The sequence below is a fragment of the Methylorubrum podarium genome, from assembly GCF_040270385.1.
In the GTDB taxonomy this organism is placed as follows: domain Bacteria; phylum Pseudomonadota; class Alphaproteobacteria; order Rhizobiales; family Beijerinckiaceae; genus Methylobacterium; species Methylobacterium podarium.
The window spans coordinates 1-55,517 of record NZ_JBELQE010000073.1; the positions used below are offsets into that span (position 1 = coordinate 1).

Here is a 55,517-nt window from a genome sequence, read left to right on the forward strand (position 1 = left end):
GCCCCCGCTCTCGCCCCGCCCGGCGTCAACGGTCCCGGCGCCGCGCCGGGGGTTCCGGCGGCCCAGGCCACGGACGCCGCGGCCGCGACGCCGCAGCCCGCGACGCCGCCGATCCCCCTGGGCGCCGTGCCGATGACGATCGGGCTGCGCTCGCTCTCGGGCATGAACCGCTTCGCGATCCGCCTCGACCCGGTCGAGCTCGGCCGGATCGACGTCTCGCTCGACCTCGACAAGGCGGGCGGCAAGGCGAGGGCGCATCTCGTCGTGGACCGTCCCGAAACCCTCGCCCTGCTCCAGCGCGACGCGGGTTCCCTGCAGCAGGCGCTGGCGCAGGCGGGCTTCGACGTCGGCACGGAGGCGGGCGGAATCGACCTGTCCCTGCGCGGCGAGGGCGGATCCCAGGGCGGCCGGGACGGCGAATCGTCGCCCCGCGGCCGCGCTGAAGGCGGACCGGGCGGGCGCGACGACAAACCCGCCCCCCTCGCCCCCGTATCCCTGCGGCACCTGCGTGCCGCCAGCGGCCTCGACATCCGAATCTAGAGCAGGGTTCCGGATCGGATATCCGGGACCCTGCTCTAGGCCCCTGTTTCGCATCGTCTTGACCGAAAGCCGGAATCCACCTTTCGGGACGGTGCTTTAGGATAACGCCATGGCCTCCGGGATCACCAGCAGCACCAGCATCACCGCCACCGGTGCCGCCTCGACCGCCGACACCAAGTCGATCGCGGGCAACTTCACGCAGTTCCTGACGCTGCTGACCACGCAGCTCAAGAACCAGAACCCCCTCGATCCGCTGGACACCAACCAGTTCACCCAGCAGCTCGTGCAGTTCGCCGGCGTCGAGCAGCAGCTCAAGACCAACGCCTCGCTGGACACGATCCTGACCAACTCCAAGGCCGCCTCGGCCTCCTCCGCCTCCGGCCTGATCGGCCGCACGATCACGGCGGACGGCGCCACCACCGATCTCGTGGACGGCAAGGCGACCTGGACGCTGACCCCGGACCGGGCCGCGGCCAAGGCCGTCGTCACCATCAAGGGCAGCGACGGCACCGTGGTGGCCACCAAGACGACGACGCTCAAGACCGGTGCGCAATCCTTCGAGTGGGACGGCACCCTGACCTCGGGGCTCTCGGCCAAGGACGGGAAGTACACGATCACCGTCGACGCCCTCGACACGACGGGGGCGCGGGTCAACGTCGACACCAAGGTGTCGGGCACCGTGGACGGCGTCGACCTCAGCGGCTCTGAACCGGTGCTGACGATCGGCTCGGCCCGCGTCCCGGCGTCGAGCGTGAAAACGCTTTCCGCCCCAGCATCTTGATGCATTGCAGCATCGAGGGGAGCGGAATTGTCCACATCCGTTAACAACGAACGAATCGCATTCGAACGGCCGACTTCAAGAACTTTTAAGCGGAGGCAAGTAGCTTCTCTCTCGACAGGTCAGTCGAGTGTAGAGCGTATCATGACCGAAACACCCCGGCCCCGCGTGAAGTATGTGATCGGGCCCGACGGCAGCCCCCTGACGATCGCCGATCTCCCTCCGGTCACCACCCGCCGCTGGGTCATCCGCCGCAAGGCCGAGGTCGTCGCCGCCGTCCGCGGCGGTCTGCTCAGCCTGGAGGAGGCCTGCCAGCGCTACACGCTGACCACCGAAGAGTTCCTGAGCTGGCAGTACTCCATCGACCAGCACGGGCTGGCCGGCCTGCGCACCACGCGCATCCAGCATTACCGGCACTGATTCTTTTCCGACCCGCCGGCGCGGCGCGTGTTCGCGCGGCGCATCAGGAGCCGCCGCCGACATCGTCGGGGCGGCTCTGTCCGTTTCGGAGCGGCTCCGTGCGGCGCAGAATCTCCGCGTTCTTCGATCCGGCCGTCTCGCCGAACGCATCCGCCACCTGTCCCGCACGGGCGCGGTCGAGACGTCCGGCGCTGAGCCGGGTCCAGGCATCACCGGCCAGTCCCAAGCCGAGGCAGAGCGCCGGCACGACGACGAAGGCGAAGACGGTTGCGCTGATCATCCGAGATTCCTCGGCAGCGGAGAGCCGATCGCGGCAGGGTGATGCCTCTCGCGATCCACGTGAGGAAGCCCCGCCAAGTGCTGTCTGCGGCACCGGAATCGGAGCGGAGGCGCAGCAGCGCGCCGTCCGTCGACCGCCCCGGCCGTCGCCGGATTCGTCCCGCCCGTCGCGACCGATGTCTGGCATGCGCCTGCAAACGCGCAAGTTGCATCTGGCGCGAATCCACGGGGCGTTAACGCCTCGCTAACCACGGACCGGGCAATTCTTGCCGGGCGGTCGCGCATCCCTCGCCTCCGCTGTCTGCAGGCGTGCCGGCCGTGAAACCCATCCTCGATCTGGTGACGAAGCTCGGGCCCGCGCGCATCGCCGCGATGGCGGCCGTGACGCTGACGCTGGTCGGCTTCTTCGCCTTCGTGATCCTGCGGGTCTCGCGGCCCGACATGGGCGTGCTGTTCTCCGACCTGTCGCTGCAGGATTCCGCCGCGGTGATCCGCGAGCTCGACACCCGCGGCATCGCCTACGAGACCAAGGGCGACCTGGGCCAGACGGTGCTCGCCCCCCGCGCCGACCTCGCCAAGCTGCGCATGGACTTCGCCGGCAAGGGCCTGCCCGCCCAAGGGGGCATCGGCTACGAGATCTTCGACAAGGGCGACGCCTTCTCCTCGACGAGCTTCGTCCAGAACGTGAACCACCTGCGGGCGATGGAGGGCGAGCTGGCCCGCTCGATCCGCGCCATCGGCCGGGTCCAGGCGGCGCGCGTCCACCTCGTCATCCCCGAGCGCCGGCTGTTCGAGCGCGACCGCGAGGCGCCCTCGGCCGCCATCGTCGTCAAGCTGATGGGCGACCTCGACGCGAGCCAGGTGCGGGCGATCCGCCATCTCGCCGCCTCCGCCGTCGAGGGCCTGAAGCCCGAGCGCGTCTCGATCGTCGACGAGCGCGGCCGGCTGCTCGCCGACGGCGCCCGCGGCGCCGACGCGGAAGGGGCGGGCGCCTTGGAGGAGCGTCAGGCCGGCATCGAGCGGCGGATGCGCTCGCAGATCGAGGAGATCGTCGCCGGCATCGTCGGCCAGGGCCGCGCCCGGGTGCAGGTCACCGCCGAACTCGACCTCAACCGGGTCGAGAGCCGCTCGGAGAGCTTCGATCCCGAGAGCCGCGTCGTCCGCTCCACCCAGACCCGCTCCGAGAACTCGCTCACCGGCGGCGCGGAGGGGCAGGTCAGCGTCGGCAACGAGCTGCCGGGTGCCAACCAGAACCAGCCCCAGCCGCAGCAGAAGGATTCGGCGCAGAAGAACGAGGAGGTCACGAACTACGAGATCTCCCGCGTCACCAAGGTCGAGACCCTGGAGGGCGGCCGCCTCAAGCGGCTCTCGGTGGCGGTGCTGGTCGACGGCGTCTACGCCCCCGGCGCGGACGGCAAGCCCGCCTACCAGCCCCGCTCCGACGCGGAGATCGCCCGCATCACCGCGCTGGTGCGCACGGCGGTCGGCTACGACAAGGCCCGCGGCGATCAGGTCGAGGTGGTCAACCTGCGCTTCGCCGAGACTCCCGCCGCCCCCGAATTCGCCGAGCCGGGCCTGGTCCAATCCATCCTGAGCCCGACCAAGGAGGACGTGATGCGCCTCGTCGAGCTCACGGTCCTGAGCCTGCTCACCCTGGTCGTGCTGATGGCGGTGGTGCGCCCGCTCCTGCGCCGCGTGCTCGAGGCGGAGGCGCCGGTGGCGGCGCTGGCCGGCCCGGCGGGGGCGCTGGCGCTGGCCGGGGCGGCCGGCGAGGGGCCGGTCGAGATCGCGGTGCGCGAGAACAGCACCAACCGGTTCCTCGAATCGGCGAAGATCAACGGCCAGATCCAGGCCGAGACCGTGGAGCGCGTGGTCGACATGGTGCGGGCGAGCCCGACCGAGACCGTCGAGGTGCTCCGCAACTGGATCCACGATTCCTGATGCGCGCCGAGGCCAGCCATAGCCGGGAGAGAGGAGAGGGTTCGTGTCCGCGGGCGTAAACTTCAACGTTGCCATGGAGAGCCTCGACGCGTCGAAGGCCTTCGCCGAGATGCCGGGCCCGCAGCGCGCCGCCGCCCTGCTGCTGCTGCTCGGCGAGGAGGAGGGCGCGCCGATCTGGCAGCGCCTCGACGAGGACGAGATCAAGCTCGTCAGCCACGCCATGGTGCAGCTCGGCTCGCTGGAGGCCGCCACCGTCGAGCGGCTGATCGTCGATTTCGTCTCGCGGCTGTCCTCGGGCGGCGGCATCACCTCGAACTTCGAGCGCACCGAGTCGCTCCTGCTCAAGATCTTCCCCCCTGAGCAGGTCTCCTCGATCATGGCGGAGATCAAGGGCGCGTCGGGCAAGCGCGTCTGGGCGAGCCTGACCCAGATCGACCCCGAGATCCTCGCGAACTTCCTGCGCAACGAGTACCCGCAGACGGTCGCCGTCGTGCTGTCGAAGGTGCGGGCCGACTACGCCGCCAAGGTGCTCACGATCCTGCCGGAGGAGTTCGCCATCGACGTGCTCAACCGGATGCTGCGCATGGAGACGGTGCAGAAGGAGGCGCTGCGCCACATCGAGGAGACCCTGCGCACCGAGTTCGTCTCGACCATCGCCCAGACCACGCGGCGCGACGCGCACGAGCTCATGGCCGAGGTGTTCAACGCCTTCGACCGGCAGACCGAGACCCGCTTCCTCGCGGCGATCGACCAGGCCAACCGCGGCTCGGCCAAGAAGATCCGCCAGCTGATGTTCACCTTCGAGGACCTGCTGAAGCTCGATCCGGGCTCGGTCCAGACCCTGATGCGCAAGGTCGACAACGACACCCTGTGCCGGGCGCTGAAGGGCGCCGACGAGCGGGTGCGCGCCTTCTTCATGCGCCAGATGTCGACCCGGGCGGCCAAGAACCTCACCGACGAGATGGGCTCGATGGGGCCGATCCGCCTCAAGGAGGTCGATGAGGCGCAGGCCAAGATGACGGAACTCGCCAAGGAGCTGGCCGAGAAGGGCGAGATCATGATCGCCAAGAACGGCGGCGAGGAGGAGTTGGTCTATTGAGCGCGCGCCCCTCCCGCCCCTTCCTGTTCGACACCGATTTCGGCCGCCCGCGCGCGCCCTCCGCCGCCGACGCGGAGGCCGCCGCCCGGTCGGAGGCCGAGCGCGCGGCGCTCGAGGCCTCCGCCTATGCCCGCGGCCTCCAGGACGGCCGGGCCGAGGCCGCCCTCCAGGAACAGGCCCGGCTCGCCGACGCCCTGACCCGGGTCGGGCTCGCCGCCGCCGGCCTGCTCAACCAGTCCGATGCCCGCGACGGCGAGCGCGAGACGCAGGCGCTCGCCTTCGCGGCGGCGCTGGCCCGCCGGATCGCGGGCGAGGCCCTCGACGCGCGCCCGCTCGCGGCGGTGGAGGAGACGGCCCGCTCGGCGCTCCGGCACCTGCGCGGCGTGCCCCACCTCGTCCTGCGGGTGAACGAGGGGCTCGTCGACGAGGCGGAGACCCTGATGCGGCGCCTGTCGCGCGAGCACGGTTTCGAGGGCCGCCTCGTGGTGCTGGGCGAGCCCGACATGGCGCCGGGCGACGCCCGGCTCGAATGGGCCGACGGCGGCGTGGTGCGCGAGCGCGCCCGCATCGAAGCCGCCGTCGAGTCCGCCCTCTCTCCCAATTTCGCCAGCACGGAGACCTGAGCCCGATGTCGAGCGACGATTTCAGCCTGCCCCAGCTCAACGAGGGCGACCTGCCCTACGACGAGGGCAACCCCGGTTCCGTCCGCGACGCGCCGACGAGCCCGAAGAGCGCGGCGGACCTCGAACAGGTCTTCGACGTGCCCGTGGTGGTCTCGGCGGTGCTGGGCTCCTCGCGCATGCCGATCGGCGACCTGCTGCGGCTCGGCCCCGGCGCGGTGCTCGAACTCGACCGCAAGGTCGGCGAGGCCATCGACGTCTTCGTCAACAACCGCCTCGTCGCCCGCGGCGAGGTCGTTCTGGTCGATGAGCGCCTCGGCGTCACCATGACCGAGATCATCAAGAACGATCACTGATCCTTCGTCCCACCCGTGCCCTCATCCTGAGGTGCCGCAGCGAAGCGGAGGCCTCGAAGGATCCTCCAGCAATCGCGCGGGATCTGGAGGATCCTTCGAGGCCCGCTGATGCGGGCACCTCAGGATGAGGGAGAGGGTGGGAGACGCGATCGGACGGCAAACCTTTTCGGAGATATCACGCCATGCGGCTGCTCATCGTCGGACGGCTCTCGGGCGAACTCGTCACCGCCTCGAAGATCGCGATGTACCGGGGGGCCTCGGTCACCCACGCGGAGGGGATCGACCAGGGCCTCGCGGTCCTGCGCGCCAAGGGCGGCGACCTCGTCATGGTCGATGTCGGCCTCGACATCCGCCGGCTGGTCCAGGCGCTCGCCGACGAGCGCATCCGCACGCCGGTGGTGGCCTGCGGCATCGCCTCCGATGCCCGCGCCGCGGTGGCGGCGATCCAGGCCGGCGCCAAGGAGTACATCCCCCTCCCCCCCGATCCGGAGCTGATCGCGGCGGTGCTGGAGGCGGTGGCGGCGGATGCCCGCAGCTTCGTCTGGCGCGACCCCTCGATGGAGCGCGTCGTCCGGCTCGCCGAGCAGGTCGCCCGCTCGGAGGCCTCCGTGCTCATCACCGGCGAGAGCGGCACCGGCAAGGAGGTTCTGGCCCGCCACGTCCACGCCAAGTCGAACCGGGGCAACCGCCCCTTCGTCTCGGTCAATTGCGCGGCGATCCCCGAGGCGCTGCTCGAATCCGAGCTGTTCGGCCACGAGAAGGGCGCCTTCACCGGCGCGGTCGCCCGGCGCATCGGCCGGTTCGAGGAGGCCAACGGCGGCACGCTGCTCCTCGACGAGATCTCCGAGATGGACGTGCGGCTGCAATCCAAGCTCCTGCGCGCCCTGCAGGAGCGGGTGATCGACCGGGTCGGCGGCGCGGCCCCCGTCAAGGTCGATATCCGCGTGCTCGCCACCTCCAACCGCAACCTCGCCGAGGAGGTGAAGAAGGGCACGTTCCGCGAGGACCTGTTCTACCGCCTCAACGTGGTGCATCTGCGCCTGCCGCCCTTGCGCGAGCGGATGGCCGACATCCTCGAACTCGCCGCCCACTTCGCCCGCAAATACGCGGAGCTGAACGGGCTGCCGCTGCGGCCGCTGGCCCGCGACGCGCAGGCGCTGGTCGCCCGCAATCCCTGGCGCGGCAACGTGCGCGAGCTGGAGAACACGATCCACCGCGCGGTGCTGCTGGCGCAGGGCGCAGACATCGGCCCGGACGCGATCCTGAGCCCGGAGGGCGATTCGCTCGCGGCGCCCGCCGCCTCCGGCCCGGTCGAGCGGGCGGCGAGCGCGGCGGAGGCCGCCACCCGCGGCCTCGTCGGGCGCACCGTGGCGGAGGTCGAGCGCGACCTGATCCTCGATACCCTCGACCATTGCCTCGGCAACCGGACGCATGCCGCGCGCATCCTCGGCATCTCGATCCGGACCTTGCGCAACAAGCTCAACGAATATGTCGAGGCCGGCGTGCAGGTGGCCGAGCCCGGCGGCGTGCGGGCGGTCGCGGCCTACGGCTGAGACCGTTTCCGCTCCATCAGAGTGGGCGGCGGCTCACCGCTTCTTGGCGAACTGCGCCTCGTACTCGGCGTTCTGGGCCGCCCGCGCCTGCTCGATCTTGCGCAGGGTGAGGAAGCGGACGATGTCGAACTCGACGTCGCGGATCGTCTCCTCGATCAGGTGACGCTGGAGCAGGATGCGCGGATCGTCCCCGGCGAGGCTCTCGCGCTCCTGGAGCCGCTGCACCGCCTGCCGGACGACCGTGTAGACCTGCTCGCGCTCCTCCCGGCTCATGGAGGGGCTGACGGCGCGGGCGATGAGGTCGGTGAAATCCGCCATGAGAATCGTTTTAGCGACAATCGTTCGATGAGAGCCCCGCGCCGGCCGCCGCTCAGAGCCGGTTGTCGTTGACCGCGGCGGACACGAGCGAGACCGAACTCCACAGGACGGTGAAGCAGAACAGGGCCGCGAACACGGCGTGGAAGGGGGCCGGGTACTCGGAATAGGTCGGCAGCAGGGGCGGCACGAAGGTCGCCAGATAGATCTGCTGCTTGGCCGCCGCGACCCGGGCGCGGTCGAGGATCAGTTGCAGCGAGCCGTGGAGCTTCTCCGCCACCGTCTGCTCGACCATCAGGCTCTCGTATTCGAGCAGCGCCTGGGTGAGGTTGTGCTCGGCATTCGAGACGATGCCGTCGGTGGTGAGGCGGCTCTGCAGATCCTTGATCTGGCCGTCGAGGGCGCCGACGGTGGCCACGAGCACCTGGATGCTGCGGCTCTTCTCGTCGAGCTTGGAATCGCGCAGGACGCGCAGGTCGTTCTCGGCCTTGATCTTGTCCTTGCGCAGGAGCTCCATCGTGGTCACGGCCGCCTCGGCCGTCTTCACCGGATCGATGATGCCCCAGCGGTTGCGGAACTCCTGGATCGCGACCCGCGCCTGCTTGAGCCGCTCGGCGGACTGCTCGACCTCCTTCTTCGCGTTGACGATCATGTCGTCCTGGGCCCGGCGCGAGATGCCGTTGACCAGGGTCTCGGAGCGGGCGATTACCTCCTGCGAGATGGCGACGGCATCCTCGGGGGTGAAGGCGCGCACCTTCAGGTGGATCACGCCGGAGATCGCATCGATCTGGGGCACCACGTGCCGGCGCCAGTAGCGCACCAGCTTCTCGACCGGCTGGCCCTCGCCGTAGCGGGCCCAGAAGTCGATCCCGTCCTGCGAGAACATCTTCGCGAGGCCGAGCTTGGCATCGACGGCCTCCACCATCGGCCGGCTGCCGATGTAGTCGCGCAGGATGAAGCTGTCCTGGCTGTTGTGCTTCTGGATCAGGTCGGTGTGCAGACCGAGATCGGCGCTGGCCATCGGCTCGACATTGCCGCGCACGGCGAACTGCGACTCGACGATGTATTGCGGAGAGGCGATCACGAAGACGTAGAGCCCGACCACCGCGGTCGGCACCAGCGCGAACAGGCAGTAGCCGCGGAACAGCCGCTTGACCATCCGCTCGGGCGGACGCGCCTCCCGCGGCCGCAGGCCGGGCAGCCGGGTCCATTCGAGGGTGCGGCGCGCCCGCTCGACCAGGGCCACGCCGAGATGCCGGCCCTTGCCGGGCGCGACCGGCTCGATCGTCTCGGCGTTGCGCCGCAGATCCGGCACGGAACGCCGGGCGAGATCCATGAGCGACTGGACGCTCGGGCTCGACCGGACCCGGGTCGCCTGCTTGACCTCGTCGTCGGAACTCATCGAATGGGGGTCCTCACGGATCCGCGGCCGGAGCGCACCCGCGCGAGGCGCCTCGCGCCCGGCCCTTCGCGATACGCTCGGGCAAGGCGCACGGACGAGGCTCTTCGGCAAGCTCGGGCGACATCCTGTCTGGTGGTTCAGGTCACGTTCTTTTCGGCCCTTTTTATGGCGCGGCGATCGGTCGGGATTGCGCCCAAGGCGGGGGGACTGCGATACCGCCCCGGACATCGGGGTACGGCCCGAATCGCGCGGGGCCGGACAGGGGGACATGTGGGACGGCGGCAGGATCCGGACGGGACGGCCCAAGCTGGAACGGCCCAAATTGGGACGACCAAGGTCAGAACGGCCAAGGCGAGCTTCTCGGACCTCGTGCTGGTCTGCCGCAAATGCGCCAAGCGCCAGGGCGTGGACCGCAAGCAGATCGGCCGCGCCGTCAAGCGGGCCCTCAGGCAGGGCGGGCGCGGCGAGGCCTTCGCGAAGGAGTCCGGCAAGGGCTCTGGCAAGGGATCCGGCAAGGGATCCGGCAAGGTCCGGCTGCTGGAGACGGGCTGTCTCGGCCCCTGCCCCAAGCGGATGCTGACGCTCGCCACGCCGGATTCCCTCGCCCGCCGCCGCGTCATCCTCGTCGATCCGGCGCTCGACGGCCTCGCCCGCGAGGCGCTGGTCCTCGCGCCCTTGCCCGCGCCCTTGCCCGCGCCCTTGCCGACACCTCTGCCCACACCCCTGCCCGCGCCCGGCGCGGCGCCGACGGACGGAGCGGGGAATGGTTGAGGCGCCCGCCCGCCCTGACGAGAGCTGCGCGGAGCGCCGCGAAGCGCGCCCCGCCGAGGGGCCGCCGCAGCGCTTCCTGCGCGGGCTGCTGCGGCGGCTGCCGCTGATCGGCACCCTGGTCGGGCTGGGGCTGGGCGTCTGGCTCGTCGCCACCAACGACCTCGGGGCGATCGGCGCGGCCTTCGGGCGGATCGGTCCGGCGGGCCTCGCGGCCATCGTCGGGGTGCGGGCCGTCATCGTGCTGCTGTGCGGCCTCGCCTGGGCGCGCGTGCTGGCCGGCATTCCGCCTTCCGGCCGTCCCCGAACGGGGCCGGAGGTTCCGGCCGGGCGTCGCATCGAGCGTTCTGTCGAGCGTTCCGTCGAGACCGGCGCCTTCGTGATCCTGCGCTTCGTGCGGGAGGGCGTGAACGTGCTCCTGCCCGTCGCCTCGGTGGGCGGCGAGGTGGTGGGCGGGCGCCTGCTGACCTTCTGGGGCGTCGCGGGCAGCCTCGCGGCGGCCTCGATCCTGGCCGACATGCTGATCCAGGTCGCGACGCAGGTGGCCTTCACCGGGCTCGGCGCCGCCCTGCTCTGGCGGCTGCCGGGGGAGGCCGCCGCCGCGCTCGCCTGGTGGACGACGCAGGCCGCCGTGGTCGCGGTGGCGGCGGTGGCCGCCTTCTTCGCCCTGCAGACCTTGGGCGCGGCGCGGGGCCTGGAGCGGCGGCTTGCCGGCCTCGGACGCCGCTTCCTGCGCTCGGCGGCCCCGGACGGCGCGGGTCCGGAGGCGGGCGCGGCGAGCATCCTCTCGGTGCAGGAGGCCCTCGACGCGGTCTGGGCGCGGGGCCGGCGCGGGCGCATCGCCCAGTCGGTCGCCCTGCACGCCGTGGCCTGGGGCCTCGGCGCGGTCGAGATCTGGATCGTGCTCGCCTGCATCGGGGTCGAGGTGAGCCTGACCGAGGTTTTCGTGCTCGAATCGCTGTCCCAGGCGATCAAGTCGGCGGCCTTCGCCGTGCCGAGCGGGCTCGGCGTGCAGGAGGGCGGCTTCGTGGTGGTGGGCGCCCTGTTCGGTCTCGACGCCGGCACCGCCATCGCCCTGTCGCTCGCCAAGCGCGTCCCCGACGTGGCGCTGGGCCTGCCCTCGCTGATCGTCTGGCAGATCCTGGAAGCCAAGCGAGCCCAGGTGCTGGCACCGCCGGGGTGATGGGTTTCGAAAGGGCAAGCCCTTGTCATAGGGTCCAGGGCAGAGCCCTGGAAAGGTGGCTCAGCCCACGCCGGACACGAGCCATCCCCGCATCGCCTCGAAGGTCGCGATCCCGGCGGCGAAGGCCGCGGTGGCCTCCGCCTCCGGCAGCCCGTCCAGCCGCTCGCGAAAGCCGCGCCAGAGCGGCCCGGTGTCCCGGCCGCGGCCGGCATAATAGGCCAGCGGGACGTCCTCCCCGTGCAGGCGGGCGACGTGGCGGCCGATCACAGCCCCGCCGAGCGTCGAGCCCTCCAGCACGTAGAGCGCGCCGAGCGCCGCCCCCGGCCCGTTGAGCCGGGGCAAGGCGGGCGCGGGCAGGGGATCGGGCGCCGCCCCTTCGAGGGCGCGCAGGTCCGCGTCGAGGGCCGGGAGCCGTCGGCGGGGATCGAAGAAGGCGGAATCCGCGAGGGCGTCGCCGATCGCCGGCTCGTAGGCGGCGTGGAAGCCGCGGAGCCTTTCCAGCAGCGCCCGGTAGCCGGGAAGCGTCGCCACGCGCGCCTCCCAGTCGAGGTCGCGCTCCAGCGCCTCGTGCGCCGCTCGCGTGGCCTCCCGCAGGCGGGCGTGCAGGCTGTCGCTCAAGGAGGGCTCGGGCGTGGCAAGGTTCAGGCGTGAACCGTGAAGCAGGCGCCGTCGGCGTTCTCGACGTCGAGGCGGGCACCGATCTGGTCGAGCATGGCGCGGATCAGCTTCATGCCGAGCCCGGTGCCGCGCGCCTTGGCGCTCTCCCAGCCCGGCGGCATGCCCTCGCCGTCGTCGCAGATCCTGAGGCGCACGGCGCCCTCCCCGCCCGCGACGGAGACGCTGATCCGCGCGCCCTTGTCGGGCCGGCCGGCATATTTGAACGCGTTGGTGACGAGTTCGGTGGTGATCAGCGAGAGCGCCACCGCGTGCCGGTAGGGCACCATCAGGCCGGGCTCCGCGGTCAGCTCGACGCTGTGCTCGTCGCCGGCCATGCCGGCGAGATCGCTGCACAGGGCCTGGATGGTCTGGCCGAGATCGACCTGCTCCATGCTCTCGCCCTGGTAGAGGCTGTCGTGCACCCGCGCGACGCTCATCACCCGGGCCGAGGTCTCGGAGAAGGCCTGGCGCGCCTCCGGGTCGGCGATCTGGCGGCGCTGCATGTGCAGGAAGGCCGTCACGATCTGCAGCGAGTTCTTGACCCGGTGGTCGATCTCGCGGGTGAGCAGATCCTTCTGCTCCAGCAGGCGCTCCTTGTCGGCGAGCAGGCCGGTCAGCTCGTCGATCTTGCGGCGCTGGCGCAGCACCACACCGTCCACCGCGTCGGCGAGCTGGGCGGCGAGCGCGACCTTCCACGTCGCCCAGGGGGCGGAATGGCCGCGCCGCTCCTCGATCCAGCGCTCGAACGAGCGCCGCGGCAGCACCGCCACCGGGCCGCTGCCGGGCAGGACGGGTTTGCGCGGGTCGCCGCCCCAGGTGACCGTGCTCGGCACCTCCGGCTTGACCCAGAACAGGAGATGCTGGCGCGAGGTGCCGACGAAGGCCGCGAGCAGGCCGCTGGCGATCTCGGTGTAGGCCGCGGCCGGGGCGTGCTGCAGCACCAGCGTGTCGGTGACGAAGGTGGTCTCGCCGGGGGGCAGGCTGTGCCGCAGCCAGTCGGCGAGCGCCCGCACCGCCGCCTCGTCCGGCGTCGTGCCGACGAGGCAGACGGCCTCGTCCGAGACGATGCCCGCGCCCGTCGCGCCGAACAGGTCGAGCAGGGTCGGGTTGCCCTGGGTCAGCGAGCCGACGAAGTCGTCGGAGCGGGTGAGGCCGCGGACCAGCCGGCCCTGCACGTCGAGATGGCGCTGCCGCTCGCTCCACAGCGCCTTGCCCTCGATCTCCTGCACCCGCATGGCGAAGGCGTCGGTGAGCACGGTGGCCGCGGCGCGGGTCTCCGGCGCGACGTAGTGCGGCCGGCGGTGATGGCCGATCATCAGGCCCCAGAGCCGGTTCTCGACCATGATCGAGATCGACATCGAGCCGTCGACGCCGAGGTTGCGCTGGTATTCGAGGTGGATCGGCGAGAGGGTGCGGTTCTGCGCGAAGGTGAGGTCGATCGGCGCGTTGCCGGCGGAGCGGCCGGCGACCAGCGGCACCGGCACGCAGTCGCGGTCGATCACGAAGCGGCTCTTGGCCTTGGTGTAGAGGGCGCGGGCCTGGGCCGGGATGTCGGAGGCGGGAAAGCGCAGGCCGATCAGCGGGCGCTGCCAGTCCGGCACCATGTCCTCGGCGATGGCCTCGCCGTTCCACTCGGCGTCGAAGCGGTAGACGAGGACCGATTCGAATCCGGTCATGGCGCGGATCTCGAGGGCGGCGATCTGCGCCGCCTCGGTCAGGGTCTCGGCGGCGCGCAGCCGCACCATGGCGAGTTCGGCGTCGAGCGGGCTCGCGGCGAGGAAGTCCTCGGGCCGCTCCGGCGCCAGTTCCAGCTCGACGATGACCCGGCCGAGATGGGCGTGCGCCACGAGGTGGAAGCGCTCCTCCCGCGACGGGAGGGTGAGCGTGCGGCGCAGGAGCCGCCCGTCGGTGAGGGTGTGGGCGGACAGCCCGTCGCGGATCGCGGAGACGATTCCCCCCGGCAGCACCGCCTCCAGGGCGAGGCCGTTGGGCGGGAACTGCTCGGGTGCCAGCACGTCGACGGCGTTGGCGCTGAAGGCCAGGATCTCGAGGGTCGCGGCGTCGGCGGCGAGCATCACCGCGTTCGGCTGGATCGAGCCGGGGACGTGGATCGGCTCGCGCTCGCACAGGCTCGGATCGACCGGCTCGGCCCGGCTGCGCTGGGAGATCGCGGCCAGCACGGCCTCGCGCGAGGGGCCGGCGGCGATCTGCTCCAGCGGGCTGATCGTCAGCCACGTGCGCCCGTTCGCGCCGGACCGGAGGCCGATGCGCGCCCGCAGAGGGGCCGGGATGCGCCCGAACACGAACTCGAAGGCCTGGCCCGCCACTTGGCCCGCTACGCCCCGGCGCTGGGCGGCGAGGAAGCGGCCGTAGAAGCCGGGGACGTGGGCGCTCGGCACGAGATCGCGGAAGAAGTTGCGCCCGATCATCGCGTCGGGCGGCAGGCCGCACAGCGTTCCCGCCGCGCGATTGCAGGCGAGCACCGCGCCGGCGGAATCGAGCGCGAGAATCCCCGCGCCGAATTGATCCCGCTGCTCCGGGGTCAACGCGTCGAGATCGACCGGAAGGTCGATCGGACCACCGTGCGGTCCCGCGGTGTACATCTGCGACGGATCGACCATTACGGCAGTCGGTATGCCTGCCGCGCTGCGGTTACGCAATGCCGAGGCGCCCTCCGCCGCATCTTTGGGCTCGCTGAAAAGTCGCACCAAGTGCCTGATAAGCCCGAGCTTTGTCTGAAACCATACACTCGTCCGCGACACTCCGCGACACGGGGCGTGGGCCGATCGGCGCCGCCGCGCTGCCGCGACCGGGAGCCCGCCGCGGCGGCGAGCCGAGCGGCCGGCCTCACCCGCCCGCGAGGTCGGAGAGGGCCGTGTCGAGCCCCTCCTCCAGGGTCGGGTGGTAGAAGGGGCGGTCGCGCAGGCGCCGCACGTCGAGCCCGTCCTGCACCGCGTGGGCGAGGAGATGGCCGAGATGCTCCGCCTCCGGGCCGACGAGTTCGGCGGCGGCGAGACGCCCCTCGGCATCGGCGTAGAGGCGGAGGCCGCCCTGCGCCCGGTCCATCGCCTGGGCCCGGCCCTGGTCGCAGAAATCGGCGCGGCCGATGCGGTAACCCGCCTCGGGATCGAAGCCGCCGCCGACCACCGCGATCTGCGGGTCGCTGAACACCATGGCGAGCGCCACCCAGCGCTCCGGACGCTCGGCGCCCTCCCCGCGGGCGAGCCGCGCGGCGTTGCGCCCGGCGATGCGGCCCTGACGGCTCGCCTCGTGCAGCACCGGGCGGTCGGCGTTGGCGTCGCCCGCGATCAGGATGCGCGTTCCCTCGCAGAGCAGCGAGCGGGAATCGTAGGCGGGGGTGCCGCGGTCGTCGAGGCGGGCGCCGGTCCGATCGAGGCCGATCCCGTGCAGGTTCGGCGGTCGGCCCGCGGCGGCGAGCACCCGGGCGAAGCGCTTCTCGCCTTCGGCGTCACCGCTCCAGCCGAGGCGCGCGCCCTCCCCGTCGGGCTCGCCGCGCGCGACCTTCGCCCCGAGATGCAGGTCGAAGCTCTCCGAGAAGATCGCGCGGGCGGCCCGCTTCAGGTCGGGATCGCTCAACCCGCCGAGGCTGTCGCCGGGATCGAACACGCTGGTCGCCACGCCGAGCCGGGCCATGGCCTGCGCCAGTTCCAGCCCGACCGGGCCGGCGCCGAGCACGGCGAGCGAGTCCGGCAGGTCCTCGATCTCGAACACCGTGTCGGTGGTGAGGAGCCTCGGCCCGAGCCCCCGCAGCGGCTCGGGCACGCTCGGGCTGGAGCCGGTCGCCAGCACCGCCGCCTCGAAGCGCAGGCGGGTGTGGTCGTCGATGCGCAGGGCGTCCGGCCCCTCGAACGCGGCGCGGCCGGTCAGGCGCGTCTCCTCCGGCAGCCGGTCGAGTCCCTCGAAGACGGAAGCCACGAAGCGGTCGCGCAAGGCCCGCATCCGGCCGAGCACCGCGCGGCCGTCGATCCGCACCTCGCCGACATGGATGCCGAGCCGATGCGCCGCGCGGGCCTCGTGCGCCGCCTCGGCCGCGGTGATCAGCAGCTTCGAGGGCATGCAGCCGACCCGGGCGCAGGTGGTGCCGCCGGGGCCCTGCTCGATCAGCACCGACCTGACACCCGCCTCGAGCGCGGCGCGGTGGGCGGCGATGCCGGCGGTGCCGGCGCCGATCACCGCGACGTCGCAGGACAGCTCCCGCATCGCTCAGGCCGCCATGGTCAGCACGGCGCCGCCATCGACCCGCAGGTTCTCGCCGGTGATGAAGCTCGCCTGTTCCGAGCAGAGGAAAGCCACCGCCGCGGCGACCTCGTCCGCCCGGCCGCGGCGCTTGGCGACGATGCCGGGGCGCTTCTCCTCCAGGAAGCTCTCGATCGCCTCGTCGAAGGAGACGCCGAGTTCCTCGGCCCGCTTCTCCATCATCGCGTCGGTCATCGGCGTCGCGACGAAGGCGGGCGCCACCGAGTTCACCAGCACCCCGTCCGGCCCGTAGGCCTTAGAGAGGCCCTTGGTCAGGTTCATCAGCCCGGCCTTGGCGGCGCAGTAGGGCAGCTCCTCGACATAGGGCTGCACCGCGTCCTCGGAGGTGAAGAAGATGATTCGCCCCCATTTCTGCGCGCGCATGCCGGGGATGAAGGCGCGGGCGACGCGGACCGCCGCCATCAGGTCGGCCTGGATCGTCGACATCCAGCCCTCGTCGTCGATCTCCAGGAAGTCGCCGGTGGCGCCGGTGACGCCCGCGGCATTGACGAGGATGGTGGGGGGCGAATCGAAGGCCGTGTCGGCGAACGCGCGCAGCTTGCGCGCGCCGGCATCATTCGAGAGATCCGCCTGGCAGGCCTTGACGGCTCCGAGGGCGGCGAGGCGCCCGGCCGCCTCCTCCAGCTCCTTGTCCTTCACGTCGGACAGGACGACCTTCACGCCCTCGCGCAGCAGATATTCCGCGCTCGCGTAGCCCATGCCGGAATCGCCGCCGGTGATCACCGCGACGCGGCCGCTGATGCCGAGATCCATGAATCGACCTTTTTCGTTGTCGGCGTCCGGTTCGACCGTTCGTATCGGCGCGGGCGACCCTCTGGGAAAGCCGCGGGCCAACGGAGGGCGCCGTCGATCGTTCCGGTCCGGCGCCGGGCTGCGGCGATCCGACCGCCGAGGCGGCGGGATGAAGGACCGGCGTCGTCCGTCGCGAAAAGACGCCTCGGTGCGAAATCGCTTTGCACCCGGCGCCGGCACGCGGCACCCTCTCGACCGCATCGAATCGAGGGGAGACCGACGATGAGCGAGACCGACGCGACGGGGCCGGGGCCGGCCGTTCCTCCGAGGGGCGGCGTGGTCGCCTACCTCACCGTCGACGGCGCCCTGCGCGCGGCGGAATTCTACGAGAAGGCCTTCGGTGCCGAGATCCTGGCCTCGGTGCCCCCGGACGAGAAGGGGCGGACCATGCACGTCCACTTGGTCGTCAACGGCACCTCGGTGATGCTCTCCGACGCCTTTCCCGAATACGGCCACCCGCTCAAGGCGCCGCAATCCTTCAGCCTGCTCCTGCCGGTCGAGGACATCGCGGCGTGGTGGGACCGCGCGGTCGCGGCGGGCGCCGAGGTGGTGACGCCCTACCAGGAGATGTTCTGGGGCGACGTCTACGGGCAGCTGCGCGACCCGTTCGGCGTGATCTGGGCGATGAACCAAGCCAAGCGCGCCGCCTGACCCGAGCCGGGAGACAGACCATGGCCGATGCCGACGATCCCCGCGACCTCGTCCTGACGCGCCTGATTCCCGCCCCGCGCCGGGCGCTGTGGCGCGCCTGGACCGAGCCGGACCTGCTGAAGCGCTGGTTCGCGCCCCGACCCTACACGACGCCGGTCGCCGAACTCGACGTGCGGCCGGGCGGGTCGAGTCTCATCGTGATGCGCAGCCCCGACGGGCAGGATCTGCCCAACCGGGGCGTCTACCTGGAGGTGGTGCCCGACGCGCGCCTCGTCGTCACCGACGCCTACAGCGCGGCCTGGCTGCCCTCCGAGAAACCGTTCCTGACGGTGATTCTCACCTTCGCCGACGAGGCCGGCGGCACCCGCTACACGGCGCGGGCCCGCCACTGGACGATGGAGGACCGCGAGCGGCACGAGGCCATGGGCTTCGAGCAGGGCTGGGGAATCTGCGCCGACCAGCTCACCGAGGTGGTGACGGGGTTGGGCTGAGGGCTGAAAACAACCCTCCCCCGACGGGCCCCGGGCTTGCCCGAGATCCGGCGGGGAGAGGGTTTTTTGCACGCGCGACGCCCGTCAGGCCGCCTCGCCCAGGCACCACGCCAGAATCCCCTTCTGCGCGTGCAGCCGGTTCTCGGCCTCGTCGAACACCACCGATTGCGGGCCGTCGATCACCTCGGCGGTGACCTCCTCGCCGCGATGGGCCGGCAGGCAGTGCATGAAGATCGCGTCCTTGGCCGCGGCCTTCATCAGCGCCGCGTCCACGCGGTAAGGCGAGAGCAGGTTGTGGCGGAAGTGCTCGTCGTCGTCGCCCATCGAGACCCAGCAATCGGTCACGACCGCGTCCGCCCCCTCCACCGCCGCGTAGGCGTCGGTGGTGGCGTTGACGCGCGCGCCCTCGCGCTCGGCCCAGGCGACGAGGGCGGGCGGCATCGCCAGCTCGTTCGGCGCGGCGACGTTGAGGGTGAAATCGAACCGCGCCGCGGCGTGGACCCAGCTCGCCAGCACGTTGTTGGCGTCGCCCGACCACGCGACGGTGCGGCCCTTGATCGGTCCGCGATGCTCCTCGAAGGTCAGCACGTCGGCCATGATCTGGCACGGATGCGAGACCTTGGTCAGCGCGTTGATCACCGGCACGGTGGCGTGCTCGGCCAGTTCCACCATCAGGGTGTGGTCGAGGGTGCGGATCACGATCGCGTCGACGAAGCGCGAGAGCACGCGGGCGGTGTCGGCCACCGTCTCGCCGCGGCCGAGCTGCATCTCCTTGCCCGTCAGCATCAGGGTGTCGCCGCCGAGCTCGCGCATCGCCACGTCGAAGGAGACGCGGGTGCGGGTCGAGGGCCGGTCGAACACCATCGCCAGCATCTTGCCGGTGAGCGGTCGCTCCGCCGCGCGCTGGCCCTTCACCCGCGCGCGCTTCATCGCGGCGGAGGCGTCGAGGACGCCGCGCAGGGTCTCGGCCGAGAAGTCCTTCAGGTCGAGGAAGTGGCGGACATGCGGGCCGCCGCCGTTCAGGGTCGTGGTCATCTCACATACTTCGCTCGCGGTCCCACCTTCAGGCGGCACCGCGCATCTGCGCCTCCAGATCGGTCGCCGCGGCCTCCAGCCGGGCCACGGCCTCGTCCACCTCCGCCTCGCCGACGATCAGCGGCGGCAGGAGGCGGATCACGTTGTCGCCCGCCGGAATCACCAGCAGGTGCCGCCCGCGGGCGGCCGCGGCGAACTCGGTGTTCGGCAGGTTGAGCTTCAGGCCGCGCATCAGCCCCTGCCCCCGCAGCTCGGCGAAGACGTGGGGGTGGCGGTCGATCAGCCCGGCGAGCTTCTGGGTCAGCAGCAGGCCCATGCGCTCGACATGCGCGAGGAAGCCGTCCGCCAGCACCACGTCGAGCACGGCGTTGCCCACCGCCATGGCGAGCGGGTTGCCGCCGAAGGTGGTGCCGTGGGTGCCCGCCGTCATGCCGCGGGCGGCCTCCGCCGTGGCGAGGCAGACGCCGAGGGGGAAGCCGCCGCCGATGCCCTTGGCCGCGCTCATGATGTCGGGCGTGACGCCCGACCATTCATGCGCGAAGAACCTGCCCGTGCGCCCGACGCCGGTCTGCACCTCGTCCATGATGAGGAGCAGGCCGTGCGCGTCGCAGAGCCCGCGCAGGCGCCGCAGCGTCTCGCCGGGAATCACCCGCAGGCCGCCCTCCCCCTGGATCGGCTCGATCATCAGGGCGGCGGTCTCCGGGCCGATCGCGGCCTCGAGCGCGTCGAAGTCGCCGACCGGCACCTGATCGAAGCCCTCCACCTTCGGGCCGAAGCCCTCGATGTATTTCTGCTGGCCGCCCGCGGCGATGGTCGCGAGCGTGCGGCCGTGGAAGGCGCCCTCGAAGGTGATGATGCGGTAGCGCTCCGGATGGCCGCCGGCCGCATGGTACTTGCGGGCGATCTTGATGGCGGCCTCGTTGGCCTCGGCGCCGGAATTGGCGAAGAAGGCGACGTCGGCGAAGGTCGCGTCCACGAGCCGCCGGCCCAGCCGCTCCCCCTCCGGGATCTGGAACAGGTTCGAGGTGTGCCAGAGCTTTTGCGCCTGCGCCGTCAGCGCCTCCACGAGGTGCGGATGGGCGTGGCCCAGCGCGTTGACGGCGATGCCGGCACCGAAATCGAGGTAGCGGTCGCCATCCTCGGCGACCAGCCACGCGCCCTCGCCTCGCTCGAAGGCGATCGGCGCGCGGGCATAGGTCGGCAGCAGGGCGGAGGTCACGCGGGTCCGTCTCCTCGGGCTCGATCCAGGGGAAGTCGCCAAAAGAAAGTGCCGCCTCGGGGGACGGGCGGCACGCGCGCGATTACTATGAAACAGGACGCTCCTGTCAATCGCGGCGGCGGCATTGCCGGGCCCGATTCGATCGGAGGTGGTGCCGAACGGCCCCGCGCACGCGGGTTCAGGCCCGCTGCAGCCGCGCCGCCTCGGTCGGCGAGCGCCCGATCACCTTGCGGAAGGTGCGCCCCATCCGCCGCGCATCGGGAAAGCCCGCGCGCTTGGCCGCCTCGCCCAGCGACACCGTTCCGGAGCGGATCAGCGATTGGGCCAGGGTCACGCGCTCGCGCAGGACATATTGATAGGGCGTCACGCCGAAGCTTCCCTTGAAGGCCCGCACGAAGTAGCCCTCGCTGAGGCCCGCCGCCTGCGCCATCTCCCGCAGGGACAGGGGCGCATCGATCCGCTCGGCGACGAGGTCGCGCACCCGCCGCGCCTGCCGGGCGGTGAGCGCCGCGCTCCGGCGCGGGCCGGGGGGCGTCAGCGCACCGGAGGCGCGCAGCACCGCCAGCGCCACGCTGTCCACCAGGAGCGCGTCCGCGGCGGTGTCGTGCCCGCCCGCCTCCTGCCCGAGGGCGGCCAGCAGGTGGAACACGGTCATCCGCTCGGACAGGTCGCAGGTGAGGGTCGCGAACTCGGCCCGGGCGAGCGGGGCCTCGGTCATCCGCTCCACCGCCGCCGGCATGAAGGCCAGATAGCGCCCGCGGCAGGGCCCGCTCCAACGCGTGCTGCCGGCAAAGCCGGGTCCGCGCAACACGAAGGCGTCGCCGCTCCGCTCGTCCGGCGGCTCGTCCGGTACGGCCGCGTCGCGGAAGGTCAGCCGGGTCCGCCGCTCGCCGTGACGGCCTTCGGGCGCATCGTCGTGCCGAGTGCCCTGCCGAGTGCCCTGCCCGTTGCCTTGCAACAGGCCCTGCCAAGTGCCGACGAGGAGGCCGTCCACGCGGTGGGTGCTGTGCCCCGCGGACGCGTAGGCGAAATCGAGGAAGGCGATGCCGTCGAGGCCGCTGGCGGGGATCTGGCCGAAGATCTGGTCGGGCGGAGCGGAGAGCTCGCCCTGCACGGAGGCGTTGACGAACGGAACGCTCATCGGCCGCTTCGCTCTCCCCGTCTCTGCCGCGTCGAGGCGGCGCGTTTCCCGTCCCGCCGTGTCGCGCGCGGACGCCGGTTTCGGCGGCCGGACGGCGCACGGTCATGCTTGCGGTCGGCCTGGCCAAACGATGCGCCGGCCGATCCCGTTCCTTTGCCGGCCAAGCTGCAGAGCGAGCTGCAGATCGAGCGGCGCATCACGTCGCGCGCGACGGCGCGCACGGGCCGCGCACGACCGATGAACCCTACGGAAGCGGTGGGGTCGACCGCTTCCGTAGGGCAGACAGCCCTGAGGTTCGCCCCGATCCGGGGCCGGCCTCAGAGGCGACTTGAGGGGCTACTTGCCGAGCACGCCGCCCAGGAGACCGCCCACCGCGCCGAGCACGGTGTCGAGGGTGCCGCCGACGAGGCCGCCGACCTGATCGATCGTGCCGGAGACGGCACCGAGTTCCTGGCTGAGATCGAGTTCCACGCCGACGCCGAGAGACAGACCGCCGCCGACCTGATCCAGCTCCGCAGCGTTCAGCTCACGGATGGTGTCAATGTTCTGCTGCATGTGTTCTCCTTAGTCCGTACGATATTGGAAGATCGTTCTGTATTTATGTCTTCCCGTGGAATAAGAGCGGCGTTGCTGCGCTGCTCTGCTGGATAAGGTACGGATATTATTCCGGCAGGCAACCCGGTTTGCGCTCGCGGATCGGAACGGATCGGAACGGAAACGCACTGATGGACAAATCTTGCCCTTCGAAATCACCACCGCTGGTCGTGAAAGCGCGGCGGCGGTCGCCGGCTGGCGGGATCGTTCCCGCGTTCTACGCCTTTCGGCTTTCGTCCGGGGCAGGCCGGGTGGGACATCCGCCGGCCCCGGGTCCGGGGAGCAAAAATTGACCTGTCCGGGGCAGGAACGCCGGCCCGGCCGCGCCGCCCGGTAAAAAGTTGAAATGATTGCGGATTACGACACCCATGCGTCAGAATAACGCAGCCTGCCGCGCTGTCGCAGGCCGGAATGCGGGCTTCGGGGAGGCGCGGCCGTGAACGCGCCGCTCTTCCGCCACGAGGTCGTCGAGGCGCGCCGGAGCGCCTGGCTCGGCGAGGCCCAGGTGGTGCAGCCGCTCTCCGTCCGCGTCGTGGTCGGGCTCTGCCTCGCCTTCGTCGTCCTGGTCGGCCTCTACGCCTGGCTCGGCAGCTACACCCGCCGCGTCCACGCCGACGGTCTGCTCGCGCCCGATATCGGGCTGATCACCGTGGCGAGCCCGCTCGCGGGGCGGGTCAGCGCGTCGGGCGTCAAGGAAGGCGACCGGGTCGAGCGCGGCCAGCTCCTCTTCACCATCGACCTCGACGCGGTCTCCGCCAGCGGCCCGACCCAGGAGCGGGTGATCGCCCAGCTCGGCCGCCAGCGGGAGAGCGTCGAGCGCCAGCGCGCCGCCCGCGCCGCCATGGCCGAGGCGGAGAAGGAGGGCCTGAGGGAGCAGATCGCCAACCTGGAGGCGCAGCGCGCCAAGATCGACGAGCAGCTCGCGCTCCAGGAGAAGCTCGTGCCGCCGCTCAAGGCCCGGGCCGACGAACTCGCCGACCTCGTGACCCGGGGCTTCGCCCGCGCGGCCGACTTCCAGAGCCAGAACTACCTCTACCTCCAGGCGACCTCGCAGCTGGCGCAGTTCCGCCAGGGCGGGCTGCAGGTCGAGGGCAAGCTCGGCGACCTGAAGGCCAAGCTCTCGACCTTCGACGAGACGCTCGCCCGCGACCTCGCCGAACTCGACCGCAGCGCCGCGCAGCTCGAACAGCAGCGGGCCGAGAGCGAGGCGCGCCGCGCCATCGAGGTGCGCGCGCCCGAGCGCGGCATCCTCACCTCGATCCGGGCGCAGGCCGGGCAGACCGTGGCGGCGGGGGCGAGCCTGCTGACGCTGCTGCCGAGCGACGGCCGGATGCAGGCGAACCTGTTCGTGGATTCCTCGGCGATCGGCTTCATCGAGCCGGGCGCCGGCGTGATGCTGCGCTACGCCGCCTTCCCGTTCCAGCGCTTCGGCCTGCACCGGGGCACGGTGACCGAGGTGACCCGCGCGCCGCTCGAAGGCGACGGCGCCGCCCAGCCGGAGGCGGCGCGCGACGCCGCGAAAGGTGCGGGGAAAGGCGGCGTCTACCGCATCATCGTCCGGCCGGACGCCGACAGCGTGACCGCCTACGGCGAGCAGCGGCGGCTCGAGGCCGGGATGCGGGTCGAGGCCGACATCGCGCTGGAGAAGCGCCCGCTCTACCGCTGGCTCCTCGACCCCCTCTACCGCGTCAAGCGCAGCGTCGATCTCGTCACGGAAGGAGGGGAGCGGTGAGTCTGCTGTCGGATCTTCAGTTCGGTTTCCGGCGGCGCCTGCCGGTCGTGCTCCAGGCGGAGGCCGCCGAGTGCGGCATGGCCTGCCTCGCCATGGTGCTGGGCTACCATGGCCGCCGGGTCGATCTCGGAAGCTTGCGCGCCCGCCACGCCCTGTCGCTCAAGGGCATGACCCTGCGAAACCTCATGGACCTGTCGGGCACGATGGGGCTCTCGACGCGGGCGCTCCGGGTGGAGCTGCCCGATCTCGGCCGCCTGCGCCTGCCCTGCATCCTGCACTGGGGGCTCAACCACTTCGTCGTGCTGGCTGCCGTCCGCCGCCGGGAGATCGTGATCCACGATCCCGCCCGCGGCCGCCGCCGTCTGAGCCTCGCGGAAGCCTCGCGGGACTTCACCGGCGTCGCCCTGGAGGTGAGCCCGAACCAGAGCTTCGTGCGGGAGAAGGCGGCGCCGGGCCTCACGCTGTCCGACCTGTTCCGGGGCATGGCCGGCATCCGCTCGGCCATGACGCAGATCCTCGTCCTGTCGCTCGGGATCGAACTCGTCGCGATCCTGATGCCGATCGCCTCGCAGATCGTCATCGACGAGGTGATCGTGAACGGCGACCTCGACCTGCTCCTCGTCGTGGCGCTCGGCCTCGCCCTGCTGCTCATGCTGCAACTCGGCCTCGGCGTCGCCCGCAGCTGGGCGATCATGCTGACGGGGACGAAGCTGAACTACCAGTGGTCGGGCTCGCTGTTCGACCACCTCTCGCGGCTGCCGCTCGACTATTTCCAGAAGCGGCATGTCGGCGACGTGATCTCCCGCTTCGGCACGCTGGCCACGATCCAGAAGGGCATCACCACCGACCTCGTCCAGGCGCTCCTCGACGGGCTGATGTCGGTCGGCATGCTGATCATGCTGTTCCTCTACGGCGGCTGGCTCGCCTTCGTGGCGCTCGCCGCCACCGCGCTCAACGCCGGCCTGCGGATCGCCGCCTACAAGGCGTATCGCGAGGGCACCGAGGAGGCGATCGTCGCGGAGGCGCGCCAGCAGAGCCACTTCATCGAGACCGTGCGCGGCATGGCGAGCGTCAAGCTCCTGAACCTGCGCGAGCGCCGCCGCGGCACCTGGATGAACCAGTTCGTGCAGGCGCTGAACGCGCGGCTGCGGCTGCAGCGGCTCGACCTCGTGTTCGGGCGCGGCAACGAGTTCCTGTTCGGCGCCGACCGGCTGATCCTGCTGGTGCTCGGCGCGCGGGCCGTGATCGACCAGTCGATGACGCTCGGCATGCTGGTCGCCTTCCTCGCCTACCGCGACCAGTTCTCGACCCGCATCGGCACCCTGATCCAGTCGGGCTTCCAGCTCCGGATGCTCAACGTGCAGACCGACCGGCTCTCGGACATCGTCATGACCGAGCCGGAGGAGGCCGCCGCACCGATGCCCGCCGCGGCGGCGCCGGTCGCAGGGCCTGCCCTCCTCCCCGCCGGGGAGCGTCCGCCGGCCCGCGGCGCGGGCTTGCGCGCCGTCGGCCTGTCCCTGCGCTACGGAGACGACGAGCCCTGGGTGTTCCGCAACCTACGCCTCGAGGTGCCGCCGGGCCTGAGCCTCGCCATCACCGGCCCCTCGGGCTGCGGCAAGAGTTCGGTGATGAAGATCCTGATGGGCCTGCTGCCGCCCTCCGAGGGCGCGGTGCTGGTCGACGGGCGCGACATCCGCTCCGGGGGCTTGGCCGCCTACCGCGCCCGCATCGCCGGGGTGATGCAGGATGACGGGCTGTTCGCCGGCTCGATCGCCGAGAACATCGCCTGTTTCGACGAGCGGCCCGATCCCGGCTGGATCCGCGAATGTGCGGCGCGTGCCGCGATCCTCGACGACATCGCCCGCACGCCGATGGGGTTCGAGACGCTCGTCGGCGACATGGGCTCGACCCTGTCGGGCGGCCAGCGCCAGCGGGTGATCCTGGCCCGCGCCCTCTACCGGCGCCCGGAGATCCTGTTTCTCGACGAGGCAACGAGCGCGCTCGACGAGCCGACCGAGGCGGTGATCGCCGCCGCGCTCCGCGACCTGAAGATGACGCGGGTCATCGTCGCCCACCGCCCGGCCACCGTGGCCCATGCCGACCTGCGCTACGATTTTTCGGCGGAGGCGCCGCGGGTGAAGGCGCCGGTGACGGAAACCGCTGGTTGAGGGGCCTCGCCATCCCCCTCCCCCTTGCGAGTCGGCGCTCGCCCGTGCTCAGACCGCCGCAGCGACAAAAGCCTCGGGAGACGGCGATGAACTCGGTCAAGGAACGTCTGGAAGCGCTCGGCCTGAAGCTGCCGAAGGCGGCGGCCCCGGTCGCGAACTACGTCCCTTCCGTCCGCACCGGCAACCTCGTCGTCATCTCCGGCCAGATCTGCTTCGGGCCGGACGGCACCCTCGACCCGGCCCACAAGGGCAAGCTCGGCGCCGAGGTCTCGCCGGAGCAGGGCGTGGCGGCGGCCCGGCTCTGCGCGCTCAACGTGCTGGCCCAGCTCCAGGCGGCGGTGGGCGATCTCGACCACGGCGTCGTGCAATGCGTGCGGCTCGGCGGCTTCATCAACGCCGTGCCGACCTTCGCCGGCCTCGCCCAGATCATGAACGGCGCCTCGGACCTGATGGTCGAGATCCTCGGCGACCGCGGCCGCCACGCCCGCGCGACGGTGGGCGTCGCCGAGCTGCCCCTCGACGCCGCGGTCGAGGTCGAAGCGATGTTCGAGGTCGCGTGAGCGGGATGTTGGATCGGGCGCCGGACTGGCTCACCGCCCGCCCGATCGCCCATCGCGGCCTGCACGACCGCGCCGCCGGCATCCCCGAGAACACGCTGGCCGCGGCCGAGGCGGCGGTGGCGGGCGGCTACGCCATCGAGTGCGACGTGCAGCGCAGCGCCGACGGCGAGGCGATGGTGTTCCACGACGAGGCTTTGGGACGCCTCACGGGCGTCGCCGAACCGGTGGACGCCCGCACGGCGGCCGAACTCGGCACGCTCGCCATCGCCGGCACGGGGGAGCGCATCCCGACCCTGACGGAGTTCCTGGCGAAGATCGCCGGCCGCGTCCCCGTCGTCGTCGAGATCAAGTCCCGCTTCGACGGCGACCGGCGCCTGACCCGCCGCACCGTCGAGGTGGTCGCCGGGCTCGACGCGCCGATCGCGCTCAAATCCTTCGATCCGGGAATCGTCGCGACGCTGGCCGAGATCGCCCCGGACCGGCCCCGCGGCATCGTCGCGGAGGCCAGCCAGGACGATCCGCACTACGCCCTGCTGACGCCGTCGGCGCGGGCCGAATTGTCGGGCCTGCTCCACCTGCATGTGAGCCGCCCGCACTTCCTGTCCTGGCGCGTCGGCGACCTGCCGGGCCCGGTCCCCTATCTCTGCCGCCGCCTCGGGCAGATGCCGGTGATGACCTGGACCGTGCGCACCGAGGCGCAGCGGGCGCTGGCGCGGGAGCACGCGGACCAGATGGTCTTCGAGGGTTTTCGCCCGTAATCGAGGGTACCCGAAGGGCAAGCCCTTTGGCGGGTGCAGGGCGGAGCCCTGTCCGCTTTCAGGCCGCGCGAACCGTATCGAGGAAGCGGGAGACCTCCGCCGAGAGGTGCTCGGACTGGCGCGACAATTCGGTCGCCGAGGCCAGCACCTGGGCCGCCGCCGCGCCGGTCTCCTCGGCCGTGCCCGCCACCTCGGCGATGGTGCGGGTGACCGATTCGGTCCCGCCCGCGGCCTGGGCGACGTTGCGCACGATCTCCTGCGTCGCCGCCCCCTGCTCCTCGACCGCCGCGGCGATGCCGGTGGCGACGCCGCTGATCTCGCGGATGCGGCCGGAGATGCCGTCGATGGCCTGGACCACCTGCCCGGTCGCGCCCTGGATGCGCCCGATCTGACCGGTGATGTCCTCGGTCGCCCGGGCGGTCTGGTTGGCGAGTTCCTTGACCTCGGCGGCGACCACTGCGAAGCCGCGGCCGGCCTCGCCGGCGCGGGCGGCCTCGATCGTGGCGTTGAGCGCCAGCAGGTTGGTCTGGCCGGCGATCGTGGCGATCATCGCCACCACGTCGCCGATCCGCGCGGCGGAATCCGAGAGGTCGCGCACGAGGGTCGCGGTCTGCCCGGCCTCGTCCACGGCGGCCTGCGCCAGCGTCGCCGAGCCGTCGACCTGCCGGCCGATCTCCTGCACCGAGGCGCCGAGTTCCTCGGCCGCTGCGGCGACGGTGGCGACGTTCGACGCGGCCTCTCCGGCGGAGGCGGCCACGGTGCTGGATTGCCCGGCGGTCCGGGTGGCGTTGGCGGTCATGGCCCCGGCGGTCGCCTGGAGCTCGGTCGCGGCGGCGGTCACGCCCCCGACGATGCCCCCGACGGCCCGCTGGAAGTCGTCGGCCAGGGCCCGCGCGGCGGCCCGGCGCTGCGCCTCGGCGCCGGCCCGCGCCGCCCGCGTCTCCTCTTCGAGGGCGCGGGTGCGGATCAGGTTGTCCTTGAACACCTGCACCGCCGCGGCCATGGCGCCGATCTCGTCGCCGCGGCCCCGGCCCGGCACGGCGACCGCCGCGTCGCCGCCCGCGAGCGAGCCCATCGCCTCGGTCATCCGCGTGATCGGCCGCGAGATCCCGAACCAGCCGAACAGGGCGGCGGCGAGCGCCGAGAGCAGCGTCACGGCCATGGCGATCCAGGCGGTCATGGCGGCGGAGGCCGCGCTGCCGACGGCGCCCTCGACGCTGGTCTTGGCACCCTGCTTGTTGAGGGCGAGGTTCTCCTGCAGGCTCTTGGTCGCGGCCTGGGCGAGGCCGAGCGCCTCGGGTCCGGTGAGGAGCGTCAGGGCCTCGGCCCGGCGTCCCTCCCGCATCAGGGCGACGATGGTCTCGACCCGCTGCGTGTAGGTCGCCCAGGTCTCGGAGAAGCGCTGGTACAGCGCCCGCTCCTCGGGCGAGGCGATCAGCGGCTCGTAGGCGCGCCGCAGGGCTTCGAGGGCGGCCTGGCTCGTCCGCACGCTCTTCTCGTTCTCGGCCACCAGCGCGTCGGTCGGCGAGGCGGCGACGAAGCGGTAGGTCTTGACCCGCTCGTCGCGCGTCGCGGTGCTGATGTCGCCGAGCAGTCCGACCGAAGGCAGCCAATTGTCAGCGATGTCGCGGACTTCGCGATCGATGCTCGAAAGTCTGACGATGCTGATCCCGCCCTGAGCCGCAGCAACCACAGCGAGAATGCTGAACGAGCCCGCCAGGGCTGCTTTAAGGGATAGACGCATGCTGGATCCGAGAGAGGAGTGGGGACGCTCAGGCCCGTCACTCTGAACCGGAATACTTAAGGTTCTCTCGATTTCTGCAAGAAAGTGCACAACTCGCCGTGATCGGGCCTCTCCGCCGCGGGACGGCGGAGAGGCCCGAGGACGGCGGCGGCCCGCCCGCGGCCGTTACCGGCTACCCTCCGGCCGCTCCGAGGAGTTCTTCTTCTCCGTGGTCGCCTCGGGCTGCCCCAGGAACTCGGCGAGGTACCCCTTCCACAGGCTCGCGAAGCGCAGGGACTGGTGGCCATGCGTCTCGGGCGAGGTCGGGACCAGCACGAAGCGCCCGTCCTTCACCCGGGCGAAGGCGGCGTTCATCACGTCGAGCTGGGGCGGGTTCAGCTCGTCGTCGGCGAAGTTCACCGCGAGCACCTTCGCGGTGATCTTCTCGAGGTCCGGCGACGGGTCGTAGTCGTAGGAGGAGTCGAACCAGTACAGCCAGTCGTTGGCGTCGGCCTTGTTCCCGTAGCCGGCGATCATCTTGTCGTAGGCCGTGTCGGCGGCGGCGCGGGTCGGCGCCTGCTTCTGCAGGCCGAGCACGCTCTCGGTCATGATGTTGAAGATCGGCAGGATGCGCTCGAAGTTGCGCGGCTGCTCGGTGTACTCGCCGCCCTTCCAGCCGGGATCGGTGCGGATGCCCTCGATCAGGAGGCGCCGCCACAGGGCGTTGCGCCCGCTCACCGGGATCGGCTGGCTCGCCACCGCCATCAGCAGGTCCATCGCGCCGGGATAGCGCTCGCCCCACATCCAGGCTTGCATGCCGCCCATGGAGGTGCCGAGCACGAGGCGCAGGTGCTTGACCCCGAGCGCCTCGGTGACGACCCGGTACTGTCCTTCCACCACGTCGCCGTAGCCGTAGCGGGGGAAGCGCGCCTTGAGGCCGTCGGAGGGTTTCGCGGAGCCGCCGCGCCCGAGCCCGTCGGGCAGGATCACGTACCAGCGCTTCGCATCGAGCGGCGCTCCCTCGCCGAACAGCTCCGGCCCCAGCGTCGGGATCAGGAAGCTCTTTCCGGTGCCGGTCGTGCCGTGCAGGACGAGCACGGCGTTGTCGATCTCGCCGTCCGCGCCGCGATGGGGCGTGCCCAGCGTGGTGTAGTGCAGCTTGACCTTGTCCAGGCTCTCGCCGCTGGCGAATTTGAAGGTCTCGGCGACGTAATCGCCCTCCTGCTGGTTCGGATAGGACGCGGCCGGCGCGGCGATCCCCGGAGACGGCGCGAGGCCGGCGGCGAGCGGGGTCAGCGCCATCGCCGTGACCAGCAGAGCTGCGCGAAGCGAGCGTATCCGAGCACCCATCAAGCGTCCTCCTCGACCCATCCGAACGAGCGTTCCACCGCCCGGCCCCAGCCGGCGAACAGTGCCCGACGCTCCTCTTCCTCGATACGGGGATGCCAGCGTTTGTCCACGGCCCAGTTGTCGCGAAGATCTTCGAGGGTTTTCCAGAATCCTGTGGCGAGACCGGCGGCGTAGGCCGCGCCCAGGGCCGTCGTCTCGGATACCTTCGGGCGCAGGGTCGGGCGGCCGAGGATGTCGGCCTGGAACTGCATCAGGAGGTCGTTGACGGTCATGCCGCCGTCGCAGCGCAGTTCGGCGATCGGACAGCCGGAATCGCGCTCCATCGCCTCCAGCACCTCGCGGGTCTGGTAGGCGGTGGCCTCCAGGCAGGCGCGGGCGATGTGGCCCTTGTTGGCGTAGCGGGTCAGGCCGATGATGAGGCCGCGGGCGTCGTCCCGCCAGTGCGGGGCGTAGAGGCCGGAAAACGCCGGCACCACGTAGACGCCGCCATTGTCCTCGACGCTGCGGGCGAGCCCCTCGATCTCGCCCGAGGCGCCGATCAGGCCGAGATTGTCGCGCAGCCACTGCACCAGGGCGCCGGTGATGGCGATGGAGCCCTCCAGCGCGTAGGCCGGCGGGTGCCCGTCGAGCCGGTAGGCCACGGTGGTGACGAGCCCGGCGGAGGAGGCGACGGGCTCGGGGCCGGTGTTCATCAGCGCGAAGCAGCCGGTGCCGTAGGTGTTCTTGGCCTCGCCCGCGGAAAAGCAGGTCTGCCCGAACAGGGCCGCCTGCTGGTCGCCCAGAATCCCGCCGAGCGGCACGCCGGGAAACGGGTCGCGGATCTCCCCGCACACGCCGCCCGAGGCGACGATGGTCGGCAGCACCGCCCGCGGAATGCGGAACACGCCGAGCATGGTGTCGTCCCAGTCGAGGGTCGCGAGCGACATCAGCTGCGTGCGGCTGGCATTGGTCACGTCGGTGACGTGCAGGCCGCCCTGCGGGCCGCCGGTGAGGTTCCAGACCAGCCAGGAATCGATCGTGCCGAACAGCGCGCTGCCGTCCTCGGCCTTGGCCCGCGCGCCCTCGACATGGTCGAGCAGCCACGCGAGCTTCGAGGCGGAAAAATAACTCGCCAATGGCAGGCCGGTGGCGGCGCGGAAGCGGTCGCGGCCGCCGTCGCGGGCGAGCGCGGCCACGTGCCGGTCGGTGCGGGTGTCCTGCCAGACCAGGGCGTGGTGCAGCGGCTCGCCGGTGCGGCGGTCCCACAGCAGGGCGGTCTCGCGCTGGTTGGTGATGCCGATGGCGGCCAGCGCCTGCGGCTCCAGCCCGGCCCGGGCCAGCCCCTCGCGCATCACCGCGTGGGTGTTGCGCCAGATCTCCCGCGGGTCGTGCTCGACCCAGCCGGGACGGGGAAAGATCTGCTCGTGCTCGCGCTGGGCCTGCGCCAGGATCGTGCCCCGGCGGTCGAACACGATGAAGCGCGTGCTCGTGGTGCCCTGGTCGATCGCCCCGACCGCGTCCGGCATGGCGTCCCTCCCGGCGTTCCTCGCATCCGGGATTTTTTCGATCCCGGCTCGGCCCCGATCCTACACGAGGCGGCGTGCGCCGGAACCGGTCAGCCCGCTTGTCAGCCCCCTTGCGCCCGTTCCAACTGGGCCGGGGTGTCCTTCGCCCCCATCTGCCGGGCCATGTCGGCGGCGCTCAACCCCGTGGCGTCGCGCCTCGCCGGGTCGGCGCCGTGGGCGAGCAGCAGCGCGACGATCTCGGTGCGGTCGAACATCGCCGCCACCATCAGCGCCGTGCGGGTGCCGTCGCCGGCCCCGTCGACCTGGGCCCCGTGCTCCAGCAGCAGCCGGACGATGTCGGCATCGCCCTTGAAGGCGGCGCCGGCGAGCGGGGTCTGGCCGCGGTCGTTGGCGAGTTCGGGATCGCCCCCGGCCTCCAGGATCACGCGGGCCGCCGCCGCCTGGCCGTTATAGGCGGCGAGCATGAGGAGGCTGTCGCCCTTGTCGTTGCGCAGGTTCGCCGGCAGGCCCTGGCCGAACAGCTCCGCCAGTTCCTCCGCATGGCCCATCCGGGCGTACTGGAAGACGCGGGCGGCGAAGGCGAGGGTCTCGTCGTCGAGGGCGGGGCGGTCGGCGTTCGAATCGGCCTGCATCGGGATCTTTTGAGGCTTCGTGGCGGGATCGGCCCGGTGCATGTGGCGTTTCCCGCGGTTGCGTCCAGCCTGAGCCGGGGACCTGACGCTTGGAAAGGCGAGGCCGAACTCTCGCGTCAGGCCGCCGCGGTCAGGATCGGCGGGTTCAGCCCCCCGAACCGCCGGTCGCGGGCGGTGAAATCGGCGATTGCCGCGGCGAGGTCGGAGGCCGTGAAATCGGGCCACATCCGCTCGGTGAAGTGCAGTTCGGCATAGGCCGCCTCCCAGAGCAGGAAGTCGGAGAGCCGCTTCTCGCCGCCGGTGCGGATCAGGAGATCGACGTCGCCGGGCTCGCACAAGGCCGCGCTCATGCCCTCGCGGCTCAAGCCCTCGGCCCCGAGCCGGGCGGCGGCGGCGAGGATCGCGTCGCGCGAGGAGTAATCGACGGCGATGCGCAGGTTCAGCCGGTCGCCCGAAGCGGTCGCGGCCTCGGCCCGCGCGATCGCCTCCGGAATCCCCGCGGGCAGGCGGTCGCGGCGGCCGATCACCGTGAGGCGCGTGCCGCTGCGGGCGAGCCGCTCGGTCTCGCCGCGCAGATAGGCCCGCAGCAGCCGCATCAGCCCGCCGACCTCCTCGGCCGGGCGGCGCCAGTTGTCGCTGGAGAAGGCGTAGAGCGTCAGCGTGCCGATGCCGAGGGCGGGGGCCGCCTCCGCCACCCGCTGGATCGTCTTGACGCCCGCCCGGTGGCCCGCGCTCCGGGGCAGGCCGCGGGCGCTCGCCCAGCGGCCGTTGCCGTCCATGATGATCGCCGCGTGGAGCGCTGATCTGCGATCGAGAGGGCTTTGCATCGTAAAGTCTCCGGGCGAGATGCGGGACACGCGGGGGATGCAGCGTTCGACGGGATGGCGGTGAGGAGACCGTCTCAGACCGGTTCGGCGAGTCCGGAGCGGTCGTGGCCGGCGGCGTTCTGCGGCCGGCCGGCGGCCTGGGCGGCGTCGCGCACCACCTGCTCCAGCACCCCGAGATAATCGAGGAAGCGGGCGCGCCCGGAGGGCGTCAGGCGGCAGAGGGTCTGCGGCCGGTTCTGCTCGTAGCCCTTCTCCAGGCTGACGAGGTCGGCCTCCTGCAGCACGGCGAGGTGGCGGCTGAGATTGCCGTCGGTGAGCCCGCACAGGCGCTTGAGGTCGGGGAAGGCGAGGCCGCGGGGATGCGAGACCAGGGAGGTCAGCACCGAGAGCCGCGCCCGCTCGTGGATGATGCGGTCGAGCCCCTCGTAGGAGAAGCGGGCGTCGGTGCGATCAGAGGTCGGCATCGGCGTCTCCGTCGGCGGATCCGTCAGCGTGTCCGTCGGCTTGGCCGGAATGGCGGTGGATGATGACGGCGAGCAGGCCCTGGCCCACGGCGAAGGGCAGGCCCATCAGCCAGGGCGAGAGGTGGCGCGTCTCGCTGGCGAGCGCCAGCACGGCGAGCCCGGCGAGCAGGTACCACGCGCCCGCGAGCGGCACGGTGCGGGGCAGGATGCGGGCGGAGGCGAACAGGCCGAGCCCGACCAGGACCTGCCACAGGCCCGGCAGCATCCAGAGCTGGTCCGGCGCGAAGCGGGCGAAGACGAGCCCCAGACACAGCCCCGCCCCGCCCGCGGGCAGAAACCCCTCGATGGCGCTGAACACCATCGCGTCGGCGAGCCCCGAATGGACCCGGCGCGAGCGGCGCACCGCCTCGAACCCGATCAGGAGGCAGGCGGTGACGGCGGCGGCGATCCAGAGCCCGAAGAAGACGACCGGCCGCCCGGTCGGATCGTCGAGCAGGACGTCCTGGGCGCCCGCGACGACGAGGGCGAGGACGCCGGTGGCGGCGAGCGTCGCCGCGCCGAGGCCGCGGAACGCGGTGTCCCGCGCGATCTGCATCCGGATCGCGACGATGTCGGCGAGCGCCTTGTCGAGGTCGCCGTGGGTGTCACGCATGGGGCCTGTCTTCCCGCGTCGAAGCGTGCTTTGCATTGCAAAGTACACGCGGACGCAGAGCCGTCAAGCGGGGAGGCGTCAGATTCAAGGCCATCGCTCGAAGCTGCTTGGGCAGCTTCGCGGCGCCAAGGGGCACGACCAAGAGCGCCGCGCGTAGCGGGCTTTCCGGGGCGTCAGCCCCGTAAAGCGTCGAGCGGAGCGAAAGCATGAGCCCGCGGAGGCGGGCGCCGGCGACTGAGGCCGGCGAAGAACCAAAGTGATCGCTTTCAAGCGATCACCTTGCGTCAGATTTCGGCCCGCAGCCCCGCGAGGTCGAGGCGGCGGGTGACCATGGCGAGGTCGCCCTGTCGGTCCCGCGGCCACTCGGCCTCCGGCCGGTCGCGGTAGAGCTCGACCCCGTTCCCGTCGGGATCGCGCAGGTAGAGCGCCTCGGACACGCCGTGGTCGCTGGCGCCGTCGAGGGGGAGGCCGGCCGCCTCGACCCGGCGCAGGGCGTCGGCCAGGGCCGCCCGGGTCGGGTAGAGGATCGCGAGGTGGTAGAGACCGGTATGGCCGGGCGGCGGCGGGGAGCCGCCCGCGCTCTCCCAGGTGTTGAGGCCGATATGGTGGTGGTAGCCGCCGGCCGAGACGAAGGCCGCCTGGGCGCCGTAGCGCTGCGTCAGCGCGAAGCCGAGCACGCCGCAATAGAAGCCCAGCGCCCGTTCGAGGTCGGCCACCCTGAGATGGACGTGACCGATGCGGGTCTGCGGATGGATCGGTTCGCTCATGGGGGCGGTCTCCTCGCGCCGCTCGTCACGCCCGCCGCAGGGCGTAGGGGCCGTCGCCGAGCCCGGCCTGGACCAGCAGCATCACCGCCCAGAAGCCGGCGAACTCCCAGCCGCCGCCGGGATTCTGCGCAAAGAAGCCGTTGGCGCCGTGCACGGTGACGATGGCGCCGATCAGGACCGGGACCAGGGCCAGGGCGACGAAGCGGGCGTAGAGGCCGAGGATCAGGGCGAGGCCGCCCGCGGCCTCGACGGCGATCACCGCGTAGCCGAGGGCGGGCGGCAGGCCGAGGGAGCCGAAGAAGGCCGCCGTGCCCGCGGGGGTGAACACGAACAGCTTCAGCCCGGCATGGGCCAGGAACAGGCCGCCGAGGGTGAGACGCAGCAACAGGGCGGCGTAGGGGGCAGTGCGGGCGTCGGTCATGGTCGTCTCGGGGTCCGGTTGGTTCGATCGCCGTCGCGGTGACGGCGGTTGCGGTGACCGGACCATGCCCTGCCCGTGCCCTTGCGATAATCCGCGTTCCCCGCCATTCACCTCACCCTGAGAGAGTGAGGTGAGCCGTGCTCGACCGCGTGACGGGAATGCAGGTCTTTGCCCGGGTGGCGGCGCTCGGCAGCTTCTCGGCCGCCGCGCGGGCGCTCGGCCTTTCGCAGACCGGCGTGACCAAGCACGTGGCGGCGCTGGAGACGCGGCTCGGCACGCGGCTCCTGCACCGGACGACGCGCCGGCTGACGCTCACCGAGACCGGGCGGGGCTATCTCGAAGCCTGCGAGCGCATCCTCGCCGAGATCGCGGAGGCCGAGGCCATGGCCGGCGCCGAAGGGGTCGAGGCGCACGGAACCCTTCGTCTCAACGTGCCGCTCTCCTTCGGCGTGCGGGAGATCGCCCCGGCGCTCGCGGCCTTCGCCGCCGCGCATCCGGCGCTGACGATCGAGCTCGGCCTCAACGACCGGCGGGTCGACCTGATCGAGGAGGGCTGGGACCTCGCGGTGCGGATCGGAACGCTCGCCGATTCGGGCCTGATCGCGCGGCGCCTCGCCGCCAGCCGCCTCCTGGTCTGCACCGCGCCGGATTATCTCGACCGGCACGGCACGCCGCGCGCGCCCGAGGACCTGAGGGAGCACAACTGCCTCGGCTATACCCTGTCCGATTCCAGCGGCTGGCGCTTCGGCGATCGGGTCTACCCGGTCTCCGGCACCCTGCGGGCGCCGAACGGCGCCGCTCTGGTGGCCGCGGCCTCGGCCGGTCTGGGACTCGTCTACCAGCCGACCTTCCTGGTGGCGGAGGCCCTGCGCGCCGGCAGCCTCGTCGCCCTCGATCTCGGTGCCCCCTGCCCGACCCTGCCGATCCACGCCCTGATGCCGCCGGGCCGGCGCCCGGCCAAGACCCGCGCCTTCGTCGATTTCCTGGCGGAGCGGTTCGCGGGCGAGCCGGCCTGGGAACGGGACCTGCCGGAGGCGGTGCGGGGGTGAGAGCGACGCGCGCGTCAGCCGACAGCGGCCTCTCCGCCCTCGAACAACCGGATGATCTCGTCCTGGTCCATCCTGTCGAAATCGTCCGGGACCGAGATCTGTCCGACGAGCCCGCCGAGGCGTCGCGTGCGCGGCGGCTCGGCGTCCGCGGGCACGACCCGGACCAGGGGGCGGCCGTTCTCGGCGATCACGAACGGCTCGCCGCGCGACGCCGCCTCGACCAGCCGCGACAGATCCGCCTCGGCCTCGCGGAGGCTGACCGTTTTCATGACGGTCTCCCTGATGTGGAACCGCCCTGACGCTAGTCCGGGCCCGAAACGGCCGCAAGCACCAGCAATTGTGGGCTCTCCGGACTCTTCCTGAGACCGCCCGACAGGCCCATATTGTCGCCATGCCCGCACCCAAGAATCCGCGCGTGAGCCCGGCCAAGGCGCCAGTCAAGATACCGGCCAAGGCACCGGCCAAGGCGACCTCGAAGACGACGGCGAAGGCGGACCGGCCCGAGCTGATGCCGCTCGACGAGCATCTCGCCGCCCTGCTCAACCCCGCCCTCAACCGCAACCGCCCGAAGGCGATCGAGCCGGTGCCCCAGCCCGAGCCGGCCCGGAAGGGGCGCGGGAGCAAGGGCGAGGCGAAGGCCTACAAGAAGATCGCGCAGGACGGCTTCGCCGAGGCGCCGCAGGCGGGCTTCGCCATCGGCGACGCGGCCGACGTCGATCCGCGGCTGGCCCAGGCCCTCGGCCTGATCCCGCCGGACGACGGCCCGGCCCCCGAGGCCGCACCCGAGGCGGACGCGCCCTCCCTCGCGACGGAGGGGGTCTCGGCCACGGTCGAGGCGCTGGAAAAGCTGCTCACCGAGGGCAACCCGCTGTTCAAGAACGGCGAGGCCTGGGTGCCGCACCGCCCGGAACGGCCGGCGAAATCCGAGGGCGGCGTCCGGTTCACGCTGAAATCCGACTTCACCCCGGCGGGCGACCAGCCCAGGGCCATCGCCGAACTGGTGGAGGGCGTCAGAACCGCCGAGCGCGACCAGGTGCTCCTCGGGGTCACGGGCTCCGGAAAGACCTTCACGATGGCCAAGGTCATCGAGGAGACGCAGCGTCCGGCCCTGATCCTCGCCCCGAACAAGACGCTGGCCGCGCAGCTCTACGGCGAGTTCAAGAGCTTCTTTCCGGACAACGCGGTCGAGTACTTCGTCTCGTACTACGACTACTACCAGCCGGAAGCCTACGTGCCGCGCTCGGACACCTTCATCGAGAAGGAATCCTCGATCAACGAGCAGATCGACCGGATGCGCCACTCGGCGACGCGCGCCCTGCTGGAGCGGGACGACGTCATCATCGTCGCCTCGGTCTCCTGCATCTACGGCATCGGCTCGGTCGAGACCTACACGGCGATGTCGTTCACGGTCTCGCTGGGCGAGAAGATCGAGCAGCGCCAGCTCATCGCCGACCTCGTGGCGCTGCAGTACAAGCGCATCCAGTCGGACTTCGCCCGCGGCACCTTTCGCGTGCGCGGCGACGTCATCGAGCTGTGGCCGGCCCACTTGGAGGATCGCGGCTGGCGCATCGGCCTGTTCGGCGACGAGGTGGAGTCGATCGTCGAGTTCGACCCGCTCACCGGCAAGAAGATCAACGAGCTGAAGTTCGTCAAAGTCTACGCGAACTCGCACTACGTCACGCCGCGCCCGACGCTGCAGCAGGCGATCAAGGGGATCAAGACCGAGCTGAAGGGGCGCGTCGAGGAGCTGACCCGGATGGGCCGCCTGATCGAGGCGCAGAGGCTGGAGCAGCGCTGCACCTTCGACATCGAGATGATCGAGGCGACGGGGGCCTGCAACGGCATCGAGAATTATTCGCGCTACCTGACCGGGCGGAAGCCCGGCGAGCCGCCGCCGACCCTGTTCGAGTACCTGCCCGACAACGCCCTCGTCTTCACCGACGAGAGCCACGTCACCGTGCCGCAGATCGGCGGCATGTATCGCGGTGACTTCCGGCGCAAGGCGACGCTCGCCGAGTACGGCTTCCGCCTGCCCTCCTGCCTCGACAACCGCCCCCTGCGGTTCGAGGAATGGGACGCGATGCGGCCGCAATCGGTCCACGTCTCGGCCACGCCCGGCAAGTGGGAGATGGAGCGCACGGCCGGCGTCTTCGCCGAGCAGGTGATCCGCCCCACCGGTCTCGTCGATCCGGTGATCGAGATCCGCCCGGCCCGCTCCCAGGTGGACGACCTCCTGGGCGAGGTCCGCGCCGTGGCCCAGGCCGGCTACCGCACGCTGGTCACCACGCTGACCAAGCGCATGGCCGAGGACCTGACCGAGTACCTGCACGAGAACTCGGTGCGGGTGCGCTACATGCACTCGGACATCGACACCCTGGAGCGGATCGAGATCATCCGCGATCTCCGGCTCGGCGCCTTCGACGTCCTGATCGGCATCAACCTGCTGCGCGAGGGCCTCGACATCCCCGAATGCGCGCTGGTGGCCATCCTCGACGCCGACAAGGAGGGTTTCCTGCGCTCCGAGACGTCGCTGATCCAGACCATCGGCCGCGCGGCGCGCAACGCCGATGCCCGCTGCATCCTCTACGCGGACACCATCACCGGCTCGATGGAGCGGGCGATGGCCGAGACCGAGCGCCGCCGCCAGAAGCAGCTCGCCTACAACGCCGAGCACGGCATCACGCCGCAATCGGTCAAGCGCGGCATCGCCGACATCCTCGAGAGCGTCTACGAGCGCGACCACGTCCGCGTCGATACGGGGCTCGCCAAGGACGCGATCACGGTGGGCCACAACCTCAAGGCCGTCATGGCCGACCTCGAGAAGCGGATGCGCGCGGCCGCCGCCGACCTCGACTTCGAGGAGGCGGCCCGGCTGCGCGACGAGCTCAAGCGGCTCCAGGCCACCGAGCTCATGGTCTCCGACGACCCCATGGCGCGCCAGGGCGATGTCGAGCGCGAGGCCGGGCGCTACGGGCAGAAGGGCAGCCGGATCGCCAAGCCGACCCTCGACAACATGGGCCCCGGCACCGACCGTGAATTGCCGGCCGGGGCCGTGCCCTGGCAGGAGCGGCCGAAGGCGCGCTCGACGCAGGGGCTCGGCGGCCAGAAGCCCCGCTACAAGGGCGGCGGCGGGCGCAAGCGCGGCTGACACCGTCTGAAACCTCGCCGAGGGGAACCTTGGCCACCGGCCGGGATTGGCCCTTCAGATCCTGCAACCGCCGGGCGGCTCCGCCGTGAGCCCGGTCGGCGGCGCGGACCCTGCGGGAAGCCTGAAACGGAGCCGACCGATGCGATCCCCCTCTCCCCTCAGCCGCGCCGCCCTCGGCGCCCTCCTCGGCAGCCTGATCCTGTCCGCGCCGGCGCTGGCCCAGAGCGTGGCCAACCCCAACGACCAGCCCACCGCCGGCACCCTGCCCTCCGGCACCGACACCGTGCGCGGCAACCAGCGCACCGCCGAGCGGTCGACCGGCGAGGTGTCGCCCCCTAGCGCGATCCGCTCCTCGACCTCGGTGATGCCCGAGGGCCGGAGCAGCGGGAAGACCGTGCGCACCAACCCCACCGACCATCTCTCGAAGCCGTTCCGCACGAGCTACGAGAACTGATCCGCAACCCCATCCCAAGGCTCGCCGTTGGACCGGCACGGCCGCCGCAGGCGGCGTGAACCGGCGGGAGGAAACGCATGGGGCTGCTCGATCAAGTCATCGGCGGAGTCGTCGGACAGGTTTTGGGGGGTGGACGCGGCGGGGCCTTGGCCTCGCCGGTGGTGAAGGCTCTCCTCATGCTGCTGCTCGCCAAGGGCGCGGGCGGGCTTGGCGGCGGAGCGGGCGGCGGGCTCGGCGACATTTTCGGCCGCGGATCGCCCGAGCCGGGCGGCCGGCCCTTCCCCGATCCGGGCGTCGACGACGGCGATCTCGGTGGGTTCAACCAGGGCCGCCGCAGCGGGCCGCCAGCGCAAGGTGACGATCCCGGCGGCGATTTCGGCGATCTCGCCGGCATGCTCGACGGTCCGGGCGACGGTCATTCCGGGCACCGCTCCCCCGGCGAGGGCCCCTATGCCGGGCTCGACCGTGAGCCGCAGGATGGGAGCGGCCCCGCCGCGGGCGGGCTCGACGGCCTGATCCAGAGCTTCGAGCGGAGCGGGCTCGGCGACGTGATCGGCTCGTGGATCGGCCACGGCCCCAACCGCGAGATCGCGCCGAACCGCCTCGCCGAGGCCCTGGGTCCCGGCACCGTCGACAGCCTCAGCCGCGAGACCGGCCTGCCGCGCGAGGACCTGCTCGCGCAGCTGGCGCAGGCCCTCCCCGGCGTGATCGACGCCCTGACGCCCCAGGGCCGCGCCCCGAGCCGCGAGGAACGCGGCGGCTGGTGAGGGCGGGGGCATGACCTACGAGCTGCACTACTGGCCGATGATCCCCGGCCGCGGCGAGTTCGTGCGGCTCGCCCTCGAACAGGCCGGGGCGGAGTACGTCGATGTCGCCCGCCTGCCGGAAGAGGACGGCGGCGGCATCGCGGCGATGATGGACCGCCTGGAGGACGAGCCGCTGCGCCCGCCCTTCGCGCCGCCCTTCCTCAGGGACGGCGACCTCGTCATCGGCCAGACCGCGGCGATCCTGCTCTATCTCGGGCCGCGCCTCGGCCTCGTCGGGGCGGAGGAGGCCGACCGGGTCTGGACGCACCAGATCCAGCTCACGATCGCCGACATGGTGGCGGAGGCCCACGACACCCATCACCCGGTCGGCGTCGGCCTGTACTACGAAGACCAGAAGCCGGAGGCGCGCCGCCGCGCCGAGGACTTTTGCGAGAACCGCATCCCCAAGTACCTCGCCTGGTTCGAGCGCGTGCTCGCCCGCAACCCGGCCGGGCCGGAGCATCTGGTGGGTGGCGCGGTGAGCTACGCCGACACCTCGCTGTTCCAGCTCGTCGAGGGCCTGCGCTACGCCTTTCCGAAGGCCGCGGCCCGGGCCCTGGCGCAGGCCCCGCGCGTCGCCGCGCATGCGGAGCGGGTCGGGCGGCTGCCGCGCATCGCGGCCTACCGCGCCAGCGAGCGGTGCCTCTCCTTCAACGAGGAGGGGATCTTCCGGCATTACCCGGAACTCGATCTCGGCTGACCTTGTCGCGAAGTCTGTTTTCCGGCCGAACCGTCGCGCTTGCACCGCCCGGCGGCGTGCTACAGGTGCAAGCGTGAGCATGCCCGAGCCTCTTCCTCCCGTCGCGGAACCGAGCGTCGAACCGGCGCGCTTTCGGGTCGCGACGCCGTTGCGGGCGGCGCAGGGCGCCCTCGCCCGGGCGCAGGACGCCGCCGGGATCGGCGTCTTCACCCTCGACCTGCGCGCGGGCGTTCTGCATCCGAGCCCCGCCTTCTGCCGCCTGCACGGCCTGCCGGTGCAGGAGCAGTATTCCCTCGCCGCTCTCGCCGAGCGGCTCGCGGCGGAGGACCCGGCGGCGATCCCCTCGGGCGAAAGGGCGGCCGGAGAGGTGGGCGGAGAGGTGGTCGAAGAGGCCGTGTACCGCGTCCGCGACCCGCTGACCGGCCTGCCCCGCTGGATCGCCCGCACCCTCGAGATCGAGCGCGACGCGGACGGCCGCCCCGTGCGGCTCGCCGGCGTGGTGCGGGACGTGACCGAGCAGCGGGCTCAGAGCACGGCCTTGGCCGAGAGCGAGCAGCATTACCGCACGCTGTTCGAGCAGATGGACGAGGGCTACTGCGTCATCGAGTTCATCGACGGCCCGCACGGGCCCCTGAGCGACTACGTCCACGTCACCGCCAACCGCGCCTACGCGCAGCATGCCGGCATCGAGGAGGTGGCGGGGAAACGCCTGCGCGAGATCGTCGGCGCGGAGGCCGAGGGCTGGCTCGCGCTCTACGGCGACGTCCTGCGCACCGGAAGGCCGATCCGCTTCCAGCGCGAGCTGGTCGCCACCGGGCGCTACCTCGAACTCGCCGCCTTCCGCATCGAGCCGCCGTCGCGGCGGCAGGTGGCGGTGCTGTTCCAGGACATCACGGCGCGCCGCCGCGTGGAGCACCTGCTCCATTCCAAGGCCGCCGGCCTGGAGGCGGAGGTGGTGGCGCAACGGCGCGACCGCGACCGGGTCTGGACGCTCTCGCCGGTGCTCAAGGTCGTGGCCTCCCCCGACGGGCGGATCGGCGCGGTCAACCCCTCGTGGAGCCGGACCCTGGGCTGGTCGCCGGCCGAGACGGTCGGCCGCCACGTGCCCGACTTCTTCGCCCCCGAGGAGCGCCCGGCGGCCGAGGCGGCGCTGGAGCGGCTCGCATCCGGTGATTCGACCGACCTCGAACTGACCTGCCTGACCCGGGACGGCGGCACCCGCCGGGTGCTCTGGACCATCGTCCCCGCCGACGGGCTGCTCTACGGCTTCGGCCGCGACATCACCGAGCAGCGCCACGCGGAGGAGGCCCTGCGCCAGTCGCAGAAGCTGGAGGCGGTGGGCCAGCTCACCGGCGGCGTCGCCCACGACTTCAACAACCTGCTCACAATCATCCGCTCCTCGGTGGAGTTCCTGCGCAGGCCCGACCTCGCGCCCGAGCGCAAATCCCGCTACCTCGACGCGGTCTCCGACACCGTGGACCGGGCGGCGAAGCTGACGGGCCAACTCCTCGCCTTCGCCCGGCGCCAAGCGCTCAAGCCCGAGACCTTCGACGTGGGCGAGCGGCTGCGCAGCATCGCGGAAATGCTCGATTCGGTGACCGGCGCGCGCATCCGCGTGGTCACCGACCTGCCCGGCGCCCCCTGCTACGTCCGCGCCGACGCGAGCCAGTTCGAGACGGCGCTCGTCAACATGGCGGTCAACGCCCGCGATGCCATGGACGGCGAGGGCCGCCTGACCCTGCGCCTCGACGGGGCCAAGCCGATGCCGCCGATCCGCGGCCATGCGGGTGCCGCCGGCCCCTTCGTCGCGGTCTCGGTCATCGACACCGGCACCGGCATCGCGAGCGCCGACCTCACCCGCATCTTCGAGCCGTTCTTCACCACCAAAGAGGTCGGACGGGGCACGGGGCTCGGCCTGTCGCAGGTGATCGGCTTCGCCAAGCAGTCGGGCGGGGACGTGGACGTGAAGAGCCGCGCGGGCGAGGGCACCGCCTTCACCCTCTACCTGCCCGAGGTCGCCGCCCCCCTGGCAGCCCCCGCCCCCGCCGGACCGGGGCCGGAAGCGGGCGCCGGGGCGCATCTGCGCATCCTCGTGGTCGAGGACAACCTCGAGGTCGGCCGCTTCTGCACGCAGATCCTGGAGGAGCTCGGCCACCACCCGGTCTGGGCCGAGAACGCCGAGGCCGCCCTGGTCGCGCTGGACCGGGCCGAGACGCCGTTCGACGCGGTGTTCTCTGACGTCGTGATGCCCGGCATGGGCGGCATCGCGCTCGCCCGCACCCTGCGCGAGCGCGCCCCGGATCTCCCGGTGGTCCTCACCTCCGGCTACAGCCACGTCCTGGCGCAGGACGACGCGCACGGGTTCGAGTTGCTGCGCAAGCCGTATTCGGCGCAGGAATTGGCGCGGGTGCTGCGGGAGATGGCTGTACGAGTAAATCAACAATGATAATCCTATATTTATCAAATATCTCACAGAATATTCAAATCAACCAATTTTGCAACAAGTAATCAATAAGGGCCTCCAAAGGCCGATCTGCTGCTCCCACTAGATGCAGCATTAGCCCTTAAGTCGATTTAGAAAAATTTAATCACCTGGAGTATAATCGGGTCGCAGATTTAAACCTCAGATAAAAACATGCGCTCCCCTCGATTTTCTCTACGTCAGCCAGACCTGAAAGCGGTATTCTCGGCTTCAAGTTTACAGCAAACATGGAAACATAAGGTAAGAGTATCAATAAGAAAATCTCCAGTACCAGATCCAATTGAGCATTTAGATTTCCACGTCAATTCATATGCTGAATGCCTTAGACTTGAACGTTTAGTCTGTGAAGGGAGTTATCAGCCAGCGCCTGCTCGGCGGTTATTAATGGAAAAATCAAAAGGCTTATGCCGACAGATTACAATCCCCTCCCGTCAAGACAATATAATTCTTCAGAGACTATCTGATGCATTATACTCGGAAATCCATGGTAAGGCTCCATCAAAAAGAGCATTTTTTGAGCCGGAAGATCATCGATTTTCCAATAACAAGAAGGAAAACAACGGAGCCCCAAGTTATGGAAGTTTTAGATCATGGATAAATTTCCAACGCGCATTGCTCAATTTCACAAAAACGAGAAAATACGTGATAGTCACTGATGTGGCAAATTACTATGATTCTATCAGCTACACCCACCTGAGGAATATTCTTTCGAGTCAAATAGATGTTCGAGAGGTAGTTCTTGACACGTTGATATATATCTTGTCATCACTACTATGGCAACCGGACTACATGCCGCGCATAGAGACTGGGTTGCCGCAAATTAACATTGATGCTCCTCGAATTCTCGCACATTGCTTTCTTTATGAACTCGATGAATACTTAGAAAAAAGGAAATGTGACTTCGTCAGATACATGGATGATATTGATATAGGTGTTGACAGTTTTGTTGAGGCTCGAAGAATTCTTAGAGACATAGACCTCATCCTCCAGACGCGGCAAGTCAGGCTCAATTCTGGAAAAACAAAAATCCTTACCAGCGAATAAGCTTTGAATCATTTCCGAGCTAGAGAGAACTACTTCTTAGATCTTGCATTTTCTCGCATTGAAAGAAAGTCTACATTAGGCTTGCCTACTTCTCGTGAGAAAAAAATTTTTGAAAAGACCTTTCCGAAACTATATGCAAGTGGCGAATTCGATGCCGGCGCCGGGGAGAAGATACTAAAACGCACATTGACACTGGCACGCAAGATTGGAGCCAATATAAACCCTCGTACGCTCGAAGACATATTTTACTCGCGACCCAGTTGCCGAGATAATGTGCTTTCGTATGAGACTCAACGAGTTGCACACACCAAAAGATTTGAGCGAATGTGTTCATACGCTACGGATTCAAGGATCGTGGATGAAATTTCCATTTTAAGCAGCATCGAGTCTCTAGTAGATGCGCGGTCATCACGCTCGAATTTGACCGACACGTCAATCGCGAAACTCAACAAGCACTTCATATCACAGAAATCCGCAGTTGGGGTGTATGGCCTTTTGTGGTTCGGGTCTAAGTATAATAATGCACGCTTAATCGTTGAGCATCTAAGGCTAACTTTTGATGTTTGGCGTGCGGATGCAATGTTGGGACGTTTAGTTGGGGGATTGACTCCTGTGATAAAAATAGGCGGCCTCGAAGATGATCTCCAAAAACTTTTAGACAACGCGCGGAACTCAGATGCTTACGATGTCTGGAGTTTTCACCAAGACTTGATGAGCAACTTAAGGGCATATTCTGCTGTAAAAAATATAATTTCCGTGCCCAATCCGACAAAGCCTCTAGGTATCACCCATCCAAAACTATTAATGCTGCTAAGCATTTTTCAAAATCAAACATGCCCTGATTCAGAAAAGTTAAAACTAATAACGGTCCACTCTAGAGCCAGGATTGACCCATACTATAGGCACCGAATGGCCTTATCCCTGCCGAAGCCCCTTCGAGAACAAGTTTTTTTATAATAATCGCTTCTACAACAGTTACACATTCCGTTGCACTTGAAGGCCCACTCGGCATCAACCGAGTGTGCCTAGATCTTGAGGCCTACTACAGCCTCGCGGGCTTGTTCGCCGCCGGTGGGTTGGTCAGCGCCTTCGTCTGGCCCGACCATCATGGTCAGGCAGCCTTCGACCTCGTCCCTCTCACGCCGCCAGACGCGGAAACACCAGCGCCTGATGCAGCGACACCCCCGCCGTCACGCCGTCGGCCGACGCCCAGGCCACGCTGTGGGGAAACCGGGCCGCGTCCCCCGCCGCGTAGACGCCGGGAACGGTGGTCTCCTTCATCGCGTCGGTGCGGATCACCGGCCCGAGCATTCCCTCGTCCACGGCGCAGCCGAGCCCCTCGGCGATCGGGCTGTTCAGCCGGTACCGGGGACCGACGAAGAGCGCGTCGAGCGGGATCGTCCGGCCATCCGTCATGACGAGGGCCGACAGGGCAGGCCCCTCGCCCGCGAGGGCCGCGACCGGACCGGGTTCGATCCCGACCTTGCGGTCGGCGAGCCGCGCGCGGGTCTCCGCGTCGGGCGCCGGGTTCCCGTTCAGGAAGAGCGTGGTCGGCCCCCATTCCGCGACCAGTTCCGCCTGATGGACCGATTTGGGGCCCGCGAACAGCACGCCGAGGCTGCGCCCGGCGAACTCGAAGCCGTGGCAGTAGGGGCAGTGCAGCACGCTGGCGCCCCAGCGCTCCGCCAATCCGGGGAGGTCGGGCAGGATGTCGCCGATGCCGAAGGCCAGGACGAGTTTCGCGGCTTCGAGACGGTCTCCTCCCGCGAGCGACAGGAGGAAGCCGTCGCCCTGCGCCCGCGCCGACACCGCCTCCCCCGCGACGAAGGTGGCGTTCGGATAGCCCGCGAGCTGCGCGCGGGCGGTCGCGATCATCGCCAGCGGGTTCTCGCCGTCCTGCGCGAAGAAGCCATGCGAGGCGGCGGCGAAGCGGTTGCGGGGCGCGCCGGCATCGACGACGCAGACCCTCCTGCGTCCTCGGGCGATGTAGAGCGCGGCGGACAGGCCGGCGAAGCTGCCGCCGACGACGATCGCATCATACCGCATGGGCGGTCTCCAGGTTGAAGTCGCCGCCGCGCGCGGCGAGGCGGGCGTGGAAGTCGGCGCTGAGCGCGGCGAGGGTGATCCGGCCGAGCTGCGCCATCAGGAGCGCCTCCGCCTCGCGGAAGCTCTCGTCCATCGCGGCGTTGACCGCCTGCTCGACGAGGCAGCCGGGCGCCTCGCTCCGGTTGCCCATGGCGAAGATCTCGGGGGCGCCGAGCGCCTCGTAGATGTCGCGCAGAGTGACGGCCTGGAGATCGCAGGCGATCCGCCAGCCGCCGCCATGCCCCTTCTCGGAGCGGACGTAGCCCCGCTCGCGCAGGCCCGCCATGATGCGCCGGATCACGACGGGGTTGGTCTGCATCACGCCGGCCAGGAACTCCGACGTCACCGGCCCCTCGATCTCCGCCATGTGCAGCAGCACGTGGAGGACGCCCGAAAGCTTGCTGTCTCGTCTCATGTAACTTTACATGTTTCATGAGAGCGCGCCTGTCAAGCGGGTGCGGGGCGTGTCCCGAACGCAAGAAGGCCCGCCTCCCGGCGGGCCTTCTCCCTGTCCGTGCGCGCCCGGCCACCGGCCGGGCGACGTCGAAGTCCCTCGACGCTACGGCTGGCCGGCGGGCTTGTTCGCGGCGGGCGGGTTGGTCGGCGCCGTGGTCTGGCCGGCGGCCGGCGGGGTGGCGGGCGGCGTCGCCGGGGCGGTGGTCGTGGTGTTGGCCGGAGGCGTGGTCGTGCCGGTGGTGTCCTTCTTCTCGTCCTTGCAGGCCGCGAGGCCGAGGGCGATGAGGCCGAGGACGGGAAGCAGCTTGATGGCGCGCATGGTGTTCCTCCGTGTCGTTGGGCTCTTCAGCCTGCCGCCGCGGACGGCCGGCACCCGAAGAGCGGAAACGGGCTTTGCCGTGCTGTGGCAAAGCTGAGAACGCGTTGCGGCCCCGAACCGTTCAACATTCGCGGGGCGAATGACCTGAAGAACGGGGGATGAGCGCCGAATTTCAGCAAACCCTAAGCCGGATGAAACCGGCGGCTCAGCCGTTGCGATCTTACCGGAGCGGCAGTTTTTGGCAGGTTTCGCAGAAGAAGGTCGAGCGCCCGCCCTGCACGATCCGGCCGATCCGGCCCGTGCAGCCCCTGGTCGGGCAGGCATGGCCCACCCGGTCGTAGACGCGGAACCCGTGCTGGAAGGCGCCGCGCTCCCCGTCCGGCCGGGCGTAGTCGCGCAGGGTCGAGCCGCCGGCCGCCACCGCCTCGGTCAGCACCGCCTTGATCTCGGTGACGAGTTTTTTCGCCTTCGGGGTCGGCGATCCGTCGGGCTTGGCGAGCGCCCCCGCCGGCAGGGCCGGGTGGAGGCCGGATCGGTGCAGCGCCTCGCAGACATAGATGTTGCCCAGCCCCGCGATCAGGCGCTGGTCGAGGAGCGCCGCCTTCAGCGGCGTGATCTTCCTGGCAAACAGGCGGGCGAGCAGGGCGGCGTCGAGGGCGTCCGACAAAGGCTCGACGCCCATCCCGGCGAAGTGGCGGCAGGTTTCGAGGTCGCGGGTCGCCACGAGGTCCATGAAACCGAAGCGGCGGGCGTCGTTGTAGGTGACGGTGGCGCCGTTGCCCATCGCCATCACCACGTGGTCGTGCTTGGGCGTGCCGAGCGCCCCTTCGAGGTAGAAGTCGCCCGGCGAGAGGTTCGAGCCGTCGGGGAGCCTGACGTCGAAGCGCCCGCTCATGCCGAGATGCAGGATCAGGCTCTCGCCGGAATCGAGATGCGCGGTGAGGTACTTGGCCCGGCGCGCCAGCTCGCGCACGGTCGCGCCCTCCAGCCGCTCGGCGAAGCGCTCGGGGAAGGGGAAGCGCAGGTTCGGCCGGCGCAGGGTGACGCGGGCGAAGCGGGCGCCGACCATCGCGGGGGCCAGCCCCCGGCGCACGGTCTCGACTTCGGGCAGTTCGGGCATGGTCGCGGTATCGAAACGGGGAAAGCGGATGCTTGGAGTGCCTCACAAAACGCCCGGCCACCGGTCGTGTCCGCTTCGACCGCGACGGCGCAGCGGGAGTTTTGTGAGAGACACTTAGCGCTCTCCCGGGCTCCCGGGCGAGCCCCGCCGGCCCCGCGCCGGGCGGCCACGCGGTGTCGCGCATCCGGCCGAGCCTCCCGACGCCGAGCCTCTCCGGTCCCGAGCCTCTCCGGGAACCGTTATCGGGGCTGACGGCTTGCTCCCGGCCAAGGTCCTTTCGGTGCGCTCCCTCGCCGGGCCGGCTGCCCTTCGGCGGGAGCGCGTCAGCCGGTCGTCGGAGTCAGCACGGCATGAGCGCCCACCCCTACCGGTTCGGGATCGAGGAGGAGTATTTCCTCGCCGACGCCGAGACCCGCGGCACGCCGCGCCGCTCGGTCAAGCCGTTCCATCAGGCGGCCGGCGAGCGGCTGCCGGAGATCGGGCGCGAGCTGCTCCAGTGCCAGGTCGAGGTCTGCACCCCGCCCTCCACGGAGTTCGCGGCCGCCCACGCCTCGCTGCTGCGGCAGCGGCGGGCGCTGGCGGAACTGGGGGGCGAGCACGGGCTCCTCGTCTTCGCCGCGGGCACCCACCCCATCGCCGACTGGGCGCGGCAATTGCCGACCAAGGGCGACCGCTACCGCGGCATCCTGCGCGATGTCGGCCTGGCCGGGCGGCGCAGCCTGATCTGCGGCATGCACGTCCATGTCGAGGTCGCCGACCCCGACCGGCGCGTGGCGCTGATGGACCGGCTGCTGCCGTTCCAGCCGCTGCTGTTCGCCCTCTCCGCCTCCTCGCCGTTCTGGCAGGGCAAGCCGACGGGTCTCTCCGCCTACCGCCTCAGCGCCTTCGGCGAGCTGCCCCGCACCGGCCTGCCGGACCTGATGGGCGACGCGGCGGCCTACGAACGCTACGTGCGCATCATGACCAATGCCGGCTCGATCCAGGATGCGAGCTTCCTGTGGTGGTCCCTGCGCCCCTCGATCAAGTTCCCGACGCTCGAACTGCGCATCGCCGATTCCTGCACCCGGCTCTCCGACGCCATCGTGGTGGCGGCCCTGTTCCGCTGCCTTGTGCGGCTGGTCGAGCGCCGGCCCGACATCCATGCGGGGCTCACCGGCGTCTCGCGGGCGATCGCGGCGGAGAACCTGTGGCGGGCCCAGCGCAGCGGGATCGAGGCGGAATTGATCGACGAGGCGTCCGAGCAGGCCTTCTCCTTCCCGGCCGCCCTCGATACGCTGCTCTCGCTGATCGCGGAGGATGCCGAGGCGCTCGACTGCACCGCGGAGGTGGCCGACGCCCACCGCATCCTGCAGGAGGGCACCAGCGCCGACCGGCAGATCGCCGCCTTCGAGGCGACCCGCGGCGGCGACACCAGCAACCGCCAGGCCCTCGACGCGGTGGTCGACTGGCTCGCCGAGACCACACGGGAAGGATGACGACGCGCGAGGGCTGAGGGCTGACGCATCGACTTCACCCGAAAGCCGCCCCCCCGCCGGGACGATGCTTCAGCCGAACAGCCCGGCGAGGTTCACGAGGCTCAAGCCCGCGATCAGGAGACCCACCACGACCATCAGCGCCCGTGCCGGGATCACCCGCACCAGCAGCGCGGCGACGGGCGCGGCGAACAGCCCGCCGGCGACGAGGCCGGCGATGGTGGTCCAGTGGGTCAGCCCGCCGAGCAGGGTGAAGGACACCCCGCTCGCCAGCGCGACGAAGAACTCCGCCGCGTTGACCGAGCCGATGGAGGTGCGCGGGTCCTGCCCGCCGCCGACCAGCGTCGTCGTCACCACCGGCCCCCACCCGCCGCCGCCGACCGCGTCGACGAAGCCGCCGCCGAGCGCCAGCGGCACCACCGCGCGGGGCGGCTCGCGCCGGGTCTTCAGCGTGCGGAACGCCTTCGACAGGACGTAGAGCCCCATCCCGAGCAGGTAGACCGAGACGAACGGCTTGATGGTGTCGCCGTCGACGGACGTCAGGAGATAGGCCCCCGCCACGGCGCCGATCACGCCGGGGATCAGCAGGCGCCGGAACAGGGCCCCATCGACGTTGCCGAGCCGCCAGTGCGACAGGCCGGAGAAGGCGGTGGTGAAGATCTCGGCCACGTGCACGGAGGCCGAGGCCGCCGCCGGCGGCACGCCGGTGGAGAGCAGGAAGGTGGTCGAGGTGATGCCGTAGGCCATGCCGAGCGCGCCGTCGACCGTCTGCGCCGCGAGCCCGACCGCGACGGCGGTCCAGAAGCCGCGGCTCGCCAGCCCCTCGCTCACGGCCTTGAGGGTGCCTCCGCCCGCGCCCTGGGCGAGCAGGACTAGGAACGCCGCGATCACGGCAAGCGCCGCCAGGGCGGCGAGGCCCAGGAGGACGAGCGTGCGCGGCTCGCCGCGCTTCGTCAGCCGCACGGAAGCGGCGGAAGACGATCCGGCCATGGGGAAAATGTCCGTTCGGGAAGGAGCCGAAAAGCTAAGGACCTGCACGCGGCGGGCAAGGGTTCGGCCTCCCAATGATCGGCGTCTGAGGAGAGCGAATCCCTCCGCGATCGGTTCCGAGAAGAACGTCTTTTCTTTCTCGGGCGCGGGGCCGGCGGGACACCGCCCGCCCAGCCGTCCGCCCTCGTCGATCAGCCCTCGCTGATCAGCCCTTGTCGAACGGGTTCTTCGACGTGCGCAGGGACAGCCGGATCGGCGTGCCGGGCAGGTCGAAGGCCTCGCGCAGGCCGTTGACGAGGTAGCGGGTGTAGGATTTCGGCAGGGCGTCGAGCTGGTTGCCGAACAGGGCGAAGTGCGGCGGGCGGCTCTTCACCTGGGTCGCGTAGCGGATCTTGATGCGCCGGCCCGAGACCGCGGGCGGCGGGTTGCGCTGGAGCGCGTCGGTGAGCCACGCGTTGATCCGCGCCGTGGAGACGCGCCGGCTCCACACCTCGGAGGCGTCGACCACCGCCTGCATCAGCTTGTCGATGCCCTCCCCGGCGAGCCCCGAGAGCGGCACCACCGCGACGCCGCGCACCTGCGGCAGCAGGCGGGTGCAATCCTCGCGCAGGCTCTTGAGCAGGCCCGGCTGGTCGGCGACGAGATCCCACTTGTTGAGGCCGATCACCACGGCGCGGCCCTCGCTCTCGACGAGATCGACGATGGTGAGATCCTGCTTCTCGAAGGGAATCGTCGCGTCGAGGAGCACGACCACGACCTCGGCGAAGCGCACGGCGCGCAGCCCATCGGACACCGCGAGCTTTTCCAGCTTGTCGTCGATGCGGGCGCGGCGGCGCATGCCGGCGGTGTCGTGCAGCTTGATCCGGCGCCCGCGCCACTCCCAGTCGAGGGAGATCGAGTCGCGGGTGATGCCGGCCTCGGGGCCGACGAGCAGGCGGTCCTCGCCGATCATCCGGTTGATCAGGGTGGACTTGCCCGCGTTCGGCCGCCCGACGATGGCGACGCGCAGGCCCTTGCCGCCCTCCTCGTCCTCCTCCTCGTCGTCGGGCTCGGGCAGAACCTCGCGGAGCGCATCCTGCAGCGAGCCCAGGCCCTCGCCGTGCTCGGCGGAGAAGGGGATCGGGTCGCCGAGCCCCAGCGAGAACGCCTCGTAGGCGCCGGCCATCCCGGCGCCGCCCTCCGCCTTGTTGGCGATGAGGATGACCGGGCAGCCGGAGCGGCGCACCAGTTCGGCGAAGGGCCGGTCGGCGGGCAGCACGCCGGCGCGGGCATCGATGACGAACAGGACCGCGTCGGCTTCGAGGATCGCGGCCTCGGTCTGGGCCCGCATGCGGCCGAGCAACGAATCGGCGTCCGCCTCCTCGAGGCCGGCGGTGTCGATGACGCGGAAGGCGACGTCGCCGATGAAGCCCTCGCCCTCGCGGCGGTCGCGGGTCACGCCGGGGCGGTCGTCCACCAGGGCGAGCTTGCGCCCGACCAGCCGGTTGAACAGGGTCGACTTGCCGACATTCGGGCGTCCGACGATCGCGACGGTCGGCAAATCCATGGGAAACAACTTTTTCCGAAAGCCGGAGGCCACCGTTCGGGACGATGCTCGAGAAGATAGGCGGTTGCGTCCGCGCCGTCAGCGGGTGATCGGCGGCGGGGCGGCGTTCTCGGGCTTGGCTTCCGTCACGGTGACGGGGCCGCCGGCGACCAGCGCCTCGTAGACCTCGACCCGCTGGCGCAGGCCCTGGGGCGTCTCGGTGTCGGCGCTGATCTGGTCGAACCAGCGGCCGGCGCCCTCGGTGTCGCCGCGCTTGAGCGCGGTCAGGCCGAGCATCTCGCGGGCGGTGTGGCGGTAGGCGTTGGTCGGGGCGGCCAGCCCCTGGAGGCTCGCCAGGGCCGCGTTCGGGTCGGACCCGTCGAGGCGCAGCAGGGCCGCGCGCAGGCGGGCGAGGTCGCGCAGGGAATCGCCGATGCCGGTATCGGCCGCGAGCCCGTCGTAGGCCGCCGCCCCGGCGGCGGCATCGCGCTTGGCCGTCTCGGCGGCGAGGCGGAAGCGGGCGAGCAGGGCGTAGCCGCCCGGCCCGTCGGTCCGGATCGCGGCGAAGTCGCGGTCCGCGTCCTCGACCTTGCCGTCCTTGGCGAGGCGGCTGGCCTGGTCGTAGCGCTCGGAGGCCGCCTCGGCGCGGGTGCGCTCGGCGTGGCGCCAGTAATTGTAGCCGCCGACGCCGGCCACGAGGAGGATCGCCGCGGTGATGATCAGCGCGTTGTAGCGCTTCCAGATCTTGGCGATCTGGTCGCGGCGGTAATCCTCATCGACCTCGCGGATGAATTCGTTGTTCTCGGCCATGACAAATCCGGGCGCCCCTCGCGGGAAGCGCGCTCGCCTCGCTCGTCGTCGTGTCGAGGGCGCCTAGCACAGCGTCCCCGCTTTGGCGAATGGGGGTCAGGCCTGTCCCGGCCAGGCGGCGACGCCGATGAGCAGCGGGTGCAGGTACTTGCCGAACACGAACCACGCCACGACGCCGACCACGACGGCGATGGCGTCGTTGCGCCAGCCGGCCGGGGCGGCCTGCCCGCCGTGCTGATCCGCCACCTGCCCCGCGGTCAGCGCCCTCCGCTTGGCGCTGATGCGCGCCGCCACCGCCCAGGCGAGGAAGGCGCCGAACAGCAGGATCGAGCCGAGATCGCCGTTGGCGAGCAGGTGGGCGGTCGCCCAGATCTTCACGGCCAGCAGCATCGGGTGCTTGAGCCGGGTGCGGATGTGGCCCGGCAGGTAGGTCGCCGCGAGGCTGATGAAGGCGAACAGCGTCAGCAGCACGGCGAGATGCCGGGTCCAGAGCGGCGGCGACCAGACCGGGATCATGCCCTCCTGCCGGTAGAGGCCGTAGCCGGTGACGGTGAGGATCAGGCCCAGCGCCGAGAGCAGGGTGTAGCCGAGCTTGAACCGGTTCTCGCCGATCCGGCCGATCACCTCCGCGCGCTTGGCCCGGGCCATGGAGAAGGCGTGCGTGCCGAGGAACAGCACGAGGCCGAGGATCAGAACCAGCATGGGGCAGCCTGTGGACGGCGCTCGCTCCGGCGGATGCGGACAAGCTCCCTGTAACGGTTCAAAACGCAATCTTTTCGCGATGTCCAGATCGTCTCGTCCCCTTGGCCGTCTCCTCTTCGGTGTCCTCGCGACCGCCTGCGGCCTCGCGCCGCCGGCCCGGGCCGCCCCGGAGCCGCCGCTCTCGGCGCTCACCCTGACGGGGCCGGAGCGGACGATCTTTTCCGCCACCCGCGACGCCTGCGACGGCGCCGACGTGCCCGACGCCCCCGCCCGCGCGTTTCGCGACGCGTCGGGCGGAATCGCGCTCTACGGCCTGCACTACCGCAACCGCGCCTTGCGCGGCCCGGACTTCGACAGTCTCAAGATCGATTGCCGGGTGGTGCTCGATTCCGGCGAGAAGCCCGATCCGGCGCTCTACGACGACCGCTCCTGGATCACCGCCACCTGGACCGAGGACGGCACGACCGTCGCCGCCCTCCTCCACCACGAGTACCAGGCCAACGAGCACGAGGGCCGCTGCCGCTCCAAGGTCTACATGGAGTGCTGGTACAACACGGTCACGGCGGCCTTCTCCCGTGACGGAGGCCGCAGCTTCGCCCGCGCGACGCCGCCCGCGGTGGTGGCCGGCGCGCCGTTCCGGCAGGAGGAGGGCCAGGGCCGGCACCGGGGCTTCTTCAACCCCTC

The 55,517-nt window shown here is 70.6% G+C and carries 54 protein-coding genes (1 of these 54 running past the window's edge); 25 read left to right on the forward strand and 29 right to left on the reverse strand.

What is annotated here, in order from left to right:
* From ABS772_RS12695 to sciP, 3 genes are all read left to right on the forward strand, one after another.
* Positions 1-540: flagellar hook-length control protein FliK (locus ABS772_RS12695; RefSeq protein ID WP_350394989.1), on the forward strand; the 540-nt coding region annotated here is incomplete at its 5' end.
* Positions 541-649: 109 nt separating this feature from the next.
* On the forward strand, positions 650-1,321 hold the full coding sequence (locus ABS772_RS12700) for a flagellar hook assembly protein FlgD (RefSeq protein ID WP_350394991.1): 672 nt from the start codon (positions 650-652) through the stop codon (positions 1,319-1,321).
* A gap of 141 nt (positions 1,322-1,462) precedes the next feature.
* Positions 1,463-1,738: a CtrA inhibitor SciP gene (gene sciP / locus ABS772_RS12705; RefSeq protein WP_009865968.1), complete on the forward strand. Its 276-nt coding sequence runs from the start codon at positions 1,463-1,465 to the stop codon at positions 1,736-1,738.
* Positions 1,739-1,781: 43 nt separating this feature from the next.
* Here the strand turns inward: sciP and ABS772_RS12710 are convergent, their stop codons facing one another.
* Positions 1,782-2,018, reverse strand: a complete 237-nt coding sequence (locus ABS772_RS12710) for a hypothetical protein (protein ID WP_350394994.1) — start codon at positions 2,016-2,018, stop codon at positions 1,782-1,784.
* A 317-nt stretch (positions 2,019-2,335) separates the two neighbouring features.
* On the opposite strand from ABS772_RS12710, the gene fliF reads away from it, so the two are divergent.
* The 5 genes from fliF to flbD all read left to right on the forward strand — a co-directional run bounded on the left by fliF (position 2,336) and on the right by flbD (position 7,586).
* Positions 2,336-3,958, forward strand: a complete 1,623-nt coding sequence (gene fliF, locus ABS772_RS12715; RefSeq protein ID WP_350394996.1) for a flagellar basal-body MS-ring/collar protein FliF — start codon at positions 2,336-2,338, stop codon at positions 3,956-3,958.
* A 43-nt stretch (positions 3,959-4,001) separates the two neighbouring features.
* Positions 4,002-5,057 (forward strand): flagellar motor switch protein FliG, encoded by a 1,056-nt coding sequence (gene fliG / locus ABS772_RS12720; RefSeq protein ID WP_135297556.1) that lies wholly within the window; start codon positions 4,002-4,004, stop codon positions 5,055-5,057.
* Positions 5,054-5,680: a FliH/SctL family protein gene (locus tag ABS772_RS12725; protein ID WP_350394998.1), complete on the forward strand. Its 627-nt coding sequence runs from the start codon at positions 5,054-5,056 to the stop codon at positions 5,678-5,680. The genes fliG and ABS772_RS12725 overlap by 4 nt, the downstream gene beginning before the upstream one ends.
* A gap of 5 nt (positions 5,681-5,685) precedes the next feature.
* Positions 5,686-6,033 carry a flagellar motor switch protein FliN gene (fliN, locus tag ABS772_RS12730; RefSeq protein WP_350395000.1) on the forward strand — a complete coding sequence of 116 codons (348 nt, stop codon included), beginning with the start codon at positions 5,686-5,688 and terminating at the stop codon, positions 6,031-6,033.
* A gap of 182 nt (positions 6,034-6,215) precedes the next feature.
* Positions 6,216-7,586 carry a sigma-54-dependent transcriptional regulator FlbD gene (gene flbD / locus ABS772_RS12735; protein WP_350395002.1) on the forward strand — a complete coding sequence of 457 codons (1,371 nt, stop codon included), beginning with the start codon at positions 6,216-6,218 and terminating at the stop codon, positions 7,584-7,586.
* 33 nt (positions 7,587-7,619) lie between these two features.
* Here the strand turns inward: flbD and ABS772_RS12740 are convergent, their stop codons facing one another.
* Both ABS772_RS12740 and ABS772_RS12745 read right to left on the reverse strand, forming a co-directional pair.
* Positions 7,620-7,904 (reverse strand): hypothetical protein, encoded by a 285-nt coding sequence (locus tag ABS772_RS12740; RefSeq protein WP_238224171.1) that lies wholly within the window; start codon positions 7,902-7,904, stop codon positions 7,620-7,622.
* A gap of 52 nt (positions 7,905-7,956) precedes the next feature.
* Complete coding sequence (locus tag ABS772_RS12745; protein ID WP_350395004.1) at positions 7,957-9,303, reverse strand: capsule biosynthesis protein; 1,347 nt, start codon at positions 9,301-9,303, stop codon at positions 7,957-7,959.
* 270 nt (positions 9,304-9,573) lie between these two features.
* On the opposite strand from ABS772_RS12745, the gene ABS772_RS12750 reads away from it, so the two are divergent.
* Both ABS772_RS12750 and ABS772_RS12755 read left to right on the forward strand, forming a co-directional pair.
* Positions 9,574-10,074, forward strand: coding sequence for a hypothetical protein (locus tag ABS772_RS12750; RefSeq protein ID WP_350395006.1), 501 nt, complete (start codon positions 9,574-9,576; stop codon positions 10,072-10,074).
* A complete protein-coding gene (locus tag ABS772_RS12755; RefSeq protein ID WP_350395009.1) occupies positions 10,067-11,254 on the forward strand; it encodes a lysylphosphatidylglycerol synthase domain-containing protein in 1,188 nt (395 codons plus the stop codon). Before ABS772_RS12750 ends, ABS772_RS12755 begins: the two co-directional genes overlap by 8 nt.
* Before the next feature lie 60 nt (positions 11,255-11,314).
* On the opposite strand, the gene ABS772_RS12760 is transcribed toward ABS772_RS12755, so the two are convergent.
* The 4 genes from ABS772_RS12760 to ABS772_RS12775 form a co-directional block, all read right to left on the reverse strand.
* Positions 11,315-11,872 (reverse strand): biliverdin-producing heme oxygenase, encoded by a 558-nt coding sequence (locus ABS772_RS12760; RefSeq protein ID WP_350395011.1) that lies wholly within the window; start codon positions 11,870-11,872, stop codon positions 11,315-11,317.
* Between the two features lie 23 nt (positions 11,873-11,895).
* Positions 11,896-14,532 (reverse strand): histidine kinase dimerization/phosphoacceptor domain -containing protein, encoded by a 2,637-nt coding sequence (locus ABS772_RS12765; protein WP_350395013.1) that lies wholly within the window; start codon positions 14,530-14,532, stop codon positions 11,896-11,898.
* Between the two features lie 226 nt (positions 14,533-14,758).
* Positions 14,759-16,132, reverse strand: a complete 1,374-nt coding sequence (locus tag ABS772_RS12770) for a dihydrolipoyl dehydrogenase (protein WP_350395014.1) — start codon at positions 16,130-16,132, stop codon at positions 14,759-14,761.
* A gap of 3 nt (positions 16,133-16,135) precedes the next feature.
* Positions 16,136-16,942 carry an SDR family NAD(P)-dependent oxidoreductase gene (locus ABS772_RS12775; protein ID WP_238257624.1) on the reverse strand — a complete coding sequence of 269 codons (807 nt, stop codon included), beginning with the start codon at positions 16,940-16,942 and terminating at the stop codon, positions 16,136-16,138.
* A gap of 261 nt (positions 16,943-17,203) precedes the next feature.
* Between ABS772_RS12775 and ABS772_RS12780 the strand changes: the two genes are divergently transcribed.
* On the forward strand, positions 17,204-17,632 hold the full coding sequence (locus tag ABS772_RS12780) for a VOC family protein (RefSeq protein ID WP_350395016.1): 429 nt from the start codon (positions 17,204-17,206) through the stop codon (positions 17,630-17,632).
* 20 nt (positions 17,633-17,652) lie between these two features.
* Entirely contained in the window at positions 17,653-18,123 is a 471-nt protein-coding gene (locus ABS772_RS12785) for an SRPBCC family protein (protein WP_238257622.1), read from the forward strand.
* An 84-nt stretch (positions 18,124-18,207) separates the two neighbouring features.
* On the opposite strand, the gene argF is transcribed toward ABS772_RS12785, so the two are convergent.
* The 4 genes from argF to ABS772_RS12805 all read right to left on the reverse strand — a co-directional run bounded on the left by argF (position 18,208) and on the right by ABS772_RS12805 (position 22,073).
* Positions 18,208-19,158 carry an ornithine carbamoyltransferase gene (gene argF, locus ABS772_RS12790; RefSeq protein WP_350395018.1) on the reverse strand — a complete coding sequence of 317 codons (951 nt, stop codon included), beginning with the start codon at positions 19,156-19,158 and terminating at the stop codon, positions 18,208-18,210.
* Positions 19,159-19,186: 28 nt separating this feature from the next.
* Positions 19,187-20,377 carry an aspartate aminotransferase family protein gene (locus ABS772_RS12795; RefSeq protein ID WP_350395020.1) on the reverse strand — a complete coding sequence of 397 codons (1,191 nt, stop codon included), beginning with the start codon at positions 20,375-20,377 and terminating at the stop codon, positions 19,187-19,189.
* Positions 20,378-20,555: 178 nt separating this feature from the next.
* On the reverse strand, positions 20,556-21,518 hold the full coding sequence (locus ABS772_RS12800) for an AraC family transcriptional regulator (RefSeq protein ID WP_350395022.1): 963 nt from the start codon (positions 21,516-21,518) through the stop codon (positions 20,556-20,558).
* Between the two features lie 336 nt (positions 21,519-21,854).
* Complete coding sequence (locus tag ABS772_RS12805) at positions 21,855-22,073, reverse strand: hypothetical protein (protein ID WP_017484092.1); 219 nt, start codon at positions 22,071-22,073, stop codon at positions 21,855-21,857.
* Positions 22,074-22,548: 475 nt separating this feature from the next.
* Here ABS772_RS12805 and ABS772_RS12810 point away from each other — a divergent pair, with 475 nt between their 5' ends.
* The 4 genes from ABS772_RS12810 to ABS772_RS12825 all read left to right on the forward strand — a co-directional run bounded on the left by ABS772_RS12810 (position 22,549) and on the right by ABS772_RS12825 (position 27,330).
* Positions 22,549-23,844 (forward strand): HlyD family secretion protein, encoded by a 1,296-nt coding sequence (locus ABS772_RS12810; RefSeq protein WP_238256094.1) that lies wholly within the window; start codon positions 22,549-22,551, stop codon positions 23,842-23,844.
* The gene (locus ABS772_RS12815) at positions 23,841-26,012 is read left to right on the forward strand and encodes a peptidase domain-containing ABC transporter (protein WP_350395024.1); all 2,172 of its coding nucleotides are present in this window, start codon (positions 23,841-23,843) and stop codon (positions 26,010-26,012) included. Before ABS772_RS12810 ends, ABS772_RS12815 begins: the two co-directional genes overlap by 4 nt.
* Before the next feature lie 86 nt (positions 26,013-26,098).
* Positions 26,099-26,572 carry a RidA family protein gene (locus ABS772_RS12820; RefSeq protein ID WP_238256092.1) on the forward strand — a complete coding sequence of 158 codons (474 nt, stop codon included), beginning with the start codon at positions 26,099-26,101 and terminating at the stop codon, positions 26,570-26,572.
* Positions 26,569-27,330: a glycerophosphodiester phosphodiesterase family protein gene (locus tag ABS772_RS12825; protein ID WP_350395026.1), complete on the forward strand. Its 762-nt coding sequence runs from the start codon at positions 26,569-26,571 to the stop codon at positions 27,328-27,330. Before ABS772_RS12820 ends, ABS772_RS12825 begins: the two co-directional genes overlap by 4 nt.
* A gap of 58 nt (positions 27,331-27,388) precedes the next feature.
* On the opposite strand, the gene ABS772_RS12830 is transcribed toward ABS772_RS12825, so the two are convergent.
* The 9 genes from ABS772_RS12830 to ABS772_RS12870 form a co-directional block, all read right to left on the reverse strand.
* A complete protein-coding gene (locus ABS772_RS12830; RefSeq protein WP_350395027.1) occupies positions 27,389-29,074 on the reverse strand; it encodes a methyl-accepting chemotaxis protein in 1,686 nt (561 codons plus the stop codon).
* A 165-nt stretch (positions 29,075-29,239) separates the two neighbouring features.
* On the reverse strand, positions 29,240-30,403 hold the full coding sequence (locus tag ABS772_RS12835) for an alpha/beta fold hydrolase (protein ID WP_350395030.1): 1,164 nt from the start codon (positions 30,401-30,403) through the stop codon (positions 29,240-29,242).
* A complete protein-coding gene (gene glpK / locus ABS772_RS12840; protein WP_350395031.1) occupies positions 30,403-31,908 on the reverse strand; it encodes a glycerol kinase GlpK in 1,506 nt (501 codons plus the stop codon). The genes ABS772_RS12835 and glpK overlap by 1 nt, the downstream gene beginning before the upstream one ends.
* Positions 31,909-32,009: 101 nt before the next feature.
* Positions 32,010-32,540 (reverse strand): ankyrin repeat domain-containing protein, encoded by a 531-nt coding sequence (locus ABS772_RS12845; protein ID WP_350395067.1) that lies wholly within the window; start codon positions 32,538-32,540, stop codon positions 32,010-32,012.
* A 116-nt stretch (positions 32,541-32,656) separates the two neighbouring features.
* Positions 32,657-33,367 (reverse strand): di-trans,poly-cis-decaprenylcistransferase, encoded by a 711-nt coding sequence (locus tag ABS772_RS12850; RefSeq protein WP_350395032.1) that lies wholly within the window; start codon positions 33,365-33,367, stop codon positions 32,657-32,659.
* A 74-nt stretch (positions 33,368-33,441) separates the two neighbouring features.
* On the reverse strand, positions 33,442-33,831 hold the full coding sequence (locus tag ABS772_RS12855; RefSeq protein ID WP_238258405.1) for a transcriptional regulator: 390 nt from the start codon (positions 33,829-33,831) through the stop codon (positions 33,442-33,444).
* On the reverse strand, positions 33,818-34,483 hold the full coding sequence (locus ABS772_RS12860; RefSeq protein ID WP_350395034.1) for a hypothetical protein: 666 nt from the start codon (positions 34,481-34,483) through the stop codon (positions 33,818-33,820). Before ABS772_RS12860 ends, ABS772_RS12855 begins: the two co-directional genes overlap by 14 nt.
* A gap of 284 nt (positions 34,484-34,767) precedes the next feature.
* Positions 34,768-35,250 (reverse strand): VOC family protein, encoded by a 483-nt coding sequence (locus ABS772_RS12865; RefSeq protein ID WP_350395035.1) that lies wholly within the window; start codon positions 35,248-35,250, stop codon positions 34,768-34,770.
* 25 nt (positions 35,251-35,275) lie between these two features.
* Entirely contained in the window at positions 35,276-35,671 is a 396-nt protein-coding gene (locus ABS772_RS12870) for a DoxX family protein (protein ID WP_238256745.1), read from the reverse strand.
* A 137-nt stretch (positions 35,672-35,808) separates the two neighbouring features.
* On the opposite strand from ABS772_RS12870, the gene ABS772_RS12875 reads away from it, so the two are divergent.
* Positions 35,809-36,720 carry a LysR family transcriptional regulator gene (locus ABS772_RS12875; protein WP_350395037.1) on the forward strand — a complete coding sequence of 304 codons (912 nt, stop codon included), beginning with the start codon at positions 35,809-35,811 and terminating at the stop codon, positions 36,718-36,720.
* Between the two features lie 14 nt (positions 36,721-36,734).
* Here ABS772_RS12875 and ABS772_RS12880 read toward each other — a convergent pair whose 3' ends face one another.
* Entirely contained in the window at positions 36,735-36,989 is a 255-nt protein-coding gene (locus tag ABS772_RS12880; RefSeq protein WP_350395039.1) for a type II toxin-antitoxin system Phd/YefM family antitoxin, read from the reverse strand.
* 122 nt (positions 36,990-37,111) lie between these two features.
* On the opposite strand from ABS772_RS12880, the gene uvrB reads away from it, so the two are divergent.
* The 6 genes from uvrB to ABS772_RS12910 all read left to right on the forward strand — a co-directional run bounded on the left by uvrB (position 37,112) and on the right by ABS772_RS12910 (position 45,354).
* A complete protein-coding gene (uvrB, locus tag ABS772_RS12885) occupies positions 37,112-39,868 on the forward strand; it encodes an excinuclease ABC subunit UvrB (RefSeq protein WP_238256742.1) in 2,757 nt (918 codons plus the stop codon).
* Between the two features lie 139 nt (positions 39,869-40,007).
* Positions 40,008-40,322 (forward strand): hypothetical protein, encoded by a 315-nt coding sequence (locus ABS772_RS12890; protein WP_238256741.1) that lies wholly within the window; start codon positions 40,008-40,010, stop codon positions 40,320-40,322.
* A gap of 77 nt (positions 40,323-40,399) precedes the next feature.
* The gene (locus ABS772_RS12895) at positions 40,400-41,089 is read left to right on the forward strand and encodes a YidB family protein (protein WP_350395043.1); all 690 of its coding nucleotides are present in this window, start codon (positions 40,400-40,402) and stop codon (positions 41,087-41,089) included.
* Positions 41,090-41,099: 10 nt separating this feature from the next.
* On the forward strand, positions 41,100-41,828 hold the full coding sequence (locus ABS772_RS12900) for a glutathione S-transferase (RefSeq protein WP_350395044.1): 729 nt from the start codon (positions 41,100-41,102) through the stop codon (positions 41,826-41,828).
* 79 nt (positions 41,829-41,907) lie between these two features.
* Positions 41,908-44,274, forward strand: coding sequence for a hybrid sensor histidine kinase/response regulator (locus tag ABS772_RS12905; RefSeq protein ID WP_350395046.1), 2,367 nt, complete (start codon positions 41,908-41,910; stop codon positions 44,272-44,274).
* 189 nt (positions 44,275-44,463) lie between these two features.
* Positions 44,464-45,354: an RNA-directed DNA polymerase gene (locus ABS772_RS12910; RefSeq protein WP_350395047.1), complete on the forward strand. Its 891-nt coding sequence runs from the start codon at positions 44,464-44,466 to the stop codon at positions 45,352-45,354.
* Positions 45,355-46,491: 1,137 nt separating this feature from the next.
* Here ABS772_RS12910 and ABS772_RS12915 read toward each other — a convergent pair.
* The 4 genes from ABS772_RS12915 to mutM all read right to left on the reverse strand — a co-directional run bounded on the left by ABS772_RS12915 (position 46,492) and on the right by mutM (position 49,334).
* Entirely contained in the window at positions 46,492-47,400 is a 909-nt protein-coding gene (locus tag ABS772_RS12915) for an NAD(P)/FAD-dependent oxidoreductase (RefSeq protein ID WP_350395048.1), read from the reverse strand.
* Positions 47,390-47,854: an Rrf2 family transcriptional regulator gene (locus ABS772_RS12920; protein WP_350395050.1), complete on the reverse strand. Its 465-nt coding sequence runs from the start codon at positions 47,852-47,854 to the stop codon at positions 47,390-47,392. Before ABS772_RS12920 ends, ABS772_RS12915 begins: the two co-directional genes overlap by 11 nt.
* Before the next feature lie 144 nt (positions 47,855-47,998).
* The gene (locus ABS772_RS12925) at positions 47,999-48,214 is read right to left on the reverse strand and encodes a hypothetical protein (RefSeq protein ID WP_238254815.1); all 216 of its coding nucleotides are present in this window, start codon (positions 48,212-48,214) and stop codon (positions 47,999-48,001) included.
* A 220-nt stretch (positions 48,215-48,434) separates the two neighbouring features.
* The gene (gene mutM / locus ABS772_RS12930; protein WP_350395052.1) at positions 48,435-49,334 is read right to left on the reverse strand and encodes a bifunctional DNA-formamidopyrimidine glycosylase/DNA-(apurinic or apyrimidinic site) lyase; all 900 of its coding nucleotides are present in this window, start codon (positions 49,332-49,334) and stop codon (positions 48,435-48,437) included.
* 350 nt (positions 49,335-49,684) lie between these two features.
* Between mutM and ABS772_RS12935 the strand changes: the two genes are divergently transcribed.
* Complete coding sequence (locus ABS772_RS12935) at positions 49,685-50,809, forward strand: carboxylate-amine ligase (RefSeq protein WP_350395054.1); 1,125 nt, start codon at positions 49,685-49,687, stop codon at positions 50,807-50,809.
* Between the two features lie 69 nt (positions 50,810-50,878).
* On the opposite strand, the gene ABS772_RS12940 is transcribed toward ABS772_RS12935, so the two are convergent.
* The 4 genes from ABS772_RS12940 to ABS772_RS12955 form a co-directional block, all read right to left on the reverse strand.
* Positions 50,879-51,796 carry a sulfite exporter TauE/SafE family protein gene (locus ABS772_RS12940; RefSeq protein ID WP_350395055.1) on the reverse strand — a complete coding sequence of 306 codons (918 nt, stop codon included), beginning with the start codon at positions 51,794-51,796 and terminating at the stop codon, positions 50,879-50,881.
* Between the two features lie 205 nt (positions 51,797-52,001).
* Positions 52,002-53,342, reverse strand: a complete 1,341-nt coding sequence (gene der, locus ABS772_RS12945; protein ID WP_238254819.1) for a ribosome biogenesis GTPase Der — start codon at positions 53,340-53,342, stop codon at positions 52,002-52,004.
* A gap of 78 nt (positions 53,343-53,420) precedes the next feature.
* Positions 53,421-54,131, reverse strand: coding sequence for a tetratricopeptide repeat protein (locus tag ABS772_RS12950; RefSeq protein WP_350395057.1), 711 nt, complete (start codon positions 54,129-54,131; stop codon positions 53,421-53,423).
* 96 nt (positions 54,132-54,227) lie between these two features.
* Positions 54,228-54,833, reverse strand: coding sequence for an NnrU family protein (locus ABS772_RS12955; protein ID WP_350395059.1), 606 nt, complete (start codon positions 54,831-54,833; stop codon positions 54,228-54,230).
* Between the two features lie 79 nt (positions 54,834-54,912).
* On the opposite strand from ABS772_RS12955, the gene ABS772_RS12960 reads away from it, so the two are divergent.
* Positions 54,913-55,517, forward strand: partial view of a hypothetical protein gene (locus ABS772_RS12960; protein WP_350395061.1) — the 5' portion only. The gene runs 592 nt beyond the window's last position; 605 of the gene's 1,197 nt are visible here — the first part of the coding sequence; the start codon lies at positions 54,913-54,915; its stop codon lies beyond the right edge, outside the window.

Bases quoted from the DNA above. Each gene is read 5' to 3' on its own strand.
- ABS772_RS12700 (WP_350394991.1), top strand. From the start codon at position 650: ATGGCCTCCGGGATCACCAGCAGCACCAGCATCACCGCCACCGGTGCC.
- sciP (WP_009865968.1), top strand. From the start codon at position 1,463: ATGACCGAAACACCCCGGCCCCGCGTGAAGTATGTGATCGGGCCCGAC.
- ABS772_RS12710 (WP_350394994.1), bottom strand. From the start codon at position 2,018: ATGATCAGCGCAACCGTCTTCGCCTTCGTCGTCGTGCCGGCGCTCTGC.
- fliN (WP_350395000.1), top strand. From the start codon at position 5,686: ATGTCGAGCGACGATTTCAGCCTGCCCCAGCTCAACGAGGGCGACCTG.
- flbD (WP_350395002.1), top strand. From the start codon at position 6,216: ATGCGGCTGCTCATCGTCGGACGGCTCTCGGGCGAACTCGTCACCGCC.
- ABS772_RS12740 (WP_238224171.1), bottom strand. From the start codon at position 7,904: ATGGCGGATTTCACCGACCTCATCGCCCGCGCCGTCAGCCCCTCCATG.
- ABS772_RS12745 (WP_350395004.1), bottom strand. From the start codon at position 9,303: ATGAGTTCCGACGACGAGGTCAAGCAGGCGACCCGGGTCCGGTCGAGC.
- ABS772_RS12755 (WP_350395009.1), top strand. From the start codon at position 10,067: ATGGTTGAGGCGCCCGCCCGCCCTGACGAGAGCTGCGCGGAGCGCCGC.
- ABS772_RS12765 (WP_350395013.1), bottom strand. From the start codon at position 14,532: ATGGTCGATCCGTCGCAGATGTACACCGCGGGACCGCACGGTGGTCCG.
- ABS772_RS12770 (WP_350395014.1), bottom strand. From the start codon at position 16,132: ATGCGGGAGCTGTCCTGCGACGTCGCGGTGATCGGCGCCGGCACCGCC.
- ABS772_RS12775 (WP_238257624.1), bottom strand. From the start codon at position 16,942: ATGGATCTCGGCATCAGCGGCCGCGTCGCGGTGATCACCGGCGGCGAT.
- ABS772_RS12780 (WP_350395016.1), top strand. From the start codon at position 17,204: ATGAGCGAGACCGACGCGACGGGGCCGGGGCCGGCCGTTCCTCCGAGG.
- ABS772_RS12785 (WP_238257622.1), top strand. From the start codon at position 17,653: ATGGCCGATGCCGACGATCCCCGCGACCTCGTCCTGACGCGCCTGATT.
- argF (WP_350395018.1), bottom strand. From the start codon at position 19,158: ATGACCACGACCCTGAACGGCGGCGGCCCGCATGTCCGCCACTTCCTC.
- ABS772_RS12800 (WP_350395022.1), bottom strand. From the start codon at position 21,518: ATGAGCGTTCCGTTCGTCAACGCCTCCGTGCAGGGCGAGCTCTCCGCT.
- ABS772_RS12805 (WP_017484092.1), bottom strand. From the start codon at position 22,073: ATGCAGCAGAACATTGACACCATCCGTGAGCTGAACGCTGCGGAGCTG.
- ABS772_RS12820 (WP_238256092.1), top strand. From the start codon at position 26,099: ATGAACTCGGTCAAGGAACGTCTGGAAGCGCTCGGCCTGAAGCTGCCG.
- ABS772_RS12830 (WP_350395027.1), bottom strand. From the start codon at position 29,074: ATGCGTCTATCCCTTAAAGCAGCCCTGGCGGGCTCGTTCAGCATTCTC.
- ABS772_RS12835 (WP_350395030.1), bottom strand. From the start codon at position 30,403: ATGGGTGCTCGGATACGCTCGCTTCGCGCAGCTCTGCTGGTCACGGCG.
- glpK (WP_350395031.1), bottom strand. From the start codon at position 31,908: ATGCCGGACGCGGTCGGGGCGATCGACCAGGGCACCACGAGCACGCGC.
- ABS772_RS12845 (WP_350395067.1), bottom strand. From the start codon at position 32,540: ATGCAGGCCGATTCGAACGCCGACCGCCCCGCCCTCGACGACGAGACC.
- ABS772_RS12850 (WP_350395032.1), bottom strand. From the start codon at position 33,367: ATGCAAAGCCCTCTCGATCGCAGATCAGCGCTCCACGCGGCGATCATC.
- ABS772_RS12855 (WP_238258405.1), bottom strand. From the start codon at position 33,831: ATGCCGACCTCTGATCGCACCGACGCCCGCTTCTCCTACGAGGGGCTC.
- ABS772_RS12860 (WP_350395034.1), bottom strand. From the start codon at position 34,483: ATGCGTGACACCCACGGCGACCTCGACAAGGCGCTCGCCGACATCGTC.
- ABS772_RS12865 (WP_350395035.1), bottom strand. From the start codon at position 35,250: ATGAGCGAACCGATCCATCCGCAGACCCGCATCGGTCACGTCCATCTC.
- ABS772_RS12870 (WP_238256745.1), bottom strand. From the start codon at position 35,671: ATGACCGACGCCCGCACTGCCCCCTACGCCGCCCTGTTGCTGCGTCTC.
- ABS772_RS12880 (WP_350395039.1), bottom strand. From the start codon at position 36,989: ATGAAAACGGTCAGCCTCCGCGAGGCCGAGGCGGATCTGTCGCGGCTG.
- uvrB (WP_238256742.1), top strand. From the start codon at position 37,112: ATGCCCGCACCCAAGAATCCGCGCGTGAGCCCGGCCAAGGCGCCAGTC.
- ABS772_RS12890 (WP_238256741.1), top strand. From the start codon at position 40,008: ATGCGATCCCCCTCTCCCCTCAGCCGCGCCGCCCTCGGCGCCCTCCTC.
- ABS772_RS12895 (WP_350395043.1), top strand. From the start codon at position 40,400: ATGGGGCTGCTCGATCAAGTCATCGGCGGAGTCGTCGGACAGGTTTTG.
- ABS772_RS12900 (WP_350395044.1), top strand. From the start codon at position 41,100: ATGACCTACGAGCTGCACTACTGGCCGATGATCCCCGGCCGCGGCGAG.
- ABS772_RS12905 (WP_350395046.1), top strand. From the start codon at position 41,908: ATGCCCGAGCCTCTTCCTCCCGTCGCGGAACCGAGCGTCGAACCGGCG.
- ABS772_RS12910 (WP_350395047.1), top strand. From the start codon at position 44,464: ATGCGCTCCCCTCGATTTTCTCTACGTCAGCCAGACCTGAAAGCGGTA.
- ABS772_RS12915 (WP_350395048.1), bottom strand. From the start codon at position 47,400: ATGCGGTATGATGCGATCGTCGTCGGCGGCAGCTTCGCCGGCCTGTCC.
- ABS772_RS12920 (WP_350395050.1), bottom strand. From the start codon at position 47,854: ATGAGACGAGACAGCAAGCTTTCGGGCGTCCTCCACGTGCTGCTGCAC.
- ABS772_RS12925 (WP_238254815.1), bottom strand. From the start codon at position 48,214: ATGCGCGCCATCAAGCTGCTTCCCGTCCTCGGCCTCATCGCCCTCGGC.
- mutM (WP_350395052.1), bottom strand. From the start codon at position 49,334: ATGCCCGAACTGCCCGAAGTCGAGACCGTGCGCCGGGGGCTGGCCCCC.
- ABS772_RS12935 (WP_350395054.1), top strand. From the start codon at position 49,685: ATGAGCGCCCACCCCTACCGGTTCGGGATCGAGGAGGAGTATTTCCTC.
- ABS772_RS12940 (WP_350395055.1), bottom strand. From the start codon at position 51,796: ATGGCCGGATCGTCTTCCGCCGCTTCCGTGCGGCTGACGAAGCGCGGC.
- der (WP_238254819.1), bottom strand. From the start codon at position 53,342: ATGGATTTGCCGACCGTCGCGATCGTCGGACGCCCGAATGTCGGCAAG.
- ABS772_RS12950 (WP_350395057.1), bottom strand. From the start codon at position 54,131: ATGGCCGAGAACAACGAATTCATCCGCGAGGTCGATGAGGATTACCGC.
- ABS772_RS12955 (WP_350395059.1), bottom strand. From the start codon at position 54,833: ATGCTGGTTCTGATCCTCGGCCTCGTGCTGTTCCTCGGCACGCACGCC.